The 57,472-nt window shown below is 72.8% G+C and carries 48 protein-coding genes (1 of these 48 cut by a window edge); 17 read left to right on the forward strand and 31 right to left on the reverse strand.

The annotated features are described in order from the left end of the window. The 4 genes from ACIG0D_RS13830 to ACIG0D_RS13845 form a co-directional block, all read right to left on the reverse strand. Window positions 1–332, reverse strand: partial view of a PDZ domain-containing protein gene (locus ACIG0D_RS13830; protein ID WP_399799721.1) — the 5' portion only. The gene continues 766 nt to the left of window position 1, outside the view; the window shows 332 of its 1,098 coding nt (coding positions 1–332); it begins with the start codon at window positions 330–332; its stop codon lies beyond the left edge, outside the window. A gap of 55 nt (window positions 333–387) precedes the next feature. Further along, window positions 388–552, reverse strand: a complete 165-nt coding sequence (locus ACIG0D_RS13835; RefSeq protein WP_365757866.1) for a hypothetical protein — start codon at window positions 550–552, stop codon at window positions 388–390. Window positions 553–691: 139 nt separating this feature from the next. Further along, on the reverse strand, window positions 692–1,153 hold the full coding sequence (locus tag ACIG0D_RS13840; protein WP_365757864.1) for a molybdenum cofactor biosynthesis protein MoaE: 462 nt from the start codon (window positions 1,151–1,153) through the stop codon (window positions 692–694). Between the two features lie 724 nt (window positions 1,154–1,877). Further along, window positions 1,878–2,990, reverse strand: a complete 1,113-nt coding sequence (locus tag ACIG0D_RS13845; RefSeq protein WP_399799725.1) for an SDR family oxidoreductase — start codon at window positions 2,988–2,990, stop codon at window positions 1,878–1,880. 194 nt (window positions 2,991–3,184) lie between these two features. On the opposite strand from ACIG0D_RS13845, the gene ACIG0D_RS13850 reads away from it, so the two are divergent. After that, window positions 3,185–4,678, forward strand: a complete 1,494-nt coding sequence (locus tag ACIG0D_RS13850) for a zinc-dependent metalloprotease (protein ID WP_399799728.1) — start codon at window positions 3,185–3,187, stop codon at window positions 4,676–4,678. After that, window positions 4,675–5,196 carry an NUDIX hydrolase gene (locus ACIG0D_RS13855; protein WP_399799731.1) on the forward strand — a complete coding sequence of 174 codons (522 nt, stop codon included), beginning with the start codon at window positions 4,675–4,677 and terminating at the stop codon, window positions 5,194–5,196. Before ACIG0D_RS13850 ends, ACIG0D_RS13855 begins: the two co-directional genes overlap by 4 nt. Window positions 5,197–5,261: 65 nt before the next feature. Here ACIG0D_RS13855 and ACIG0D_RS13860 read toward each other — a convergent pair whose 3' ends face one another. The 4 genes from ACIG0D_RS13860 to ACIG0D_RS13875 all read right to left on the reverse strand — a co-directional run bounded on the left by ACIG0D_RS13860 (window position 5,262) and on the right by ACIG0D_RS13875 (window position 9,326). After that, window positions 5,262–6,017, reverse strand: a complete 756-nt coding sequence (locus tag ACIG0D_RS13860; protein ID WP_399799733.1) for an AIM24 family protein — start codon at window positions 6,015–6,017, stop codon at window positions 5,262–5,264. A 19-nt stretch (window positions 6,018–6,036) separates the two neighbouring features. Further along, on the reverse strand, window positions 6,037–6,717 hold the full coding sequence (locus ACIG0D_RS13865) for an AIM24 family protein (protein WP_086173603.1): 681 nt from the start codon (window positions 6,715–6,717) through the stop codon (window positions 6,037–6,039). A gap of 11 nt (window positions 6,718–6,728) precedes the next feature. Continuing rightward, window positions 6,729–8,555, reverse strand: a complete 1,827-nt coding sequence (locus ACIG0D_RS13870; RefSeq protein ID WP_399799736.1) for a TerD family protein — start codon at window positions 8,553–8,555, stop codon at window positions 6,729–6,731. Between the two features lie 174 nt (window positions 8,556–8,729). Further along, the gene (locus tag ACIG0D_RS13875; protein ID WP_365757850.1) at window positions 8,730–9,326 is read right to left on the reverse strand and encodes a M48 family metallopeptidase; all 597 of its coding nucleotides are present in this window, start codon (window positions 9,324–9,326) and stop codon (window positions 8,730–8,732) included. 307 nt (window positions 9,327–9,633) lie between these two features. Between ACIG0D_RS13875 and ACIG0D_RS13880 the strand changes: the two genes are divergently transcribed. Next, window positions 9,634–10,845: a TOMM precursor leader peptide-binding protein gene (locus tag ACIG0D_RS13880; protein ID WP_399799740.1), complete on the forward strand. Its 1,212-nt coding sequence runs from the start codon at window positions 9,634–9,636 to the stop codon at window positions 10,843–10,845. Further along, entirely contained in the window at window positions 10,838–12,205 is a 1,368-nt protein-coding gene (locus ACIG0D_RS13885) for an ABC1 kinase family protein (protein ID WP_399799743.1), read from the forward strand. The genes ACIG0D_RS13880 and ACIG0D_RS13885 overlap by 8 nt, the downstream gene beginning before the upstream one ends. A 33-nt stretch (window positions 12,206–12,238) precedes the next feature. Here ACIG0D_RS13885 and ACIG0D_RS13890 read toward each other — a convergent pair whose 3' ends face one another. The 5 genes from ACIG0D_RS13890 to ACIG0D_RS13910 form a co-directional block, all read right to left on the reverse strand. Then, on the reverse strand, window positions 12,239–12,448 hold the full coding sequence (locus tag ACIG0D_RS13890) for a hypothetical protein (RefSeq protein WP_399799746.1): 210 nt from the start codon (window positions 12,446–12,448) through the stop codon (window positions 12,239–12,241). Window positions 12,449–12,586: 138 nt separating this feature from the next. Beyond that, window positions 12,587–12,910: a hypothetical protein gene (locus ACIG0D_RS13895; protein ID WP_399799749.1), complete on the reverse strand. Its 324-nt coding sequence runs from the start codon at window positions 12,908–12,910 to the stop codon at window positions 12,587–12,589. Continuing rightward, window positions 12,907–13,275: a WhiB family transcriptional regulator gene (locus ACIG0D_RS13900; RefSeq protein WP_023546912.1), complete on the reverse strand. Its 369-nt coding sequence runs from the start codon at window positions 13,273–13,275 to the stop codon at window positions 12,907–12,909. Before ACIG0D_RS13900 ends, ACIG0D_RS13895 begins: the two co-directional genes overlap by 4 nt. Window positions 13,276–13,450: 175 nt before the next feature. Then, window positions 13,451–13,777, reverse strand: coding sequence for a hypothetical protein (locus ACIG0D_RS13905; RefSeq protein ID WP_399799751.1), 327 nt, complete (start codon window positions 13,775–13,777; stop codon window positions 13,451–13,453). A gap of 165 nt (window positions 13,778–13,942) precedes the next feature. Then, a complete protein-coding gene (locus ACIG0D_RS13910) occupies window positions 13,943–16,141 on the reverse strand; it encodes an ATP-dependent DNA helicase UvrD2 (protein WP_399799753.1) in 2,199 nt (732 codons plus the stop codon). Window positions 16,142–16,313: 172 nt separating this feature from the next. Here ACIG0D_RS13910 and ACIG0D_RS13915 point away from each other — a divergent pair, with 172 nt between their 5' ends. Next, window positions 16,314–16,556 carry a mycoredoxin gene (locus ACIG0D_RS13915; RefSeq protein WP_166002200.1) on the forward strand — a complete coding sequence of 81 codons (243 nt, stop codon included), beginning with the start codon at window positions 16,314–16,316 and terminating at the stop codon, window positions 16,554–16,556. Between the two features lie 90 nt (window positions 16,557–16,646). On the opposite strand, the gene nudC is transcribed toward ACIG0D_RS13915, so the two are convergent. The 5 genes from nudC to ACIG0D_RS13940 all read right to left on the reverse strand — a co-directional run bounded on the left by nudC (window position 16,647) and on the right by ACIG0D_RS13940 (window position 26,901). Beyond that, complete coding sequence (gene nudC, locus ACIG0D_RS13920) at window positions 16,647–17,591, reverse strand: NAD(+) diphosphatase (protein ID WP_399799757.1); 945 nt, start codon at window positions 17,589–17,591, stop codon at window positions 16,647–16,649. Window positions 17,592–17,747: 156 nt separating this feature from the next. Beyond that, window positions 17,748–19,151, reverse strand: a complete 1,404-nt coding sequence (locus ACIG0D_RS13925; protein ID WP_399799759.1) for a dipeptidase — start codon at window positions 19,149–19,151, stop codon at window positions 17,748–17,750. 10 nt (window positions 19,152–19,161) lie between these two features. Further along, window positions 19,162–22,815 carry a UvrD-helicase domain-containing protein gene (locus tag ACIG0D_RS13930; protein ID WP_399799762.1) on the reverse strand — a complete coding sequence of 1,218 codons (3,654 nt, stop codon included), beginning with the start codon at window positions 22,813–22,815 and terminating at the stop codon, window positions 19,162–19,164. A gap of 103 nt (window positions 22,816–22,918) precedes the next feature. Further along, window positions 22,919–26,257: an ATP-dependent helicase gene (locus ACIG0D_RS13935; RefSeq protein ID WP_399799764.1), complete on the reverse strand. Its 3,339-nt coding sequence runs from the start codon at window positions 26,255–26,257 to the stop codon at window positions 22,919–22,921. Window positions 26,258–26,514: 257 nt separating this feature from the next. Further along, complete coding sequence (locus ACIG0D_RS13940) at window positions 26,515–26,901, reverse strand: MGMT family protein (RefSeq protein ID WP_399799766.1); 387 nt, start codon at window positions 26,899–26,901, stop codon at window positions 26,515–26,517. A gap of 186 nt (window positions 26,902–27,087) precedes the next feature. Between ACIG0D_RS13940 and ACIG0D_RS13945 the strand changes: the two genes are divergently transcribed. From ACIG0D_RS13945 to ACIG0D_RS13965, 5 genes are all read left to right on the forward strand, one after another. Beyond that, window positions 27,088–30,030 (forward strand): lysylphosphatidylglycerol synthase domain-containing protein, encoded by a 2,943-nt coding sequence (locus ACIG0D_RS13945; RefSeq protein ID WP_399799770.1) that lies wholly within the window; start codon window positions 27,088–27,090, stop codon window positions 30,028–30,030. 157 nt (window positions 30,031–30,187) lie between these two features. Then, window positions 30,188–31,732 carry an alpha/beta hydrolase gene (locus ACIG0D_RS13950; protein WP_399799774.1) on the forward strand — a complete coding sequence of 515 codons (1,545 nt, stop codon included), beginning with the start codon at window positions 30,188–30,190 and terminating at the stop codon, window positions 31,730–31,732. A 135-nt stretch (window positions 31,733–31,867) separates the two neighbouring features. Further along, window positions 31,868–33,379: an alpha/beta hydrolase gene (locus ACIG0D_RS13955; RefSeq protein ID WP_399799777.1), complete on the forward strand. Its 1,512-nt coding sequence runs from the start codon at window positions 31,868–31,870 to the stop codon at window positions 33,377–33,379. A 485-nt stretch (window positions 33,380–33,864) separates the two neighbouring features. Further along, a complete protein-coding gene (locus ACIG0D_RS13960) occupies window positions 33,865–34,221 on the forward strand; it encodes an HD domain-containing protein (protein WP_399799779.1) in 357 nt (118 codons plus the stop codon). Between the two features lie 151 nt (window positions 34,222–34,372). Continuing rightward, window positions 34,373–35,248, forward strand: coding sequence for a hypothetical protein (locus tag ACIG0D_RS13965; protein WP_399799781.1), 876 nt, complete (start codon window positions 34,373–34,375; stop codon window positions 35,246–35,248). 268 nt (window positions 35,249–35,516) lie between these two features. Here the strand turns inward: ACIG0D_RS13965 and moeZ are convergent, their stop codons facing one another. From moeZ to ACIG0D_RS14000, 7 genes are all read right to left on the reverse strand, one after another. After that, window positions 35,517–36,695, reverse strand: coding sequence for an adenylyltransferase/sulfurtransferase MoeZ (gene moeZ, locus ACIG0D_RS13970; RefSeq protein ID WP_365757820.1), 1,179 nt, complete (start codon window positions 36,693–36,695; stop codon window positions 35,517–35,519). Between the two features lie 62 nt (window positions 36,696–36,757). Continuing rightward, window positions 36,758–37,507, reverse strand: coding sequence for a spherulation-specific family 4 protein (locus ACIG0D_RS13975; RefSeq protein ID WP_399799785.1), 750 nt, complete (start codon window positions 37,505–37,507; stop codon window positions 36,758–36,760). Next, window positions 37,495–38,538, reverse strand: coding sequence for an NAD-dependent epimerase/dehydratase family protein (locus tag ACIG0D_RS13980; RefSeq protein WP_399799788.1), 1,044 nt, complete (start codon window positions 38,536–38,538; stop codon window positions 37,495–37,497). Before ACIG0D_RS13980 ends, ACIG0D_RS13975 begins: the two co-directional genes overlap by 13 nt. A gap of 556 nt (window positions 38,539–39,094) precedes the next feature. After that, the gene (locus ACIG0D_RS13985; protein ID WP_399799790.1) at window positions 39,095–40,417 is read right to left on the reverse strand and encodes a hypothetical protein; all 1,323 of its coding nucleotides are present in this window, start codon (window positions 40,415–40,417) and stop codon (window positions 39,095–39,097) included. Continuing rightward, window positions 40,414–42,321 carry a DUF3492 domain-containing protein gene (locus tag ACIG0D_RS13990; protein WP_399799793.1) on the reverse strand — a complete coding sequence of 636 codons (1,908 nt, stop codon included), beginning with the start codon at window positions 42,319–42,321 and terminating at the stop codon, window positions 40,414–40,416. Before ACIG0D_RS13990 ends, ACIG0D_RS13985 begins: the two co-directional genes overlap by 4 nt. A 200-nt stretch (window positions 42,322–42,521) precedes the next feature. Next, window positions 42,522–43,622, reverse strand: coding sequence for a DUF3152 domain-containing protein (locus tag ACIG0D_RS13995; protein ID WP_399799796.1), 1,101 nt, complete (start codon window positions 43,620–43,622; stop codon window positions 42,522–42,524). A 761-nt stretch (window positions 43,623–44,383) separates the two neighbouring features. Then, window positions 44,384–45,373 carry an alpha/beta fold hydrolase gene (locus ACIG0D_RS14000; protein WP_399799799.1) on the reverse strand — a complete coding sequence of 330 codons (990 nt, stop codon included), beginning with the start codon at window positions 45,371–45,373 and terminating at the stop codon, window positions 44,384–44,386. Window positions 45,374–45,616: 243 nt separating this feature from the next. Between ACIG0D_RS14000 and ACIG0D_RS14005 the strand changes: the two genes are divergently transcribed. The 4 genes from ACIG0D_RS14005 (at window position 45,617) to ACIG0D_RS14020 (ending at window position 47,528) form a co-directional block, all read left to right on the forward strand. Next, window positions 45,617–45,841 carry a hypothetical protein gene (locus tag ACIG0D_RS14005; protein ID WP_399799801.1) on the forward strand — a complete coding sequence of 75 codons (225 nt, stop codon included), beginning with the start codon at window positions 45,617–45,619 and terminating at the stop codon, window positions 45,839–45,841. A gap of 197 nt (window positions 45,842–46,038) precedes the next feature. Beyond that, window positions 46,039–46,701 (forward strand): TetR/AcrR family transcriptional regulator, encoded by a 663-nt coding sequence (locus ACIG0D_RS14010; protein WP_365757802.1) that lies wholly within the window; start codon window positions 46,039–46,041, stop codon window positions 46,699–46,701. Between the two features lie 145 nt (window positions 46,702–46,846). Next, a complete protein-coding gene (locus ACIG0D_RS14015; RefSeq protein WP_073940165.1) occupies window positions 46,847–47,074 on the forward strand; it encodes a DUF3107 domain-containing protein in 228 nt (75 codons plus the stop codon). 184 nt (window positions 47,075–47,258) lie between these two features. Next, window positions 47,259–47,528, forward strand: coding sequence for a hypothetical protein (locus tag ACIG0D_RS14020; protein WP_399799804.1), 270 nt, complete (start codon window positions 47,259–47,261; stop codon window positions 47,526–47,528). A 216-nt stretch (window positions 47,529–47,744) separates the two neighbouring features. On the opposite strand, the gene ACIG0D_RS14025 is transcribed toward ACIG0D_RS14020, so the two are convergent. Further along, a complete protein-coding gene (locus ACIG0D_RS14025) occupies window positions 47,745–48,506 on the reverse strand; it encodes a ferritin-like fold-containing protein (protein ID WP_399799807.1) in 762 nt (253 codons plus the stop codon). 528 nt (window positions 48,507–49,034) lie between these two features. Here ACIG0D_RS14025 and ACIG0D_RS14030 point away from each other — a divergent pair. Both ACIG0D_RS14030 and ACIG0D_RS14035 read left to right on the forward strand, forming a co-directional pair. Then, window positions 49,035–51,605 carry a DEAD/DEAH box helicase gene (locus ACIG0D_RS14030; RefSeq protein ID WP_399799809.1) on the forward strand — a complete coding sequence of 857 codons (2,571 nt, stop codon included), beginning with the start codon at window positions 49,035–49,037 and terminating at the stop codon, window positions 51,603–51,605. A gap of 85 nt (window positions 51,606–51,690) precedes the next feature. After that, window positions 51,691–52,569, forward strand: coding sequence for an alpha/beta fold hydrolase (locus ACIG0D_RS14035; RefSeq protein WP_399799811.1), 879 nt, complete (start codon window positions 51,691–51,693; stop codon window positions 52,567–52,569). A gap of 83 nt (window positions 52,570–52,652) precedes the next feature. On the opposite strand, the gene ACIG0D_RS14040 is transcribed toward ACIG0D_RS14035, so the two are convergent. Further along, complete coding sequence (locus tag ACIG0D_RS14040) at window positions 52,653–53,558, reverse strand: NYN domain-containing protein (protein ID WP_399799814.1); 906 nt, start codon at window positions 53,556–53,558, stop codon at window positions 52,653–52,655. Between the two features lie 228 nt (window positions 53,559–53,786). Here ACIG0D_RS14040 and ACIG0D_RS14045 point away from each other — a divergent pair, with 228 nt between their 5' ends. Further along, the gene (locus tag ACIG0D_RS14045) at window positions 53,787–53,939 is read left to right on the forward strand and encodes a hypothetical protein (protein WP_166002179.1); all 153 of its coding nucleotides are present in this window, start codon (window positions 53,787–53,789) and stop codon (window positions 53,937–53,939) included. A gap of 112 nt (window positions 53,940–54,051) precedes the next feature. Here ACIG0D_RS14045 and ACIG0D_RS14050 read toward each other — a convergent pair whose 3' ends face one another. The 4 genes from ACIG0D_RS14050 to ACIG0D_RS14065 form a co-directional block, all read right to left on the reverse strand. Continuing rightward, the gene (locus tag ACIG0D_RS14050; RefSeq protein WP_399799817.1) at window positions 54,052–54,657 is read right to left on the reverse strand and encodes a MarC family protein; all 606 of its coding nucleotides are present in this window, start codon (window positions 54,655–54,657) and stop codon (window positions 54,052–54,054) included. A 99-nt stretch (window positions 54,658–54,756) separates the two neighbouring features. Beyond that, on the reverse strand, window positions 54,757–55,617 hold the full coding sequence (locus ACIG0D_RS14055; RefSeq protein WP_399799820.1) for a PHP domain-containing protein: 861 nt from the start codon (window positions 55,615–55,617) through the stop codon (window positions 54,757–54,759). 128 nt (window positions 55,618–55,745) lie between these two features. Next, window positions 55,746–56,399, reverse strand: coding sequence for a DUF6758 family protein (locus ACIG0D_RS14060; RefSeq protein ID WP_399799823.1), 654 nt, complete (start codon window positions 56,397–56,399; stop codon window positions 55,746–55,748). Window positions 56,400–56,581: 182 nt separating this feature from the next. After that, entirely contained in the window at window positions 56,582–57,166 is a 585-nt protein-coding gene (locus ACIG0D_RS14065; protein WP_399799825.1) for a suppressor of fused domain protein, read from the reverse strand. Window positions 57,167–57,472 lie beyond the last annotated feature (306 nt).

Here is a 57,472-nt window from a genome sequence, read left to right on the forward strand (position 1 = left end):
GTGGACTCCTCCTCGGTCTTGCCGTCCGGGTAGAGGGTGTCGTGCGGGACCACCTTGTTGTCGTGCGCGAGCCAGCCGTAGACCGCCTCAACCAGGTTCATCCGGTAGTCGGCGCTGGTCACGCGGACGGTGGTCATGTTCAGGTGACCGTCCGTCGGATACGTCTTCCGCCCGGAGATCTGCAGCACCGGCTCGCCGTCGTGCTCGCCCAGCGTGTTCACCGTCGGCCCCGGGGACATCTCCGAATACGGCACGGGGATGAGGACTCCCGCGCACAGGAGCGCGATCAGCATCAGGGTGGAGGCGAGCATCGTCGCAGTGCGGCGTGGCATGCCTCGACAGTACGGGACGCTTCTGTCAGCACACCGTCAGGGCGGCCCCCGCTGCTCAGCCGCCGGTCGTGGACTTCTCCATGGCCGCGCGGAAGCGCGCGTACCCGTCGAGTTCGGGTCCGTCGCTGCGCACCTTGCGGGTCCTGTTGGCCCACACGCCCCACAGACCCGCGCCGATCGCAGCCATCAGCGGAATCAGCAACCAGGCGAGCGCCGCCATGCCGACCTCCCAACCCCATGTGAGCGTCCGCAACTGACTGATCAGCAGATTAACCATCCGCAGTGACAACGCTCACGCCAGGGGTGCGGTTACGCAAGCGGAGGGACGCCTGAACGGGGGACATGCTCCCCCGTCGTGCTCAGCAGGCGCCGACCCACTCCTCGGTGCCGTCGGAGAACCTCTGGTGCTTCCAGATGGGCACCTCGTGCTTGAGGTCGTCGATCAGCTTGCGGCAGGCCTCGAAGGCCTCGCCGCGGTGCGGGCAGGAGACGGCGACGACGACGGCGAGGTCCCCGACCCGCAGGTCGCCCACGCGGTGCACGGCCGCCAGCGCGCGCACCGGGAACTCGGCGACGACCTTCTCCGCGATCCGCCGCATCTCGGCCTCGGCGCTCGGATGGCACGAATACCCGAGCTCGTCCACATCCGCCCCGCCGTCATGGTTCCGCACGGTCCCCACGAACAGCGCCGTCCCCCCGGCGGCGTCGTCCCCGACCGCCCGGAACACCTCGTCCACGGAGAGCGGCGTCTCCCGAATACCGATCAGCTTGATGGGCTCCTGAGCGCCCTGCTCACCGGGATGATCGTTCGTGGCTGCCATGCCACCATCGTGCCTCACCCCACCGACAACCCGAAATGCATCTTTCCCCTCGCCCGCCCCACCCAGGCTTTGGCTCCTCCTACAGCCCATTCCATCCCAGACCCACTCGACTCGGATGATTCGGTGCTGCGCAGTGCGCGTGTAGGGGGCGGGTCCAGGGTGGGCGGAGTCAGGGCGAGGCCAAAAGCCACTCCCGCGCGGGGGCACAGGGAGGAGCAGACCCCTCTCCGCCCGGGGGGTAGGGGCGGAGCCCTCGCCGGGGCTCAGGGGGCGTCGCCCCTGCGAAGGTCCAGGGGCGTAACCGGGGGGAGCCCCTCCGGGGCCGCAGGGACCCAGCCCCCTGCGGGGGGGGCGCACCGCCGCGGGGCAGGAAACCCAGCCGCACCAGGCGCCCACGGCGCACACCCCGCCGCGGCCCATGGTTCGCCGCCCAGGCCCAGCCCTTCCGAGGGGGCGGGGTGGACGCAGCCCCCCGCCGGGGCCCAGAGGGCATCGCCCGGGGCCCCAGCCCCTCCGGGGGTGCAGGGGGCGGAGCCCCCGCTGCGGGGCGGGGACCCAGCCGCACCAGGCACCCAGCCGCACCGGGCACCCACGGCGCGGTCCCCCGCCCGGGTCCAGGGGCGGAGCCCCTGGTGGGGTCGAAGGGGCGGAGCCCCTGGGGAGGGGAATGGGTAGGGGCGGCGGGGGCGGGACTCGTCGTGGCCGCAGCACCAGCCGCGCCCCCTCAGATCCGCCGCCGAGCCTTCCGTGCCCGCCGCACCACCGCCGCCGCACCCAGCAGAGCGACCGTCGCCCCGGCCGCCCCCGCCGCCGTCGCGTCCTTGCGGCCCAGTCGGCGCCCGGCCACGGTATGCCGCCCGGAGACCTCCTCCAGCAGCTCCGCCAGGACCTCCTCGTTGGTCCACCGAGGCCGCCACCCGGCATCGTGCAGCCGGCTGCCGCTCACCACCCAGGGGTACATCGTGTACGCCAGATCGCCCGCAGGCGACGGCGTGAGCCCGATCCGGTGCAGCCGGGCCGCCGCACCGAGCGCGACCGCCGACGGCAGCTCCATCCGCCGGATCCCGCTCAGCTCCTCGACCTCCTCCTGCTCCAGCCACCCGTCGCACCCGACGGCCAGCTCGCCGTCGACCTTCTCCAGGACGGCGTACTCGAGCGCACTGCACAGGTCCTCGACGTGGCAGAACTGCCAGGCCGGCCGCGACCCGGCCACCACCAGTAGTCGAGGCGACTCGAAGTACCTGGTCAGGGCGGTGTCGGTGCCGCCGACGAGCACCGCGGGGCGCACCACGGTGACATTGAGCCCGGGGTGCGCGCGGGGCGCCCGCCGTGCCAGCCGTTCGATCTCCAGCAGGTCGCCGACACCGGTCGCCTCGGCCGTGGCCCGCAGCTCGGCGTCCTCCGACAGGGGCAGCTCGTTGTCCGGCAGCGCCCCGTAGACCATCGCGGAGGTGCACAGCACCGCGCGGTGCACCCCGGCTGCCGCGGCGGCGGTGAGCACGGTCTGTGTGCCCCGCACGTTGTACGCCGTGCGGGCGGCGGGATCGGTCTCCAGGTCGAGGTCGAGCGCGAGGTGGACGACGACGTCCGCCCCGCGCAGTTTCTCCGCGATGGCCGGATCGCGCACATCGAGGATGTGCCACTGCGCCTGAGCGCACTCACCGCGTCGCTCGTCGATGGCGATGACCTGCTTGATCTCCTCCGACGCGGCCAGCCGCGCGGTGAGCAGCGCGCCGACCCCGGACGCGGCTCCGGTCACCGCGACGACGGGCCCGCGCGCGGCGGGAGAGGTTGAGTGGTTTCGCGCTGCGCGAACCTGCGGGTCTGGGGAACTCACCGGGCGTCTCCAGCGGTTGTCTTCAGTACGGGCGCGAGTGACGCGTACGTACCAGGTGGCATCCATCCTGCCGCAGGCCTCCTGTCGGCGAAGCACCGAGGCCCGAACCGCCCCGGGTGTCTACGCTGGGTGGTGTTGTCGGGCAGTCGTGCCGTCGGGAAAAGAACCGGCGGCCTTACCAGCCGAGGAATCCCGTGAGTGACACCCCATTCGGATTCGGCCTTCCGCCGGAGGAGCCGGAGAACGGCGACGAGGGCAAGAAGAAGGACCAGCAGAGCGGTGGTGGGCAGGGACCGGCCAACCCGTTCGGTTTCGGGTCGCTGCCCGGCGCCGGAGGCTTTGGAGGCCCCGGGGCGGACAATCCGCTCGCTGCCATGTTCGGTTCCCTGAACCCCACCGACCTGGGCGCCGCGTTCCAGCAGCTGGGCCAGATGCTCTCCTACGAGGGCGGCCCGGTGAACTGGGACATGGCGAAGCAGATCGCCCGCCAGACGGTCGCCCAGGGCACCTCTGACGGCACCAAGGACGCGAGCGTCGGCCCCGCCGAGCGCACCGCCGTCCAGGAAGCCGTCCGCCTGGCCGACCTCTGGCTGGACGACGCCACCTCCCTGCCGTCCGGCGCCGCCTCCGCCGTGGCCTGGAGCCGCGCGGAGTGGGTGGAGGCCACCCTGCCCGCCTGGCGGGAGCTGGTCGACCCGGTCGCCGAGCGCGTCGGCACCGCCATGGGCGACGTCCTGCCCGAGGAGATGCAGGCCATGGCCGGCCCGCTGATCGGCATGATGCGCTCCATGGGCGGCGCCATGTTCGGCACGCAGATCGGCCAGGCCGTGGGCGTGCTCGCGGGCGAGGTCGTCGGCTCCACGGACATCGGCCTGCCGCTCGGCCCGGCCGGCAAGGCCGCCCTGCTGCCGGTGAACATCGAGGTCTTCGGCAAGGACCTGGGTGTGCCGAAGGAGGAGGTGCGGCTGTATCTCGCCCTGCGCGAGGCCGCTCACCAGCGCCTCTTCGCGCACGTCCCGTGGCTGCGCTCGCACCTGTTCGGCGCGGTCGACGGGTACGCGCGCGGCATCAAGGTCGACACCGCCAAGCTGGAGGACGTGGTCGGCCAGTTCGACCCGCAGAACCCGGAGCAGCTGCAGGACGCCCTCCAGCAGGGCATGTTCCAGCCGGAGGACACGCCGGAGCAGAAGGCCGCCCTGGCCCGTCTGGAGACCGCGCTGGCGCTCGTCGAGGGCTGGGTGGACGCGGTGGTGCACGCCGCCGCGAAGCCCCGTCTGGGCTCCGCCGACGCGCTGCGCGAGACCCTGCGCCGCCGCCGCGCCTCGGGCGGCCCGGCCGAGCAGACGTTCGCCACGCTGATCGGCCTGGAGCTGCGCCCGCGCCGGCTGCGCGACGCCTCCCGCCTGTGGGCCTCGCTCACGGACGCGCGCGGCGTGGACGGCCGGGACGCCCTGTGGGCCCACCCGGACATGCTGCCGACGGCCACCGACCTGGACGACCCGGACGGCTTCGTGCACCGCGAGCACATGGACTTCTCCGAGTGGGACAAGATGCTCGGCGAGGCGGCGCACAAGCCCGACCTGAAGAAGTCCGGACAAGGCGAGCCGGAGCAGGGCCGGGCGGAACAGGCCAAGCCCGAGCCGGGCACGAAGGACAAGGGCGACGGCAAGGGCGACGGCACCGAGTGAGCCTGCACGACGACGCGGTCCTCGTACTGAAGGCGTACGAGGACCAGGACGAGCTGCGCCAGGCCTACCTCGACCACCTCGCCGCGCATCCGGACGGCATGTGGAAGGCCTGCCACGCGGGCCACATCACGGCGAGCGCCCTGGTGATCGACCCGGAGCACGGCCGCGTACTGCTCACCCTCCACCGCAAGCTGCGGATGTGGCTCCAGATGGGCGGCCACTGCGAGCCGGCGGACACCTCCCTCGCGGCGGCGGCGCTGCGCGAGGCGACGGAGGAGTCCGGCATCGCGGGGCTGACGCTGCTGCCGGGCGGCCCGGTGCGGCTGGACCGGCATCCGATCCCGCCCCCCTGCCACGTCCACTTCGACGTGCAGTACGCGGTGCTCGCCCCGGCGGACGCCGTCCAGCAGATCAGCGACGAGTCGCTGGACCTGCGCTGGTTCGCCTACGACGAGGTGGCGGACGTGGCCGACGAGTCGGTCGTACGGCTGCTGGAGGCCACCCGGGCGAGGCTCTGAACGGGTAAGGGGTGACCGCCATGGCGGTCACCCCTTACCGATGTTCTCGTGGGCTCGGTCCGGCCTCAGTTCCAGACGTTGCCCTGGTTCTGCCCGCGGGCCCCCTGCTGTCCCATCCCGTACTGCGCGGCGAGCCCGGAGCCGGTCTGGGCGTTCTGCGGCGGCAGCATCTCGCTCGGCTGGACCAGCGCGAACCCGGTGCCCATGAAGCTCAGCTCCCAGCCCTCACCGGTGTTGCCGCGGCGCCGCCACACCCCGGACGAGTGCGTCTGGGCCTGCATCTGCACCCGCAGCGCGGTGGACCAGGCGACGATCGCGTCGGCGTCGCAGTTGACGTACTTGTCCGGTGTCACCTGCAGCATCAGCGGCATGCCGGAGGTCATCAGCGCGACCTTGCCGCGGCCGGTGATGTTGAGCTGGTACTTCCCGGAGCCGGAGATGCCGTAGAGGCTGTCCACGGCGATGACCTCGTGGTGCAGCGAGGAGTCCATGGCGAGGACGTAGCTGCTGTCGACGGTGAGCCCGTCCTGGTCGACGTCCACCAGGTGGATGTGCTGCCTGAGGTTGGCGAGGTAGACCGTGCCCTGCCCGTGGCAGCGCATCAGGTCCAGGCCCTCACCGGTGCGGGCGCGGTCGCGCGACTGGCTGCTGTTCTGGAACTCGGCGTCGAACTCCACCAGGCCCTGGTAGGCGACCATGGTGCCCTTGCGGGCCAGGATGTCGTCGTGGCCCTCCAGGACGACGCGCAGCATCTGCTTGTTCTGCAGGCTCCAGCGCTCCTGGGTCTGCTGCTCGGCGTGGGCGAAAAGCGAACTCTGCATGGTGTTTCCGGCTCCCCCTTCAGCCCCGGACCCGAAGGCGGTCGGTGCTGTCCTCGCTCGGCTGGACGACGACGATGCCCTGGCCGGAGAAGGCCATCTGGTAGGCCTCCCCGCTGCCCCGGCCGATCAGCGACTGCGCCTTGAAGCTGCGCTTGCCCTTCACCTTGAGGTTCGGGGACCAGGCGACGAGGGCGTCCGGGTCGACGTACGTCTCGTCCTCGCCGCCGCCGCAGTCGACGACGATCGGCTTGCCCCGGGAGGTCAGCGCGACCCAGCCCTGCCCGGAGATCCTGGTGTTCCACAGGCCCTGCCCGGCGAACTTCGCCAGCCCCTTGACCCGCTCGACGCCCCAGGTGAGGTGCGCGTCGAAGGCGAGCAGGTTGGTGGCGTTGACCGAGATGCCGTCGCCGTTGAGGTTGATCACGACGACGTTGGCACCGTAGTCGGCGAGGTAGAGCAGGCCGTCGCCGGAGCACTTCATCAGGGGCGCGCCCTCGCCGGTCATCCAGTCCTTGGCGATCTGGCGCACGGCCGGCGGGTTGGGCTCGTACTGGATGAACCCTTCGTAGGCGACCATCGACCCCACGCGCGCGAGGAGGTCGTTCCCGGTCTGCATGGCGACCTTCAGCATGTGGTTGCCGTGGTTCTCCATGCGGGCGGTGACGGGTGCGGGGGCGTAGCCCGCGAGCGGCTGGTTCATGACGGGCTCCCTCAGACCTCGTACGGCTGGACGACGATGAAGTTGCCGGGCGCGCCCCGGAACTGGAGGTTCACGCTCTCTCCGGTGTCGCCCGGGTAGGCGTTGCGGCGCATGCGGACCTGGCTGGAGACGACCACCTGGGCGGCGGACGACCAGGCGACCACGGCGTTGCAGTCGGCGAACGTGGTCGGCGTGACCGGCAGCACGACGGGCGTGCCGTGGGTCTTGACGACGATCGTTCCGGTGCCCGTGAACTGCATCGTGAACAGCGCGCCGCCGGGGATGCCGTGCCCCTCGATCCGTCGGACCTCGTACTGGAGGCTCTCGTCGAAGGCGAGCACGTTCTCGGCGGAGACACAGATGCCGTCGCCCTGGAGCTCGATCGGGTGCAGCATCGTGGAGTCCTCGGCGAGGAAGACCTGGCCCTGGCCGGTGCAGCGCATCAGCTGCATCTCCTGGCCGGTGGCGTTGCCGACGATCCGGCCGGCGAAACCGGCGCCCTTGTAGCTGAAGTCGACCTTGCCCTGGTAGAGGACCATGCTGCCCTGGCGGGCGAGCACGGGCTGGCCGCCGATGCCGAGGTCGACGCGGACCATCTTCTTGTTCTGCTGCGTCCAGCGCTGCCCGGTGGGCGACTCCCGAAACTGCTGGAGCGCGGCGGCGACTCCGGGCGCCTGCGGGGCGCCGTGCGGCATGCCCTGGGGCATCCCCTGCGGGGCGCCGTAGGGCGCGGGCCGGCCCGGGGCCTGGCCGACCGGGGGCTGCTGGCCGAAGGGAGGCTGCTGGCCGTAGCCGGGGGACGGAGTCTGGGCCTGGGGCATGTGAGGCGCGGGGGCCGCCGGGGGCTGGGCGTAGCCGGGCGGCAGCGGGGCGGTCGGCGCCGGGGCGGCGGCCTGGCCGTACGGCTGCTGCTGGGGCGGCTGGCCGTAGGGGGCCTGCTGGGGCGGCTGGCCGTACGGCTGCTGCGGCGCGGGCTGGCCGTAGGGCGGCGTCGGGGCCGGGGCGGGCGGCGGGACGGTGCCGCCGGGCGGCGTGATGGGCGCGGCGATGGTCGGCGCGGCGTGCACCTGCGGCTGGGGCGCCGGGGGCGGCGTTGCTCCCTGCGGGGGCGCGAAGCCCTGCGCGGGGGCGGGGGCAGGGGCCGGAGCGGGCTCGGGAGCCGGAGCCGGTGCGGGCGCGGGCGCGGGCGCCGGGGTGGGCGCGGCGGCCGGGGCGCCGAACGCGGGCGGCGCGGCGGCGGCCTGGGCGGGCGGGGCGAAGCCGGGAGCGGCGGACGCGGCCGGGTTCTGCTGCGGCGCGGGGGTCTCCTCCTCCGCGACCTCGCCGCCGAAGTTCCTCAGCAGCGCCTCCAGACCACCGTCGAAGCCCTGGCCGACGGCCGCGAACCGCCAGACGTCCTTGAGGTAGAAGTCGCCCAGCATCACGGCGCGCTCGGTGGAGAACTCCGAGCCGTTGAAGGAGTACCGGGCCACCTCCTCGCCGCCCGCGACGATCCTGATGTATCCGGGGTTGATCTGCGACATCTGCCCGGCGCCGTCGATCGTCGCCGTGAACGACAGCTTCTGGATCCGGGGCGGGATGCGGTCGAGCGTGACCCGGAAGGACTCCGTGTCGCCCGCCTGGGCGCCCAGCAGCTGAATGGCCTCCTCGGGGGACTTCGGCTGGTTGAAGAAGACGAAGTACCGGTCGTCCGAGAGCCGTTCGTCGGCGTCGAGCCCGAAGCAGCTGATGTCGAAGGTCAGTCCGGGGCCGGAGATCTGCACGCCTACGTACAGATCCGTGCCCGCGGTGAGGTCACTGATCCTGGCCTTGTGGCCGCGTTGGAATTCCCTGACCATGCGTTACGACCGTCCCCCATCCCGAATGTGAGTGCGTCGCGCCAGGCTAACGGCAAAGTCCGACAACGGACGCGGCCGGTACAGACCCGGTACAGAACCTCCGCCGACCGGTGGCGAACCGGTACGGTGCAGCTCACGGACCGCGCGCGGCGGATCACCGACCGCGCGGGGAGATCACTCTCCGCGCGCGCCGGGCACGTGGGGCAGCCGTTCCGCCGCGACCACCCCTTCGAGGTAGCCCCGGGCCCGCTCGGTCCGCGGATACGCCTCCAACAGCCGCCAGAAACGGGGGCCGTGGCCGGGCACCAGCAGATGGGCGAGCTCGTGGACGAGCACGTAGTCGACGACGTACTCGGGCATGCCCTGCAGCCGGTGCGAGAGCCGGATGCTGCCCTCGGCCGGCGTGCACGAACCCCAGCGGGTGTTCTGGTTGGTGACCCAGCGGACCGAGGTGGGCCGGGCCCGGCCTCCGAGGTACTGCGCCGACAGCCGCTCGGCGCGCTCGGCCAGCTCGGCGTCGCCGAGGGTCCGCTTGCTCTCCTGGGCGGCCAGCTTGTCGAGCATGACGCTCACCCAGCGCTGCTCCTCGGCCTCGGACATCCGGGCGGGGATGAGCACGACGGTGCGATCGCCCTCGCGGTACGCGGACACCGTCCGTCGCCGGCGGGCGCTCCTGCGTACCTCGATCGCGCTCGCCTGCGAGCCGCGGGGCGGCTGGCTCGTCGTGCTGCGCTGTGGCGTTCCGGCGCGGTGCAGTGGGTCGGCGGGCACGCCCCGACGTTACCCGCTGCGCACGCGGGAAGTCCCGAGTCCGGGGCCGTTCCGCCGCGATGCCCCACCGCGCGTTTGATTTATACGACAATCACCCGCCGCCTGTGGACAACTCCCCGCACCCGGCGCCCGGTCCGGGCATGCTGGCCTGCGTCGACAACGGAGCGCGGGCCGACAGGACCGGAGAGACCGGCACGAACGGGCGCAGGTCTGAACAATTTGTCTCAAAGGGCCGGAATCGGGCAGGTCACCTCCCCGTTGACGAACAGGGCTTTGATACGAACTTCTCGGGCAACGGGGGCCTGTCATGCATCCGATGGTGAAGCCCGCGCTCCGGCGCGGCTGGCGCGATCTCAACACCGTGCAGTTCGGGATGACTCCCGCGCACGCGATGACGCTGGGTCCGATGGACACCGCGACCGGCAGCTTCCTCGATCTGCTCGACGGCACCCGCGGACTGGACCTGCTGCGCGAGGAAGGACGGCGGATGGACCTGCCCGACGGCCATGTCGACGCGCTGGTGCGCCGGCTGACCGGTGCCGGGCTCCTCGACGACGCCCGGGGCGGCGGACCGGCCGCGCAGGCGCTGCGCGGGAAGCCGGAGGTCCTGGACCGGCTGCGCCCCGACCTTGCCACGCTGTCGCTGACCACGTCGGAACCGGGCGAGGCCGTCGAGCGGCTGGCCGCGCGCCGCTCCCAGCGCGTGCAGGTGCGCGGCGCCGGCCGGGTGGGATCGGCCCTGGCCGCGCTGCTGTCGGGGGCGGGCGTCGGCGAGGTCGACGTGCGCGACGGCGGCCAGGTGGAGCCGTGGGACGTGAGCCCGGCCGGGCTGCCGGCCGACACCGTGGGCGCCAGACGCGACGAGGCGGCCCGGCGGGTGGCGCGCGCCGCCGCCCCGGACCGCCCGCCCCGCCGCTCCCAGGCCCCCGCCGGTACGGCCGAGCCCGGCTTCTCCCTGGTGATCCTCGCCCCGCGGGACGATGTGGCCGTCCACACCCCCGGCCCGGACACCGCCGCTCCCCTCATGGCCTCGGGCACCCCGCATCTGTACGCCGGGGTGGCGGAGGGAACCGGCATGGTCGGTCCGCTCGTCCTGCCCGGTGAGACGGGCTGCGCGGGCTGTCTGCACGAGGCGCGCACCGACCGGGACCCGACCTGGCCCCGGCTGGTCGCCCAGTGGCGGTCCGGCAGACAGCGGCAGGTACGGCCGTGTGATCTGGCGCTCGCCACCACGGTGGCCGGGCTGGCGGCGGCCCACGCGCTTGCCTTTCTCGACGGCCGGACGCCCTCCAGCGCGGGCGCCCGCTGGGAGGTCTCCCTCCCCGGCCTCCAGTGGCACGCGAGGCCGGTTTGGGCACACTCCGCATGCCCGTGCGGGGCGGCGGAGAAAGCCGGAGGGGAACAGGCCTCAAAGGACGCCGCCGCACACGAGACAATGACTGAGCAAGGGTCGTCAACGCGGGTACGCCGTCCGACAGGCGCGGCGCGGCCGGCTGGGACTTGGAGGGCGCATGTCTGATCTTCCCCGGAAGGCGGTCACCCGGACCGCCAAGCTCGCCGCGCTCCCGCTCGGCTTCGCCGGCCGGGCGACCTGGGGGCTGGGCAAGCGGATCGTCGGCGAGTCCGCGGAGATCGTCGGCCGTGAGCTCCAACAGCGCACGGCGGAGCAGCTGTTCAAGGTGCTCGGCGAGCTCAAGGGCGGCGCGATGAAGTTCGGGCAGGCACTGTCCGTCTTCGAGTCGGCGCTGCCCGAGGAGGTCGCCGGCCCCTACCGCGCGGCCCTGACCAAGCTCCAGGAGGCGGCGCCGCCGATGCCGACCCGCACCGTGCACACGGTGCTCGCGGAGCGGCTCGGGCCAAACTGGCGGGAGCTGTTCCTGGAGTTCGAGGACAAGCCGTCGGCGGCCGCCTCGATCGGCCAGGTGCACCGGGGCGTGTGGCACGACGGCCGCGAAGTCGCGGTGAAGGTGCAGTACCCGGGCGCCGGCGAGGCCCTGCTCTCCGATCTGAACCAGCTGAGCCGCTTCGCCCGGCTGCTGGGCCCGCTGGTGCCCGGCATGGACATCAAGCCCTTGATCACGGAGCTGAAGGACCGGGTCTCCGAGGAGCTGGACTACGGCCTGGAGGCGCAGGCCCAGCGGGCGCACGCCGAGGAGTTCGCCGACGACCCGGACGTGCTGGTGCCCGCCGTCGTCCACCAGAGCGAGCAGGTCCTGGTCACCGAGTGGATCGACGGCATCCCCCTGTCGGAGGTCATCTCCGACGGCACCCCGGAACAGCGCGACCGGGCCGGTCAGCTGCTCGCCCGCTTCCTCTTTTCCGGCCCCGCCCGCACCGGGCTGCTGCACGCCGACCCGCACCCCGGGAACTTCCGGCTGCTGCCCGGCGGCCCGGAAGGCGAGGACGACTGGCGGCTGGGCGTGCTCGACTTCGGCACGGTCGACCGTCTGCCGGGCGGTCTGCCGACCCCGATCGGCGAGTCCCTGCGCATGACCCTCGACGGCGAGGCCCAGGCCGTCTACGACCTGCTGTGCGCGGAGGGCTTCGTCAAGGAGTCCATCGAGCTGGACCCCGACGCGGTGCTCGACTATCTCCTGCCGATCATCGAACCGGCCCAGGTCGACGAGTTCACCTTCACACGCGGCTGGATGCGCAGCCAGGCGGCCCGGATCGCCGACCCCCGCTCCCCCGCCTACCAGCTCGGCAAGCGGCTGAACCTGCCGCCGGCGTATCTCCTGATACACCGCGTCACCCTCAGCACCATCGGTGTCCTGTGCCAGCTCGGCGCGACCGTCCGGCTGCGCGAGGAGCTGGAGGAGTGGCTGCCGGGCTTCGTGCCGGAGGAGGAGCTGCCCGAGGAGTCGGCGGCGGAGGCCTGAGGTCCGCCACCCGGCTGAGAGGAGGCGCCCGGCCTACCACCAGGCCGAGTCCAGGCGCCCCTCGATGGCTCTGAGGTTCTCGCGGGAGCAGCTGTCGCAGAAGTACTGGCGGACGCCGTTCTCCACGGAGCAGGTCCAGGTGGGCTGGAGACCATCCGCAAAGGTGCCGCAGCGGGCGCAGACGACCCGCCCGCGCTTCGTGGGGGAACCGCCCTTGTCACTGCCTCCGGGAAGAGTCGTCACCCGGCGACGATAACGCCGTCACCGGCGGATCGCCCGGCACAACGCACCGCGGGGGCCGGTCCCTTCGGTAGGACCGGCCCCCGCGGGGAAGCTCACGCCTCCCGGTACCGGCAGGCCGCCGCTTCGGGCGTGGCTGGGTTACTGCATGACGGCGAGGGCGAGCGCCCGCCGGGCGCGCATCGAGGCGCGCTCGGCCCGGCGCTGCATCCGGCGGGCGGCCGCCAGGCTCATGGCCCGGCGCTCCCGCTGCGCCTCATGCAGGCGGTCGTGCATATGCGCACGAGCCAGGGCTTCTGGGATGAGTTGCATCTCTCGGGTCCTGTTCTGACGCGAGTCGGTCGCGCCGGTGGTGGTGACGTCTGGTGTCGCGGAGCCGGTGGGCTCGTGGGTGGACGGCTTCATCGGGGCCTGCTTCTGGGGGTCGTGCGTGAGGGGACGGTCGATGGTTCCTGTGGTGTTCATGCCGTGACCGGGTTCTTGCGCGGGCGGCCACGCGGCCGCTTCCGGGCGACGACGACACCCTGGACGAACAGCTCGCCACCCCAGACGCCCCAGGGCTCACGCCGCTCCTTGGCGCCGGCGAGGCAGGCCTCGATCAGCGGGCAGGTGCGGCAGAGGGACTTGGCGTACTCCACGTCGGCCGGCGACTCGGCGAAGAAGACCTCCGGGTCGTAGGAGCGGCACGGGACGGGTACGCCCAGGTTCTCGATGGCGTCGTCGAGCGCGGTGAGCGCAGTGAGCGGGGTCAAGGTGGAGTCCTCCGTGAGGCCGGGCGGGGGGATCGTTTGGGAAGGCGGTACGGACGGGGCGTGCGCTTCGAGTTGCACGGTTTGACTTCCTCGTCTGGTCGTTCCGGTCGGTTGGACCGGGTGGCGGCTGGTACCGGGCGCTTTCTGTCCCGAGGCCCCTTCGCTCTGTCACATCCACGTTCGTGGACAAACAGAAGGGCCGCGGATCCCGGATGGGGTTCCGCGGCCCTGAAGGCGCCGGCCTGATCGCCGATCAGGCTGGATCACTCCAGGGTTCTGGCCCACGGAAGGCCCACATCAGGTGGTGCTGCGTCGTCTGCTTCCGGAATCCGGCACCGGTCGCCGTAAAGGCATAGGCCTGCGCCTGTGCCTCTACTGCCGCTTCCAGTGCCTTGGTCGGTCGCTCATCGCGCTCGCGGACGGGAAGACCCGCGAGAGCGACGGAGGACGCCGGACGGACGGCACGAATGCCGGACAGACCGGTGCCCTGGTCCGAGGAGCCGAGCATGCACAGGGAAGCGACGACCGAGCGATCGGTCATTTTGACGGTGCTGATGGAGCTGGCGTTGATGCTGATCACTGGACTCGCCTCCTCTCGGCGTCTCGGGGGGCTGGGGTGAACCAGCCCTGCGGATATGCAAGTACAACACGGAATCGGCGCCTCCGAGAAGGCCGCCGTTCCCACGCGTAAGAACCTATGGGGATTGCTGGGGCATGCGCAAACTATTTTTTCGACGAGTTCGTATCAGTCGTCGTCTTCTCTTCCGGCGAGGTCCCGGCCCGCGCAGAGCGCCAGTACGTCGGTTCCGTACCGCTTGAGCTTGCGGGCTCCGACGCCGGGAATCCTGGCCAGTTCGCCCGCGTCGTCGGGGACGGTCTCGGCGATCGCCATCAGTGTCTTGTCGGTGAAGACGCAGAACGCGGGCTGGCCGCTGAGCCGCGCCTGATCCGCGCGCCATTCGCGCAGCCGCTCGTACAGGCCCTCGTCCATGTCGGAGGGACAGTCCTCGCAGCGCAGCAGCTTCAGCTCGCCGCCGTCGGTGAGGGTGCGACCGCACACCCGGCAGCGGGCGGGGGTCCGCTGGGTGCGCCGGGGGGCGGTCTCCGGGCGGCCCGCGACGCCCCGCTCGACACCGCCCGCGCCGCCGCCCGTGGCGGCACGCCCCGCCGCGGTGCCCGAGCCGGGGCGCAGTCCGTCGAGGAACCGGCTGGGGCGGCGGCTGGGACGGCCACCGGGAGAGCGGGCGAGCGCCCAGGAGACGTACAGATGGGAGCGGGCACGGGTGACACCGACATAGAGGAGGCGGCGCTCCTCCTCGATCTGTTCGTCGGTTCTGGCGTAGGTGATCGGCATCATGCCCTCGGCGACGCCGACCAGGAAGACGACCTCCCACTCCAGGCCCTTGGCCGAGTGCAGGGAGGCGAGGGTGACGCCCTGGACGGTCGGGGCGTGCTGGGCGTTCGCCCGCTCGTCGAGTTCGGCGACGAAGTCGGCGAGGGTGGCGCCGGGCTGGGCGGCGGCGAAGTCCTGCGCGAGGTTCACCAGCGCGGCCAGGGACTCCCAGCGCTCGCGGACGGCGCCGGAGCCGGCCGGGGGCTGTGGGGTCCAGCCGTCGGAGGAGAGCACGGCGCGGACCTGGGAGGGCAGGTCGACGGCTTCCTCCAGGGCCGCGTCGTTGCCGCCGAAGCGGGCGGCGCCGCGCAGGGCGATGCCCGCCTTGCGGACCTCGGGCCGGTCGAAGAACCGCTCGGCGCCGCGCAGCTGGTAGGGGATGCCGGCGTCGGCGAGGGCCTGCTCGTAGGTCTCGGACTGGGCGTTGGTGCGGAACAGGACGGCGATCTCACTCGCCGGGATGCCGGCGTCGAGCAGCTCGCGGATCCGGCGGGCGGCGCCCTCCGCCTCGGCGGGTTCGTCGGTGTACTCCGTATAGACGGGTTCCGGGCCGGCGGGGCGCTGGGAGACGAGTTCCAGCCGGTGGTCGGCGGCGCGGCCGCGGGCCTGGGCGAGCAGGCCGTTGGCGAGGCGGACGACCTGGGGGGTGGAGCGGTAGTCGCGGACCAGTTTGACGACGGTGGCGCCGGGGTGCCGGGTACGGAAGTCGAGGAGGTGGTCGGGGGTCGCTCCGGTGAACGAGTAGATCGTCTGGCTGGCGTCGCCGACGACGCACAGGTCGTCCCGGTCGCCGAGCCACAGCTCCAGCAGGCGCTGCTGGAGGGGGCTGACGTCCTGGTACTCGTCGACCACGAAGTGCTGGTACTGGGCGCGGACCTGTTCGGCGATGTCCTGGCGGTCCTGGAGGATGGCGACGGTCAGCAGCAGGACGTCCTCGAAGTCGATGACCGCGCGCTCGCGCTTGAGGTCTTCGTAGGCCGAGTACAGCTGGGCGATCTCGGCCGGGTCGCGTGGGGTCTCGCGGCCGGCCTTCGCGGCTGTGAGCGCGTAGTCGGCGGGGACGGTCTGGGTGACCTTGGACCATTCGATCTCGGCGGTGACGTCCCGCAGCTCGTTCCGGTCGAGGCGGATGCGGCAGGCGGCTGCCGCGTCGGCGACGAGCTGGACCTTGCGGTCGACGAGCCGGGGCATGGAGCCGCCGATCGCTTTCGGCCAGAAGTACTGCAGCTGCCGCAACGCGGCGGAGTGGAAGGTGCGGGCCTGGACGCCGGTGGCGCCGAGCTGGCGTAGCCGGCCGCGCATCTCCCCGGCCGCGCGGTTGGTGAAGGTGACGGCGAGCACGCTGGAGGGCTGGAGGATGCCGGCGCGCACGCCGTAGGCGATGCGGTGGGTGATCGCCCGCGTCTTGCCCGTACCGGCTCCGGCGAGCACGCACACCGGGCCGTGCAGCGCGGTGGCGACCTCGCGCTGTTCGGGGTCGAGCCCTTCGAGCACCGCGTCGGCCGAGTCCGGTACCTGCGGGAAGAGGGTGGAGTGCGTTGCTGCTGTCACACAGCCATGCTGCCAGGTCGCCGGAGACCGCTGAGCCGGTTGTCCACAGGCGGGACCTGTTAGTCGTACTAATCACCCCGATGAGGGCCGAGGGCGGGAATGGTGGCGGTTTCAAGTACGTTCCCACTCTGCGAGCACTCGTCCCCGACCCGCCGAAGGAGCGCGAAAAGACATGCTGGGCACTGTGACGATGTACAGCACCACGTGGTGCGGTTACTGCCGCCGGCTGAAGAGCCAGCTGGACCGTGAGGGCATCGCGTACACCGAGATCAACATCGAGCAGGACCCGGAGTCCGCCGCGTTCGTGGAGAAGGCGAACGGCGGGAACCAGACCGTTCCGACCGTGCTGTTCCCGGACGGGACCACGCTGACGAACCCGTCGCTGGCCCAGGTCAAGCAGAAGATCGGCGTCTGAGGACACGACGGCCGACGGCCGGCCGCGGCCCTGTGCGGCGCGCGAAGGCGGCCCCCGGGATCTCCCGGGGGCCGCCTTTTCGCATGCCGGTCAGATGACGCTGCGGGTCGGCAGCGGCTTGCCGTACCACAGCTCGATCAGACGGGCCGCGATGGAGATGCCGTACGGCGGCAGCACATCGCCGGAGTCGAAGGCGGCGCCCAGCTCGTCGCGGGAGAACCAGCGGGCCTCGTGGATCTCGTCGCCGTCGACGTCGATGTCGGTGGAGGTGGCGCGCGCCATGAAGCCGAGCATGAGGCTGGACGGGAAGGGCCAGGGCTGGCTGGCGATGTACTCGACCTGGCCGACGGCGACGCCGGCCTCCTCGTAGACCTCGCGCCGCACGGCCTGCTCGATGGACTCGCCGGGCTCGACGAAGCCGGCGAGCGTGGAGAAGCGGCCCTCGGGCCAGTGGACCTGGCGGCCGAGGAGGATGCGGTCGTCCTCGTCGGTGACGGCCATGATCACCGCGGGGTCGGTGCGCGGGTAGTGCTCGGCGCCGCAGGCGGGGCAGCGGCGGATGTGGCCGGCCGCGGCGATCACGGTGCGCTCGCCGCAGCGGGAGCAGAAGCGGTGGGTGCGCTGCCAGTTCTCCAGGCCGACGGCGTGCACCATGAGGCCGGCGTCGCGCGGGGAGAGCAGCAGGCCGGCCTCGCGCAGGCCCGCCGGGCGGGCGGACTGGTCGATCCGGCCCGGGAGGGAGTCCTTCTGGAGGGCGAAGTAGCTGACGCCGCCCTCGTCGATGCCCAGGAAGTAGCGGTGGGCCTCGGTGAGCGGGGCCTCGAAGGACGGGGTCATGACGAGTTCGGTGCGGCCGTCCGGCGTCTCGTCGATGAGGACCTGACCGCCGGAGACCACGAAGCAGCGCGTCGTCGGGTGGCTCCACGCCGCGGCGAGCCAGGCCTCGTCGAGCCGGTGGTGGGCGGCCCGGTCGATGCCGCTCGGGGCGGTGAGCGAGATGGGGCGGTCGGCGGTGTGGTCGGTCCAGGTGGTCACGGGTGCTTCCATCTCCCCCGGTACAAGCGGTTCGGTTCGGCGGGCGGTTCGGCGGGTCGTCCGGGCGGAAGGCGACCGGGTCCGGCGGGGCTCGGTGGTGCGGGCGGCCCTTCCAGTGTGCCCCGCGCGGTGCGGGGCTCCGGACGGCCGGCGGGGTCAGGGGGCATGGCGCCAGGTCGCCGCGAGATCGCCCCACAGGTAGGCGCCGGTCTCCGCGCCTTTGAGGAGCAGATCGAGCTCCACCTTCTCGTTGGGGGCGTGCCAGCCGTCGGACGGGACGGAGATGCCCAGGAAGAGGACGGGTGCGCCGAGGACGTCCTGGAGGTCGGCGGCCGGTCCCGAGCCGCCCTCGCGGGTGAAGCGGACCTCGGTGCCGAACGCGCGGCCCATGGCGCGGGCCACGGACCGCAGGGCCGGGTGGTCCAGCGGGGTCAGGCACGGGCGCGTGCCCGCGGAGAAGGCGATCTCGTGCCGGATGCCGGCGGGGACGCGGTCGGCGGCCCACGCGCGGACCACCCGCTCGACATGGTCCAGGTCCTGGCCGGCGACCAGGCGGAAGGACAGCTTCACCATGGCCGTGGACGGGATGATCGTCTTGCTGCCGGGGCCCTGGTAGCCGCCGCCGATGCCGTTGACCTCGGCGGTGGGACGGGCCCAGACGCGCTCCAGCGTGGTGTACCCGGCCTCGCCCTGGGCGGCGTGCGACTTGGCGGTGCGCAGCCAGCGCTCCTCGTCGAAGGGCAGCTCGGCGAAGAGTTCGCGCTCGCGGTCGGTGAGTTCTACGACACCGTCGTAGAAGCCGGGGACGGCCACGCGTCCCTGCTCGTCGTGGAGGGCGGCGACCAGGCGGGCTACGGCGGTGGCGGGGTTCGGCACGGCGCCGCCGAAGGAGCCGGAGTGGATGTCCTGGTCGGGGCCGTACAGCCGGATCTCGCACTCGGCGAGGCCGCGCATGCCGGTGCAGACCGTGGGGGTGTCCTCGGACCACATGCCGGTGTCGGAGACGATCACGGCGTCCGCGGCGAGCCGGGCGGCGTGCTCCTCGACGAGGGCGCGGAAGTGCGGGGAGCCGGACTCCTCCTCGCCCTCGATCAGCAGCTTCAGATGGACGGCCGGGACGGTGCGGCCGGTGGCGGCGAGGTGGGCGCGCACGCCGAGGGTGTGGAAGAAGACCTGGCCCTTGTCGTCGGCCGCCCCGCGCGCGTAGAGCCGGTTCTCGCGGATGACGGGCTCGAAGGGATCGCTGTCCCAGCCGTCCTCCCGCGCGGCGGGCTGCACGTCGTGGTGGCCGTAGACCAGGACGGTCGGCGCCGCGGGGTCGTCGGAGGGCCACTCGGCGTAGACGGCGGGGGCGCCCGGAGTCTCCCAGACCTCGGCGGTCGGGAAACCGGTCTCCTTGAGCTTTCCGGCGAGCCATTCGGCACTGCGCCGCACGTCGGCCGCGTGGTGCGGCTGGGCGGACACCGACGGTATGCGCAGCCACTCGGCGAGGTCGTCGAGGAAGGCGGTGCGGTGCTGGTCGATGTACGTGCGGACGGCGCTGTCCGGGGTCGGGCTCATGGTCACGAGCCTATCGGCCCGCACCGACAGCCCGGTCGTGCGGTTCGTCACCGCTCGGCTCCTCCCGCAGCAGCCGCTCCAGCTCCTCCCGGCCGGGGAGGTCGTCGGGTCGTACGACATCGCCGCTGCGTATGTACACGAACGCGGCCGTGACCCGCTCCGGCCCGATCCCCTGCTGCTCGGCCCAGGCGAGCCGGTACAGAGCGAGCTGGAGGGGGTCGGCACTCTGCTCGCGGCCGGTCTTCCAGTCGACGATCTCGTACGTCGCGTCCTCGCCGTCGCCGTCCCGGTAGACGGCGTCGATACGGCCCCGTACGACCCGGCCGGCGATGGTGATCTGGAAGGGGGCCTCCACGCGGTACGGCGTGCGGTGGGCGTACTCGGTGCGTTCGAAGGCGTCCTTCAGTGCTTCGAGGTCGCGTTCGTCGGCGATCTCGGCCTCGCTCCCGGGCAGCTCCTCCGGCTCCAGCATGGGCAGGGTCAGCGCCTCGAAGCGGGCCTCGACCCACGCGTGGAAGCGGGTGCCGCGGCGGGCGGCGGGCTGCGGCGGGCGGGGCATGGGGCGGGCCAGCTCCCGCGCGAAGCCGTCCGGGTCGTCGGCCAGCCACAGCAGCTGGGTCGCCGTGAGGGAGGCGGGCAGGGGGACCTCCGTGACGCTCTCCCGCGCGCGCAGCAGTTCCCCGGTGAGGGCGTCGAGATCGCGGTCCCATGATGCGACGATCCGGGCTTCCTCCGGGGTGAGGCGGCGCTGCTCGGGGGTGTCCGCGCGGGGGGCCGTGTCCGCGTGGAGGGCGGTGTCCGCGCGGGGGGCGGTTTCGGCGCGGGGGGCGGTTTCGGCGCGGGGGGCGGTTTCGGCGCGGGGGGCGGTTTCGGCGCGGTGGACTGCGTCCGTGTCGGGGGCCGTCGCCTGGTGGGGGACGGTCGGGTGGCCGGGGGGCCAGGAGTCCCAGTCGGGCGGCCCGTCGGCCGGGGCGGCTTCGTCGGCGGGGGCGTGGTCCTCATGGAGGGCGTCTGCGTCGGCGTACGGCTCGTCCTCGTACGGGACTTCGTCGTACGGGGGCTCGTCGTACGGGAAGTCGTCGTCCTCCGGGGGCGGGGGCCACTCCGGGTCCTCGTAGGTGTCGGGGTCGTGCGTGGCCGCCGGGTGGTCGTCGTCGGCGGCGGCGAGGGCGTCGAGGTGGGCGAGGACCGTCTCGGCGGCCGCGCGGCGGCGGGCCAGGGCCGCGTCGTCCAGGGGCAGCGGCCAGGCCCGGTCGGCGGTGGCCTGGTGCAGGGCCGGGTTCTCCTCGTCCTCGGCGGGGGGCTCGGCCCAGACCTCGATCTCGCCGTGGCCGGCGGCGCAGTGGTCGTGGAGGGCCAGGAGGAAGTCCGACGGGCCGCGCGGCTTCTTCTGGGTGGGGCCCCACCAGTGACCGGAGCCGAGGAGCAGGGAGCGGGGGCGGGTGAAGGTGACGTAGCCGAGGCGCAGTTCCTCGGTGTGCTGGTGGTCCTTCATGGCCTCGTGGAAGGCCTTCATGCCGCGCGAGTCCCAGGACTCGATGTCCGGCAGGGTGTCGGCGTCGCCGCGCAGCTCGTGCGGCAGCACCTTGGCCTGCGCGGTCCACTTCTCGCGGCCCTGGGCGCTGGGGAAGGTGCCGGTGACCAGGCCGGGGACGGCGACGACGTCCCACTCCAGGCCCTTGGACTTGTGCGCGGTGAGCACCTTGACGGTGTTCTCGCCGCCGGGCAGCGCGTTGTCGAGGCCCTTCTCGTACTGGGCGGCGGTGCGCAGGAAGCCGAGGAAGGCCAGCAGGGTGGCCTCGCTCTCGTGGGCGGCGAAGGACGCGGCGATGTCCAGGAAGTTCGACAGGGTCTCGCGGCGGCGGGCGGCCAGCGCGTGCGGGGACGCCGACAGCTCCACCTCCAGGCCGGTGACCGCGAGGACGCGGTGGAGTACGTCCATCAGCGGGTCGGCGAGCGAGCGCCGCAGGTCGCGCAGTTCGGCGGCGAGGCGGGCGAAGCGGACCCGCGCGTCCGGCGAGAAGGGCAGCCCGTCGTCGTCCCCGCCGCCCTCCAGAGGCGTCTCCAGGAAGGTGTCGAGGGCGTCGGCGAGCGAGATCACCTCGGCCGGGTCGACGCCCTCCACGGCCTCGGCGAGCCGCCGGTCGGGGTCGTCGTCGATGTCCACGCGCGCGTGGGCGACGAGCATCCGCGCGCGCCGCCCTAGCAGGGCGAGGTCGCGCGGGCCGATGCGCCAGCGCGGGCCGGTCAGCAGCCGGACGAGGGCGGCGTTGGCGCCCGGGTCCTGGAGGACCTCGCAGACGGCGACCAGGTCGGCGATCTCGGGCAGGTGCAGCAGCCCGGAGAGGCCGACCACCTCGACGGGCACGTCCCGGGCGACGAGCGCGCCCTGGATCTCGGCGAAGTCGCTCGCCGTACGGCACAGGACGGCGATCTCGCCCGGTGCCGTGCCGGTGTTCACCAGGTGGGCGATGGAGTCGGCGATCCAGTCGATCTCCTCCGCGTGGGTGCGCAGCAGCGCGCAGCGGACCACGCCGTCGCGCTCGGCGCCGGGGGCGGGGCGCAGGGCCTCCACGCCCGCGTGCATGGCGCGCAGCGGCTCGGCGAGGCCGTTGGCGAGGTCGAGGAGCCGGCCGCCGCTGCGGCGGTTCTCGCTGAGCGCCTGGCGGGTGGCGGGGTGGCCGTCGGCGTGCGCGAAGTGCTCGGGGAAGTCGTCGAGGTTGGCGACGGAGGCGCCGCGCCAGCCGTAGATCGCCTGGCAGGGGTCGCCGACGGCGGTCACCGGGTGGCCGGTGCCGCCGCCGAAGAGGCCGGCGAGGAGGACGCGCTGGGCGACCGAGGTGTCCTGGTACTCGTCGAGGAGCACCACGCGGAACTCGTCCCGCAGGATGCGGCCCACCTCGGGCAGTTGGGCGAGGCGGGCGGCGAGGGCGATCTGGTCGCCGAAGTCGAGCAGGTCGCGCTCGCGTTTGGCCGCCCGGTAGCGCACCACCAGGTCGGCGAGTTCGCGGCGCGCGGCGGCGGTCTCGGGGACCTTGCGCAGGTCGGCGTTGGTGAGCTTGGCGCCCTCCAGGGTGCGCAGCAGTTCCGCGTCCCAGGCTTGCAGGTCCTCGGGGCTCACGAGGTGTTCGGCCAGCTCCGAGTCGAGGGTGAGGAGGTCGCTGACCAGGTCCGCGAAGGAGCGGGTCAGCGCGGGATACGGCCCGGGGGCTTCGCGCAGCACCCGCGCGGCCAGCTGGTAGCGGGTGGCGTCGGCGAGCAGACGGGAGGACGGTTCCAGGCCGATGCGCAGGCCGTGGTCGGTCAGCAGGCGGCCGGCGAAAGAGTGGTAGGTGGAGATCACCGGCTCGCCCGGCGGGTTGTCCGGGTCGATGGTGTCCGGGTCGGTGACGCCCGCCTTGATCAGCGCCTTGCGGACGCGCTCGGCGAGTTCGCCGGCGGCCTTGTTGGTGAACGTGAGGCCGAGCACCTGTTCGGGTGCGACCTGGCCGGTGCCGACCAGCCACACCACGCGGGCCGCCATCACCGTGGTCTTGCCGGAACCCGCTCCGGCCACGATCACCTGCGGGGCGGGCGGCGCGGTGATGCAGGCCGTCTGCTCCGGGGTGAACGGGATGCCGAGGAGCTCCTTGAGCTGCTCGGGGTCGGTGATTCGTGCGGGCACCCCAGAGAGGCTAGCGGCGGCCACTGACAGGGGATGCCGGCTCGCCGCCCGTGGCGACAGAAGCGCAGGTCAGGGGCTGTGGTGCCGCTCGTCACACCGCGGGTCACTCGATGACGTGCCGACCCTCGGGGCGGGCGCTGCACGACGCCCGGAACGCGCAGTGCGTGCAGTGCTGGCCGGTGGTCGGGGTGAAGCGCTCGTCGAGTACCTTGCCCGCGGCCGTGGCCAGCAGCTCGCCGATCCACTCCCCCGCCGCCCCCTCCAGGGCTTCCTGCGCCTGGACCTTGGGCAGGGTCTCCCCGCCGTCCCGCTTGGCGGCGCCCTGGCGCAGGTGGACGAGTTCGGCGCCGCCCGGCTCGGGGCGTATGCCGTCGAAGACGTCGTCCACGGCGCCCTCGCGGACGGCGAGCTGGTAGACGGCGAGCTGCGGGTGGCGGGCCACCTCGGCGGCGCTGGGCGCGTGCTTGCCGGTCTTGAAGTCGACGACGTAGGCGCGGCCCTCGCCGTCCGCCTCCACGCGGTCCATCTGGCCGCGGATGCGGACCTCGTAGTCGCCCGCCTCCAGGGTGACGTCGAAGTCGTGCTCGCTGGCCACCGGGGTGCGGCCGGTGCGGTCCATGACGTGCCACTTCAGGAACCGTTCGAGCGCCACGCGCGCGTGCTCCTTCTCCTGCGCCGACTTCCACGGCGCGTCGAAGGCCAGCGCGTCCCACACCGAGTCGAGGCGTTCCATGAGGACGGCGAGGTCTGCCGGGGTACGCCCGGAGGCGACCTCGTCGGCGAGGACGTGCACCACGTTGCCGAAGCCCTGGGCGGCGCTGGCGGGCTCGTCGGCCTTCACCTCGCGGCTGAGGAACCACTGGAGGGAGCAGGTGTTGGCGAGCTGGTCCAGGGCACTGCCGGACAGCACGAGGGGCTGGTCGCGGTGGCGCAGCGGCACCTTGCTCTCGGTCGGCTCGAACATGCCCCACCAGCGGTAGGGGTGGGCCGCGGGCACCAGGGGCCGGCCGTCCTCGTCGGCGAGCGCGGCGAGCCGGGCCAGCCGGCGTGCGGCGGCCTCGCGCAGCGCATCGGACACGCGCGGGTCGACGGTTGTCGCGCGCAGCTCGGCGACCAGCGCGGCGACCGACAGGGGGCGGCGCGGGCGGCCGGTGACGTCCTTGGGTTCGACGCCGAGTTCGGTGAGGAAGCGAGAGGGCTGGTCGCCGTCGTCCGCCGGGGCCTTGACCGCGGTGACGACGAGCCGTTCCCGCGCGCGCGTGGCGGCGACGTAGAACAGGCGGCGCTCCTCGGCGAGCAGGGCGCCGGGGGTGAGCGGTTCGGCGAGTCCGTCGCGGCCGATGCGGTCGGCCTCCAGGAGGGAGCCGCGGCGGCGCAGGTCCGGCCACAGGCCCTCCTGGACTCCGGCCACGACCACGAGCCGCCATTCCAGGCCCTTCGCGCGGTGCGCGGTCATCAGGCGCACCGCGTCGGGGCGCAGGGCGCGCCGGGTGAGGGTGTCGGCCGCGATGTCCTCGGCCTCGATCTGCTCCAGGAAGTTCAGGGCGCCCCGGCCGCCGGTGCGCTCCTCCGCGCGGGCGGCCGTCGCGAACAGCGCGCAGACGGCGTCCAGGTCGCGGTCGGCGTTGCGGCCGGCCGCGCCTCCGCGCCGGGCGGCTCGCTCCAGCCGGGCGGGCCAGGGCGTGCCCGACCAGAGGTCCCACAGCGCCTCCTCGGCCGTACCCCCACGCGCCAGGCGCTCGCGCGCCGTGCGCAACAACGCGCCGAGGCGCTGGGCCCCGCGCGCGTACGCCGGGTCGTGCGCGACCAGGCGCTCCGGTTCGGCGAGCGCCCGCGCGAGCAGCACGTCCGACGGCGGCGGGACGGGATTGCCCGCGGCGCGCTCCTCCTCGCGCAGGGCACGTCCGAGGCGGCGCAGGTCGGCGGCGTCCATGCCGGCGAGAGGGGAGGCGAGGAGGGTGAGGGCGGTCTCGGTGTCGAGCCAGCAGGGGCCGGGGTGGGCCGGGTCGGTGTTCTCCGGGGTGGTGTCGGAGGCAGCCGCGGCGTCCGCCTCCGCCGTCGCCACCGCGCGCAGCGCTGTCAGCAGCGGCGCGACCGCCGGTTCGTGCCGCAGCGGAAGGTCGTCGCCGTCGATGTCGAGCGGGACGCCCGCGGCGGTGAGGGCGCGGCGGACCCCCGGGATGGTGCGGGAGCCCGCGCGCACCAGGACGGCCATGTCCCGCCAGGGGACGCCGTCCTCCAGATGGGCCCGGCGCAGGATGTCGGCGATGTTGTCCAGCTCGGTGCCGGGCGTCGGGTAGGTGTACACCTCCACGCGCCCGCCGTCGCGCACCGGGGTCAGCTCCCGGTGGGCGCGCACCTTCTCGGCCGGGAGCCGGGTGAGCGGCATCCGCTGGGTGAGCAGCCGGGTGGCGGTCAGCAGGGCGGCGCCGGAGCGGCGGGAGGTGCGCAGGACCTGGACGGGCGCGGGGCGGCCGTCCGCGCGCGGGAAGGCGTGCGGGAAGTCGAGGATGCCGTTCACGTCGGCGCCGCGGAAGGCGTAGATCGACTGGTCGGGGTCGCCGAAGGCGACGAGGGTGCGCCCGCCGCCGGCGAGGGCGCGCAGCAGCCGTACCTGTGCGGGGTCGGTGTCCTGGTACTCGTCCACGTACACCGCGTCGTACTGCGCGGCGAGCCACGTGGCGACCTCCGGGCGGCCGGCGAGCAGCACCGCGCGGTGGACGAGTTCGGCGTAGTCGATGACCCCGTGCAGGTCGAGGACGTCGAGGTATTCGGCGAGGAAGGCCGCCGCGGCGCGCCAGTCGGGGCGGCCGATGCGGCGGGCGAAGGCGTCCAGGGCGTCCGGGCCGAGGCCCAGCTCGCGGGTGCGGGCGAGGACCGCGCGGACCTCGTCGGCGAAGCCGCGGGTGGTCAGGCAGGCGCGCAGCTCGTCCGGCCAACGCACATGGGCGAGGCCGCTCCCCTCCAGCGCGCGCTGGCCGGCGAGCAGCTCGCGGACGGCGACGTCCTGCTCGGGGCCGGACAGCAGGCGCAGCGGCTCGACGAACAGGTCGCTGTCCTGGTGGGCGCGGACGAGGGCGTAGCCGAACGAGTGGAAGGTGGTCGCCCGGGGCGCGCGGGCGGCACCGATGCGCAGGGCCATGCGGTCGCGCAGGTCGACGGCCGCCTTGCGGCTGAAGGTCAGTACGAGGATGCGTTCGGGGTCGGCGCCGCGGGCGATCCGCGCGGCCACCGACTCGACCAGCGTGGTGGTCTTGCCGGTGCCCGGACCGGCGAGGACGAGCAGCGGACCGGACCGGTGGTCAACCACGGAGCGCTGCGCGGCGTCCAGGAGAGGGGGATCCGGTCGGGCCGGAAGGGTGCGGACGAGCCGGTAAGCGCCACGGTTCCCCTGTCGCACCGCGGGGTGCGACAGGCGCCTGGTGGAGGAAGAGGAGCTCACGTGGTTCGCCGGTCCTGGTGGGTGTGCTGGTGGGTCGATCGCCGTACGGGGACGGCGGTGACCACGGGATGAGAGGGACGCGCGGAGCAGACGCTACGCCCACGCCGGGATCGGAAGCAGGGCTTCCGGTTGTTCCCTCGGGGCTCACCGGACCCGTGCGTCCCTTGCCCCTCGAACGTACGTCATGTCACGGAAGTGCCCGTCTTCCCCCGTACGGATCAGGCGTCACCCACGGCCGCCGCCGATGGCGGAAGCTGTCAGGTGTGACCCTTCGCGCGCTCACCGCCGTCCCACCGCGCCCGTCGCATGTCGATCCGCGGCAGGTGGCCCTCGGCGGCCCGGCTCGCCTCCTTCAGGGGCGTGCCCTCGGCGCGGTACTGGGCCATGGCCACCTGTTCGTGGCCGGGGAGCAGGACGCCGTCCGCGCGGACGACCCGCCACCAGGGGACGGCACCGCCGTAGAGCGCCATCACCCGGCCGACCTGACGCGGACCGCCCTCCTCCAGCCACTCGGCGACGTCGCCGTAGGTCATGACACGCCCCGGCGGGATCATCTCCGCGACGTCGAGGACCCGCTCGGCGTACTCCGGCAGGGCGTCGGTGTACTCCGCGCGGGCGTCCTCAGGAAGACTCTCCTCACTCATTCGTCCCATCCTGCCGCATGCCACCGACAATGTGACGCGGTCGCCACCGTGCGTGACCCTCGCCCCGGAGCGGTGCTTCGGGCAGACTGTGCGCCCCCGCATGTGCACCCTGATGCCCGCGTGTGTCGGTGGAGCATGCCACCATCGTGCGGGCGGTGACTGGTGATACGAGATCAAGAAGAGACGATGAAGCAGCAGGGTGTGCACCCGGAGGACGCGGACAGCACCTCTGATGCGTCGTCGCGCCCGGACACCGCCGACACGGCAGGCAAGGGTGCGGAAGAGCCAGGTCCCGGCGAGGCTGTGGCTGCGACTGCGGGCGAGCAGGATCCGCGCGGGACGACGGCAGCCGATGAACACCGTCCACGCGGGACCACGCCCCCGGACCCCGACGGCAGCGACCCCCGCGGCGCCGCCCCCGACCCCCGCGGCGCCTCCCCCGGCCCCCGCGGCGCCTCCCCCGGCCCCGGCGACTCCACTCCCGGCGACACCTCCCGAGACGGCGACTCCGGCGGCACCGATCCCGACGCCCCCTCCGACGCCGTCGAGGGCGACGAACCGCTCCTCCCCGCGCGCGTGCATCGTCCTTCGGACCTGATGCGGCTCCTGGTGGGCGTGCTCGCCGTCGTCGTGCTGCTGGCGATCGCCGCGTTCGCGCACGGCACCACCTCGGGCCTCGAACAGGACATCACCAAGGGCACCGGCCAGGCCCCCGACCTGCTCATCAAGATTGCCGGACTGGCCTCCAGCATCGCGATCCTCCTCGTACCGGTCGCCTTCGCGATCGAACGGCTGATCAAACGGGACGGGCTGCGGATCGCCGACGGCGTTCTCGCGGCCGTCCTCGCCCACGGTGTAACCCTCGCCACCGACCTCTGGGTCGCCAGGGCCGCGCCGGACTCCATCCAGGAGGCCCTGACCCAGCCCTCCCCCGGCGACCTCAGCGCCCTCACCGATCCGGTGCACGGTTATCTCGCCCCGGTCATCGCGTACATGACGGCGGTCGGCATGTCCCGACGGCCGCGCTGGCGCGCGGTCCTGTGGATCGTGCTGCTCCTGGACGCGTTCTCGATGCTGGTCACCGGCTACACCACACCGTTCTCGATCATCCTCACGGTGCTGATCGGCTGGACCGTGGCCTACGGCACGCTGTACGCGGTCGGCTCGCCCAACGTCCGGCCCACGGGACGGACGCTGATGGCGGGCCTGCGGACCGTCGGGTTCCGCCCGGTGAGCGCGGCCCGTGAGGACACCGGGGACACCACCGACGGCGGCGACCGCGGCCGGCGCTACTTCGTCACCCTCGAGGACGGCCCCCCGCTCGACGTCACGGTCGTCGACCGCGAGCAGCAGGCCCAGGGCTTCTTCTACCGGGTGTGGCGCAATCTGACCCTGCGCGGCTTCGCCACCCGTCGCAGCCTCCAGTCGCTGCGCCAGGCCCTGGAGCAGGAGGCGCTGCTCGCCTACGCGGCCATCGCGGCCGGCGCCAACGCGCCCAAGCTGATCGCCACCTCCGAGCTCGGTCCCGACGCCGTGATGCTCGTCTACGAGCACACCGGCGGGCGCACCCTCGACTCGCTGGCCGACGAGGAGATCACCGACGAGCTGCTGCACAACACCTGGCACCAGGTGCGCGCCCTGCAGTCGCGGCGGATCGCGCACCGCAGGCTCGCCGGTGACGCGATTCTGGTGGATCGTTCCGGCACGGTGATCCTCACGGATCTGCGCGGCGGCGAGATCGCGGCCGGTGATCTGCTGCTGCGCATGGACGTCGCCCAGCTGATGACCACGCTCGCGCTGCGGGTGGGCGCCGAGCGCGCGGTGGCCTCCGCGGTCGCCGTGCTCGGTCCCGACGCGGTGGCGGACTGTCTGCCGATGCTCCAGCCCATCGCGCTGACCCGCTCCACGCGCGCGACCCTGCGCCGGCTGGCCCGGGAGCGGGCCGAGCGGGAGCGCGAGGCGGTCGTGGAGGCGTCCCGGCAGGCCAAGCTGGCCCGCGCGGAGGCGGCCGGCGGCGAGGAGGCCGTGGCGGCCCTGGAGAAGCCCGGCAAGAAGGCCGTACGCGCGCAGGCGCGGGCCGAGAAGCGGGCCATCGACGAGGCGCTGGAGGAGGCGCGCGAGGAGGATCTGCTCACCCAGATCCGCCACGAGGTGCTGCGGATCCGGCCGCAGGCGCCCGTCGAACCCGCGCGCTTGGAGCGGATCCGGCCGCGCACGCTGATCAGTTTCATCGCCGGCGCCATCGCCGCGTACTTCCTGCTGACGCAGCTCACGCACATCGAGTTCGGCCCGCTCGTCGCCAACGCCGAGTGGGGCTGGGTGGCGGCCGCGGTGGCGTTCTCGGCGCTGAGCTATGTGGCCGCGGCGATGAGCCTGCTGGGGTTCGTGCCGGAGAGGGTGCCGTTCCCGCGGACAGTGGTGGCGCAGGTCGCGGGGTCGTTCGTGAAGATCATGGCGCCGGCCGCGGTGGGCGGTGTCGCGCTGAACACCCGCTTCCTCCAGCGCGCGGGGGTGCGGCCGGGGCTCGCGGTGGCGAGTGTCGGCGCGTCGCAGCTGTTCGGGCTCGGCTGTCACATCCTGATGCTGCTGTCCTTCGGCTATCTGACCGGCATCGAGAAGACGCCGTCGCTGTCGCCGTCCCGGACGGTCATCGCGGGTCTGCTGACGGTGGCGGTGCTGGTGCTCGTGGTGACCTCGGTGCCGTTCCTGCGGAAATTCGTCGTCACGCGCGTGAGGTCGCTGTTCGCGGGCGTCGTGCCGCGCATGCTGGACGTGCTCCAGCGGCCGCAGAAGCTGCTCACCGGCATCGGCGGCATGCTGCTGCTGACCGCCTGCTTCGTGATGTGCCTGGACGCGTCGATCCGCGCGTTCGGCGACGAGTCGACCTCGATCAGCATCGCCAGCGTCGCGGTCGTGTTCCTCGCGGGCAACGCGCTCGGCTCCGCGGCGCCCACGCCGGGCGGTGTGGGCGCGGTCGACGCCACCCTGACCGTCGGTCTGATCGCCGTCGGCCTGCCCAGCGAGGTCGCTTTCCCCTCGGTGCTGCTGTTTCGGCTGCTGACGCTGTGGCTGCCGGTGCTGCCGGGCTGGCTCGCCTTCAACCACCTCACCCGCAAGGGCGCCCTCTAGCAGCCGTACGCAACGCTGCGTGGCGCCCTGCCCGCACGCGCGCGTACCGGCGGCCATGCCCCGCACGCGCGTACCGCCGACGATGCCCCGCACGCGCGCGTACCTCGTACGGCCCGTGCCCCGCGCGGGCCGTCGGGTGCCGCCGCAGGATGGGGGCATGCCGAACCCCTCCCTGGTGCGCGCCGCCGCCGTGACCGCCTCCGCCCTGCTGCTGACATCCCTGCTGGCGGGGTGCGGCGACGGCGAAGCCGAGGACGAGGACCTGACGCGGCAGAAGCTCAGCTGGGAGGACTGCCCGACGCCGTCCCAGGCGCAGGGCGGCGGCAACGCCCCCTCACCGCTGCCGAACGGCGGGGAGTGGCAGTGCGCCACCATGAAGGCGCCCCGCGACTGGGACGACCCCGAGGGCGACACGATCGAGCTGGCGCTGATCCGCGCGAAGGCCACCGGCCCCGGCCGGCGCATCGGCTCCCTGCTCTTCAACTTCGGCGGCCCGGGCGGCTCGGGCGTCACCGCGCTGCCCGCCTTCGGCAACGACTACGCGAAACTGCGCACCCGCTACGACCTGGTGAGCTTCGACCCGCGCGGAGTGGGCCGCAGCGCTCCCGTGCGGTGCCAGAACGACCGGCAGCTCGACGCGTACTTCCAGCAGGACGCGACCCCGGACGACACGGCCGAGCGCAGCGAACTGGTGGAGAACGTCGAGGACTTCAACGAGGCCTGCGAGAAGAACTCCGGGAAGATGCTGCCGCATGTCCTCACCACCGACGCGGCCCGCGACCTGGACCTGATGCGCCAGGTCCTCGGCGACCGGAAACTGCACTACTTCGGCATCTCCTACGGCACCGAACTCGGCGGCGTCTACGCCCACCTGTTCCCGAGGAACGTCGGCCGCGCGGTCTTCGACGCCGTCGTCGACCCGACGCAGACCCCCGACCAGGGCTCGCTCGCGCAGGCGGGAGGCTTCCAGCGCGCGCTCGACAACTTCGCCGAGGACTGTGTGTCGAAGGCGGAGGAGTGCCCGATCGGGAACAGCGCGCAGGACGTCAAGGACCGCATCGCCAGGCTGCTGAAGGACCTCGACGGCAGACCCGTCCCCGGCATCTTCCCGCGCCGGCTCACCCAGACCGTCGCGACCAGCGGCATCGCGCAGGCGCTGTACTCACAGGAGTTCTGGGACTACCTGACGGAGGGCCTGGACCAGGCCTACGACGGAAACGGGCAGATCCTGATGCTGCTGTCCGACACGATGAACGGGCGCAGCCCCAACGGTGAGTACAGCAACCTCGCCGCGGCCAACGCCGCCATCAACTGCGCCGACGACAAGCCGCGGTACGACGTCGCGTACGTGGAGCGCAGACTGCCCGAGTTCCGGGCCGCCTCACCGCTGTTCGGGGAGTACCTCGCCTGGGGCATGCTCGGTTGCACCGACTGGCCGGTGCCGGGCGCCGCCCACCATCCCGAGGTGAGCGCGCCGGGAGCGCCACCGATCCTGGTCATCGGCAACACCGGTGACCCGGCCACGCCGTACGAGGGCGCCCGCCGGATGGCGCGGGCGCTGGGCCGGGGCGTCGGTGTGGAGCTGACGTACAGGGGTCAGGGGCACGGCGCGTACGACAGCAAGAACAAGTGCGTGCAGGACGCCGTGCACGGTTATCTGCTGGACGGAAAGGTGCCGAAGGCCGGCACCGTCTGCTCCTGATTTCACCGAGGCTCCCGAGAACCCGCAGGTCAGAAGGTTATCCACAGGCTCCGGCAGGCTTCGGCGGTTACGCCTACCATGGCGTGACAGCCATCCGCGGAACGGATGCGGAGGCCTGCGAGGGGGGATTGGTCCATGGCCCGTTTCGTACGGTGGGCGGCGCTGGGAGCCGCGACCGCGCTGCTGGTGTCGGGCTGCGACTCGGCCGGCGACGACCGGTCCGGGAGCGGCACGGGGAACTCGTCGGGCCCCGCGTCGGCGGCGCAGGAGCTCGACTGGGGCCGCTGTGAGGCCACCGCGGACACCCCCGCGCCCGGCAGCGAGTGGCAGTGCGCGACGCTCCAGGCGCCGCTGGACTGGTCGAAGCCCGACGGCGAGACGATCGGGATAGCGCTGATCCGCGCCAAGGCCACCGGCGACGACCGCATCGGATCGCTCCTGTTCAACTTCGGCGGCCCCGGCGGCTCCGGTGTGTCGATGATGCCGTCGTACGCCTCCGCCGTCTCGTCGCTGCGCGAGCGGTACGACCTGGTGAGCTTCGACCCGCGCGGGGTCGCCGCCAGCGAGGGCGTGCGCTGCCGTGACGACAAGGAGATCCGGGCCGCCGAGGCGAAGCTGGACGCCACCCCGGACACCCCGGCCGAGGAGAAGGCGTACTTCCAGGACGCCGCGGACTTCGGCCGGGGCTGCCAGGAGGCCGCCGGCAAGCTGCTGGCACACGTAGCCACCACCGACACGGCCCGCGACATGGATCTGATGCGGCAAGCCCTCGGCGACGAGAAGCTGCACTACTTCGGCATCTCCTACGGCACCGAACTCGGCGGCGTCTACGCCCACCTGTTCCCGAAGAACGTCGGCCGGATGGTGCTGGACGCGGTCGTCGACCCGAGCGCCGACACGGTGGGGCACGCCAAGAACCAGACCCTGGGCTTCCAGCGCGCGCTCGACGGCTACCTGAAGTCGACGGGCCAGGACCCCGAGCAGGGCACCCGCGAGATCGCGGACCTGCTGGCCCGCATCGACGCCCGGCCGCTGCCCACCTCCACCCCCGGCCGCAAGCTCACCCAGACCCTCGCCCTCACCGGCATCGTGCTCCCGCTGTACAGCAAGGACAGCTGGCCCACACTGACCAGCGCTCTCGAAGCCGCCGAGAAGGGCGACGGCTCCGAACTGCTGGCACTCGCCGACGCCTACAACGAGCGCGACCCGGCCGGGCACTACGGCACCACGACCCACTCCCAGCGGGTCATATCGTGCCTCGACGACCGGCAGCGGCCTACCGCCGCGCAGACGAAGGCGCTCCTGCCCGAGTTCGAGAAGATCTCCCCCGTCTTCGGCGCCCTCCTGGGCTGGGACACCGCCGGCTGGTGCCACGACTGGCCGGTCCCCGGCCGGCACGACACCCCGGACGTGAGCGCCCCCGGAGCCGCCCCGATCCTCACGATCGGCAACACCGGCGACCCGGCGACCCCCGTCGAGGGAGCCCGCCGGATGGCCGACGAACTGGGCAAGGACGTCGGCGTCGTCCTCACCTGGAACGGCGAGGGCCACGGCGCCTACGGCAGCGGCAGCGAATGCGTCGACTCGACTGTGGACGCCTACCTGCTGAACGGCACGGTCCCGAAGGACGGCAAGGTCTGCGACTGACCCGCCGCCGATGCCGAGCGCCGAGCACGGCCGTCGGTGATCAGTTGTGGTTGTCGCGCCGACCACGACGAGGACAACGCAGAAGCCCACGGCCTCTGCACTGGGCAGAGGGAGCGGCTTTGAGCCGGAGCTGCTTTGGGGCGAGTGATCATGGCCCCGTAAGCTTCCGGCGCGTCGGGCAGTCTGTGGACCTGCCCGCTAAAGCACGACGTTGGGGCCATGATCTTCGAGGCTCGCCCCAAAGTGGCTGCCTAAAGCCGTGGAGCCGACCGCCTCAGCCATAGAGGGTTTCTCCCGCGACGTGCCCGCAGCCGCCGAGCGCGGCCAGCCGGGGCGCAGACAGGAGGCAGGCCGCGCCGCAGAGGCGGCGCGCGCCCGCGCCGTGCGCGGGCCTTGATGAAGTAGAGAAAGTCTTACCCCGCCTTGATCGGTGCCCTCGATCGTGCCCTGCCGGCTCACCGCTCGACTCGGCTACCGTTCCATCCATGTCTTCTGCACTGGACACGCCCCAGGGAGCGGCTGAACTCGCTGAGTCCCTGCTGCCCCCGCTCGGGAACCGCTGGCTGCACACTCAGGCCGTGGCTGCTCGGGCGCGCGAGGCTTCCGCGGCTGTGTCCGAGGCGGACCGGGATCTCCTCGTCGCTGCCGCGTGGCTGCATGACATCGGCTACGCACCCGAGCTGCGTGACACCGGCTTCCACCCTCTCGACGGTGCTCGGCACCTGGAATCGCTGGGTGCGCCAGGCACGACTGGAATCCCGAGGCGAACCCGGGGACCCCTCAATTCCCGCCGCCCTTGGCCGCCGTGCCCGTCAGTTGAGCAATGTGCGGGCCTTCCGTAGGGACGGCAGCTCCCGCAAAGAAGCCTGGGTCTCGGCGAGGCAGACGGCGTCCGCCGGCCGGTTCACAGTGACGGCCGCTTCCTGGGGGCGGATGCGTGGAATGCTTTGAGTGTTCGTGCCACCCCCTCCGGATTCAACGAGAGAGGTCCTGATGTCCCGTCGGCCCGAGCCGTCACCGCCTTTGTCGCCGCTGCCGTCGGTCACGCTGCGTGGGTATGGCGACGCCATGTGGCTGGAGGGCCGGGCCGTCGTGCTGGAGCAGAAGGGGCTGCGGCGGCGGATACCTATCGAGGCCGTGGAGGAGGCGCGGGTCGTGGGCCGGGGGCGGCGCTCGGTCGAGATCGCGCTGTGGGGTGTGGACGGCGCTCCGGGGCCTGTGTTCACCCTGGATGGCCGCGACGCCGCCCAAGCGGGCCGGCTCGTCGAGGTGGCCAACGGGGCACGGTCCAGGAGCGGTCCGCCGCACGGCGGGGCGGCCCTGGTCGAGGAGCGGCCGGCGAGCGCCTCCGGCCGGAAGAAAGGGCTGGGGCTGACACGCCGTGAACGCGCCGTGGGGATCGTTCTCCTTCTCGTATACGTCGGCGGGTTCGCCCTGCTGGCGTGGGCTGGCGAACCGCAGCAGGCGGCGTGGTGGCTGCTCGGGGTGGCGCCCGCCCTCTTCGGTCTGTTGATCGTGGTGCCCTCGCTCCGGTGGGCGTGGAAGCGGTGGACCGTGCGCAGGCGGGGTGTCACGGTCGTCGCGGTGTTCGCCCGGCGAGAGCGCAAGCGGACGTTCTTCCGGTACACCGACCTGGAGGGCGGGACGCACGAGATCGAGTCCGACTACGCGGCCAGGGGCATCGGCGGCGACCCGACACGCATCGAAGTCGTCTACGACCGTCAGCAGCCCGGCAGGGCCGTCTGCTCACTGGCGGCCTCGACCCTGCTGTGGCGCACAGCGGGCGTGACGCTGGCCGGCGGACTGCTGCTGTCGCTCGCGTTCCTCATGATGCCCCTGCAACTGATCCTCCTGGCGCTCTCCGGATGATCTGAATGACATCCAACGCTGACATCAACGGCTACGAACCGCCGCGGATGTCGGCGGTTGTATGCGGCCCCAGTGCACGCAGGACGGTCCCACCGTGCCGGGGATGGATCGAACTCCTAAAGCGGTGCTTACTCACGAGCGCCCTCCCGGGCCGTCCTCGGGCCGTGGAAGGGCGCTCAACGTTGACCAACGTCGACAGCTACCGACAGCTCAGCAGCAGGTGAGAGCGTTGATCGATTCGGCGGCCGCAGGTCACGGCCGCCCGTGATCAGTAGACCGGCTTGTGGGGTTCGATCTGGTTGACCCAGCCGATGACGCCGCCGCCGACGTGGACGGCGTCGGAGAAGCCGGCGGACTTGAGGACCGCGAGGACTTCCGCACTGCGGACACCCGTCTTGCAGTGCAAGACGATCTTCTTGTCCTGCGGGAGGGTCTCCAGGGCGGTGCCCATGAGGAACTCGTTCTTCGGGATCAGACGGGCGCCGGGGATCGAGACGATCTCGTACTCGTTGATCTCGCGGACGTCGATGATCTCGATGTTCTCGCCGTCGTCGATCCACTCCTTGAGCTGCTTGGGAGTGATCGTCGAGTCGGCCGCCGCCGCCTGGGCCTCCTCGGAGACGACGCCGCAGAAGGCCTCGTAGTCGATGAGCTCGGTGACCGTGGGGTTCTCGCCGCAGACCGCGCAGTTCGGGTCCTTGCGGACCTTGACCTGGCGGTACTGCATCTCCAGGGCGTCGTAGATCATCAGCCGGCCGACCAGCGGCTCGCCGGTGCCGGTGAGGACCTTGATCGCCTCGGTGACCTGGATGGAGCCGATGGACGCGCACAGCACGCCCAGCACGCCGCCCTCGGCGCAGGAGGGGACCATGCCGGGGGGCGGGGGCTCCGGGTAGAGGCAGCGGTAGCAGGGGCCGTGCTCGGACCAGAACACGGAGGCCTGGCCGTCGAAGCGGTAGATCGAGCCCCAGACGTACGGCTTGTTCAGCAGCACGCAGGCGTCGTTGACCAGGTAGCGGGTCGCGAAGTTGTCCGTGCCGTCGACGATCAGGTCGTACTGGCTGAAGATGTCCATCACGTTGTCGGCCTCGAGCCGCTCCTCGTGAAGGACGACGTTCACGTACGGGTTGATCCCGAGGACGCTGTCGCGCGCGGACTCGGCCTTGGAGCGGCCGATGTCGGCCTGGCTGTGGATGATCTGGCGCTGCAGGTTCGACTCGTCGACCTCGTCGAACTCCACGATGCCGAGCGTGCCCACGCCGGCCGCGGCCAGGTACATCAGGGCCGGCGAGCCCAGGCCGCCGGCGCCCACACAGAGCACCTTCGCGTTCTTCAGCCGCTTCTGCCCGTCCATCCCCACGTCGGGGATGATCAGGTGGCGGGAGTACCTGCGGACCTCGTCTACGGTGAGCTCAGAGGCTGGCTCGACCAGGGGTGGCAGCGACACGGGGACTCCGTTGGTCGGTCAATCAGTACGGTTGTTCACCCGTAACACTGCCACGGCCTTTTTCATTCCGAGACACCTGTTCCGATACGCGAGACGAATTCGTCCCAGTAGCCGGGCATGGTCTCCCACGGGTCGGTGTGGCCGCCCCCGCCCTGGCGGTCGGTGAACCAGATCGTCGCCGCTCCCTGCCAGCGGGCCACGCGCAGGGCTTCGTCCAGGTGGCCTCGGGGAACGCCGTGCACGAAGTGGCAGAACCGCTCGGGTGGATGGTCGGCGGTCCACTCCGCCGCCTGCGACCAGCGGTAGTCGCTCCAGGGACCGGAGAAGGTGACCAACTGGTCGGCGGTCTCGGCGTAGCCCGGGTAGGGGTGGGTGCCGTGGCCGAGGACGATGTGGGCATCGTCACGCAGCGCGCGGAGCGTGGTGACGATACGGCGGGTCTCGGGGAGCGAGACGCGGTCGGACGGGCAGCGGTCCAGGAGGAAGCCGTCGGTCCGGTACCAGTCCAGATACCGGTGCGCGTCGGAGATGACCTCGCCGAACCAGCGGGCGCCGTAGGTGAGATCCAGGAGGCCGAGGACGCGGACGCCCGCCGCGCGCAGGCGGACGGCCGTCTGCAGGCAGTGCGGGTCCGGGCGGGCGCCCGGCCCCTGGGCGACGTTGAGCACCGCCCAGTGCACGGGCGCACCCGGGCGGGTCAGCTCGCCCCACTCGGTCGGGGCGAGCAGCGGGTGGGCGAATCCGGGGGCGCCGAGCCCGGTGCGGACGTCCGTACTCGCCGCAGGGGCCGGCCGGCTGGTCAGATGCGGCATGCCGCCTCCATCCAGATGTCGGCCAGGGACTCCTCGAGGTTGATCCGGGGCCGCCAGCCGAGCCGGTCGCGGGCGGTGCGGACGTCCGCCTGCTGCCAGCTGCCGCAGCCGTCCGGGTACGGGTAGGCGACCGGGGCGGCGGTGTGCGGCGGGTGGTCGGCGTCGCCGCGGTGGTGGCCCATGACCTCCCCGCGGTGGTGGGCGAGGGCTTCGCCGCGGTGGTGGCCCAGGACCTCCGGGCGCGGGTGTCCGATGACCGGGCGGTGCGGGACGGGCGGGCCGTCCAGTTCGTGCAGGGCGCCGCCGTAGCCGGCCACGCGGGCGAGCATCGCGGCGGCGTCGCGCAGCCGTACGGCACGGCCGGAGCCGATGTTGATGATGCCCTGCGCGGCGGAGAGCGAGGCGGCGTGCACCGCGCGGGCGACGTCGCGTACGTCGACGAAGTCGCGCTGGACGCCGAGGCCGCCGAGTTTGAGTTCGCCGTCGCCGGTCTGCATCGCGCGGCGCATGGCCTCGGCGAGGCGCCCGAGCGGCGATCCGGCGGGGGTGCCGGGCCCGGCCGGGGAGAAGACGCGGAGGACGACCGCGTCGAGGCCGGAGCCGAGGACGAGTTCGGTGGCGGCGAGCTTGCTGACGCCGTACGGGCCGCCGGGGCGCGGAACGGCGTCCTCCGCGGTGGAGGAGCCCGGCTGGCTGGGGCCGTACTCGGCGGAGCAGCCGATCTGCACCAGCCGGGCCCCACAGCCGCTGCGCCGCAGGGCCTCGCAGACGGTGGCGACGGCGACGGTGTTGTGCCGGGTGAGTTCCCGCGCACCGCCCCGGGTGGCGCCGGCGCAGTTGATCACGACGCCGGGGTGGACCGCGTCGAGGAAGCGGGTGAGCGCTCCGGGGCTGCCGGACGCGAGGTCGAAGCGGACGTCGGCGTCGTCACCGCGGCCGAGGGCGGTGAGCTGGACGGCCGGGTCGGCGAGCAGGCGGTCGGCGACGAAGCGGCCGATGTACCCGTTGGCTCCGATCAGCAGGACCCTCATCGGGCACCTCCCCGGATGAGCGCGGCGGATGTGAGCGTTCCGGCTGCCGCCCGGGGCTGCGGGGCGGCGGCGCCGGGCCCTCCGTCGGGTACGGCGGATCCGGTCGCGTCGGCGGCTCCGCTCTGCACGGCACGTCGGTTCACGACGGCACGTCCGTTCGCCACGGCATGTCGGTTCACGACGGCACGCCCGTTCGCCACGGCACGTCCGCGCGCGCCGGCATGTCCGCCCGCGCCGACCTGTCCGCTCACTGCGGCAGATCCGCCGACTGCGGCACGTCCGTTCACTACGGCAGGTCCGTTCACTACGGCAGGTCCGCTCGCTCCTGAGGGAACGCCGAACGCGCCGGTGGCTCCGGGCGCTCCGGGGTGTCCGGGTCGGGAGGTGGTCATCTGGTGTTCTCCTTCGAGGGGGTGGTGCGGCTGCCTGCGGCGGCCTGGCCGGGCGCCGACGGCGGCGGATGGATGGTTCGGGGCGGCGGCACGGCCGAGTGGCCGGTGCGGCGCCGCGGCACGGCCACGTGGCCGGTGCGGCGCCGGGCGCGGGACGGCGGCGGTCAGCATCGGGCGTCCCTTCCGGCGTGAGCCGGAACCTGGGCCGAGGCGTGCGCCGACGCGCGCGTGAGCCTGCGGCCCGCGTGGATCAGCAGAGTCAGGGCACCGGCGCCGCAGACGAGGACCGGGACACTGCCCGCGCCCCAGGCGTCCAGGAGGCTCTGAACGGGCACCGCGAGGAGTCCGCAGCCCGGCAGGCGGGCGGCGAACAGACCGGCCACGGCCAGTGCCTCGGCCGTGGCCGCGACCCCGAGGACCAGCGCCGGGGCGTGGCGAAAACCGTGTGCGGCGAGCAGCCGGGCGAGCAGCAGGAGGGCGCCCAGGGTGAGGGTCCGGGCGTGGTCGGCGGGCTCGTCCAGGGCGGCGGCCGTGAGGGCGTGGAGTCCGGCCAGGGCCGCCAGGTACAGGGCGAACGCGCCGAGCAGCAGCGGCCGTACGGCGGTGGCGAACTCCTCCAGGCCACGGCTGGCCGTCAGTCTGCGCCGCGCGCCGGCCGTCAGCAGGTAGGCGCTCCAGGCGGCTGGGGCGCAGGAGAGGGCGAGGGCCGGCAGGATGGCCGGGTCGACCGGCCAGGAGGAGTCCGGGCTGCCGGTCGGCAAGGTGTCGGGACCACCGGTTGCGGCGGCGGTCAGCAGCCCGTCGCCGAGGACGGCGTAACCGAGGAGCCAGCAGGTCCAGACGCGTAGGCCGGTGGCCGGGGGTGTGGGCGTCGGGCGGGTGCGGTACGCGCTCAGCGGGCCGCGGGTCAGGGCGGCGCGTACGGCGAGGGCGAGGGCCGCCATGCCCACGGCGGCCACGGCGAGGCGCATCTGCCCCTCGGTGAGGCGCAGGCCGGCCAGGGTGGCGACGGCCACGGCGCCGGGCAACAGGGTGCGGACGACCCACTCCGCGCGCACCCGCGGGGCCGTGGCCGGTTCGGGGCGCTGAGGCGCGTCGGCGTCGCGCGGGACGCGGGCGAACATCTCCTCGGCGAGGGAGAAGACGTCCCGGTGGCGGAAGCGGGCGGCGGTCCGGTCGGTGATGCCGTGCGCTTCCAGTCCGGCGGCGATCTCCAGCGAGTCCACGGCGCGCTCGCACAGCTCCCGGTGACGGTGCATCAGGGCCTTGACGGGGTCAGCGTTGCCACGGCGGGGGGCTAAGGCGGGCCTACGGCCGCCCGCGGCGGCCCCAGCGTCTCTCGCGGGCGCCCCCGCCGGCGCATCACTCGCTCCATCCGCCGTCTCTCCCCCCTCCGCGCCCCCCACCGTCAGCCACTCCTCCGACCGCGCATCCCACGCTCCGGGACTGCCGGGCGTCCCGGGCCGGTCCAGCTCGACGTCCCTCATCGGACCCCCTCCGTCCCAGGCACGGCGGACACGGCAGCCCCACCGGAAACCCCTGACACACCGGAGACGCCCGACACGGCGGACACAGCCGACACACCCGAGACCGCCGACCCCGCGCCCACGGCCGCCGCCGCGCCGCGCACCGGCGCCCACTCCCCCGCCCACCCGGGCCCCCGCACCCCACGCCCCACCCCGCGCACACCAGCTCCCTGGACCGCGCCTGCTTCCGCGACCGCCCCGGCTACACCTCCCGCGCCCGCGACCGCGACCACCCCCGCTCCCCGCTCCACCGGCCCGGTCCACCGCCCCGCCACCCGCGCCTCCGCGGGCACGGCGAACGGCAGCGGTTCCCCGCTGTCGTCGAGGACGATCCGGCGGACCGGACACTGCGCGACGATCTCGAGATAGATCCCATGGAACGCCGCGATGTTCTGCTCGACGGTGAAGAGTTCGAGCGCCCGGGCGCGCGCCGCGGCCCCCAGGCGCGCACGGCGCTCGGGGTCGCGCAGCAGCGCCACGCACGCCTCCGCGAGCGCCCTCGGATTGCGTGGCGGCACCACGAGCCCTGTGCCGCCGATGATCTCGACCACCGCGCCGACGTCGGTCGACACGGTCGCGCGGGCGCAGAACATGGCCTCCACGAGACTGATCGGGAAACCCTCGACGACGCTGGACAGCACGGTCACCGCACCGGAGGCGTACGCCTCGGCGAGCGTCGGGACCTCCGGGTCACCGATCTCCTCGAAGGAGACCGGGTTGTCGCCGACGGCGTGCGGGCCGTCGGCCTCGTCGGGGAAAAGCTGTGCGGCGAGCGCCCGGCAGTGGGCGAGATAGGCGGCGCCCTCGGCTCCGGCGGGCGCGCCGATGATCCTCAGGCGGGTCTTCGGCTCCTCCTTGCGGACCTCGGCGAAGGCGTGCAGCAGCGAGATCAGGTCCTTGGCCGGTTCTATCCGGCCGACCCAGACCAGCGTGTCGGGGTCGGCGTTCTCCGGCGCCTCGCCCACCTCCGCGAAGGGGGCGGCGTCCATGCCGGGGTAGACGGTGCGCAGCTTGGCGCGGTCGGCGCCGCAGCGTTCCTGCCAGCGGCGGGCGTGCGCGTTGCCGGGTGTGATGCGTTCGGCCCGCCGGTAGATCTCGGCGGCGAGCCGGCCGTGGAAGGCGGCGGCCAGGGCGCGGACGGCCGGGGCCTGGTCTCCGGCGGCGAGGTAGTGCGTCCGCAGCCGCACGCCGTACTCGGTGACCAGCAGCGGCACACCGTGGAAGTGGCGGGCGAGGAGTCCGGGCAGGGCGGCGGCGCCGCCGGAGGCCGCGTGGCAGAGGTCGACCGAGCCGAGCCCGTCGTCCTCGTACCAGTCGAGCGAGAGGGGGCGCAGGGCGCGTTCGAGGTGTGCGGCCACGGCGAGCAGATCCGGTACGCGCGCCGCGCGCGCCGTCCGGGGTGCGCCGGGTGCGCGACAGGCGCGCTCCAGTGCGCGGACGGCGGTCTCGGAGCGGAGCGCACGGACCAGCCCGCCCTCCTCCCGAGCGAGGTCGGCGAGCCCGTACAGCGCGTTGGCGAAACGGTCCGCCTCAGTGGCGGAGACCTCCTCCGAGAGCCCTACGGCATCCGCGGAACCGGCGCACAGCGCGACGGCCAGCTCCCCGTACGCCTCCTGGAAGCGGCGGCGCGCGCGCCGCCCGTGGACGATCCCGTCGTCCTCCGCCGTCCACAGCGGTGCCGTCCGCACTCGGTCGACCTGGGGCGGGAGGGGGATCCAGCCCTCGCCCTCCTGACGCTCGCTGAGGCTGAGCGCGTAGACGTCGAACTCGTGCTGCCCGAGCCCGCGCACCAGCCGGTCGCACCAGATCCTGGCATCACCGCTCACATACGGATAGCCACCCTCCGTCAGCAGTCCGATGCGCACGCGTGCACCCCCGATCTCCCGTTTGGGGAGCCGCCGTCGGCCGGCGGCTCGCAGCGGGACGAACGTATGCGGACAAGCCGGTGGCGCGACGGACGGTTGTCCATCGCGCCACCAAAAGGGGTGAACGGTCGTAACTTTCCCGTGCGGTCCGCGTTTTGTCGCGCTAAGAGATCACGCGCGTACGGATGGTCACGGGCGCGTCAACTTCGCGGGTATGGCCAGGGGTTGGGCTTGCAGCGGATGCCGTCGTACTCCAGGAACTTGGTCTGCTGCTGCATGACCGGGGCGAGGTCGCCGTCCTTGTCGCAGGTCACGTGCGAGTAGCCGAGCCGGTGGCCGACCTCGTGGTTGATCAGCATCTGGCGGTAGGCGTGGATCTCGTCGCCGTACGTCGGCGAACCCTGCGCCCAGCGGTAGGCGTTGATCATCACGCGCTCGGTGGCCGCGGAGTCGCAGGAGACGTTGTCGATCGTCGTGTCGAGGCCCGACTTGGCGCACCAGTCGGCGGTCGTGCCCGGGCTGGCGAGGGTGATCACGAAGTCGACCTCGCCGGAGTAGACGCGCTCGAAGGTACGGCCGCCGTTGTGCGCCCAGCTGCGCTCGTCGTTGAGGGTCCGCTGCACGGCCTGCGCGAACAGCTCGCCGTCCAGCCCGAGCCCCTGCTCGACGTCCACCCGGTAGGTGTACTTGTCGCCCGTGCCCGGCGCCTTGTCGATGCCGGGGATCGCCTCGAACTCCCCGTAGCCGTCGAGCGACGGGCTCAGCGGGTATTTCAGGGCCATCTTCTGCTCGTACGTCAGCGGCGCCACCGGGCTCGGGGACCCGGACGGCGTCGGCCGGCCGTCGCCCCGCGAGGGGGCGCCGTGGTGCCCGCGCGCCTTGTCGGCGCCGGCCTGCGACCGTACGGCGTCGGCGTCCCGGCCGTCGGCGACCTGCCCGGCGACCACGACGGCCAGCACGGTGGTCACCGCGGCGGCGGCGACTCCGGCGAACGCCCGTCCCTTGCCGCCCCTCCCGCGCGCGGGCTCGCCGGCGGGCGGGGTGTCGTCGCCGCCGCCGTCCCGGCCGGGGACGGAGGCGTGCGGATCCCCCGTGGGCGTACGGCGGGTGAAGACGTCGTCGGCCGCCTCGTCCGCGGCGAAGGCGTCGAGGTAGTCCTGCCGCGGGCTCGCCGGGCCGGTGGAGTCCGTCGGGCCCGTCGTGGGCCGCTGCTGCGGTATCCCGGCACCGGGCGCCCCCGGACTCCGCAACTCCCCCCAGCCGCCCCCGGGTTCCCGCTGCTCGGGGTGCCCGCCGCGCACGTGGGTGCCGTCAGGGAACCTGTGGACACCCTGCGCGGGCGTCCCGTCGGCAAACCGAGGCAAGCCTTGAGCCGGCGTGCCATCAGGGATCCGAGGCACACCGTGCGCCGGCGTCCCGTCGGAGAACCGCCCCACGCCCTGCGCCGACGACGTCCTGCCGGGGAAGCGCGGCACACCACCGGCCGGCGTCCCATCCGGAAACCGGGGCACACCACGAGCGGGCGTCCCATCCGGAAACCGCGGCACACCACCAGCCGGCGTCCCATCCGGAAACCGGGGAACGCCGTGCGCCGGCGTCCCGTCGGGCATCCTCGGTACGCCATGAGCCGGCGTGCCATCGGCAAAGCGAGGCACGCCCCGCCCGGGCGTGCCCTCGGGAAATCGCGGGACTCCATGGGCCGGCGTCCCGTCGGGCGATCTCCGGCCGCCGCGCGCCGGCCCCCCGCCAGGATGCCCGGGCACGCCGGAAACCCTCGGCACACCCTGACCAGAAGCCCCACGAGAAGCCGCGGGCCCTACAGGCCCCACAGTCCCGGCAGGCGCCGCAGACCCGGCAGACCCCAAAGGCCCCGGCCCCGCAGCCCTTCGTCGACCCGTCCCCAAAGCACTGGCGCCGGCGGTCCCGTCCTGGGACTCCTCGGACTCCCTGGATCCCTTGGCCTCCTCGGACCCGTTGGGATCCTTGGACCCCTTGGAATTTTTGGACCCCTTGGGATCCTTGGGTGCCGGCCCGCGGCGGCTGTGGCGTCCCACGTGGCGTCTCAGCTCCCCGCGTCGGTGGACTGGGCGGTGTCACGGGCGGCCTGTGCGGCCAGCAGGTCGCGGAACGCGGCGGCGACCGTCTCCGGGTACTCCATCATCGCCACGTGCCCGGCGTCCGGCAGGGTGACCAGGCGGGAGTCGCGGAAGGAGCGGGCCGCCTTCTGGGCCATGCGGAAGCCGACGAGCTGGTCGCGCCCGCCGTAGACGAGGAGCGTCGGGGCGAGCACCCGTTCGGCCTGGCGCCACAGTCCGTGCTGCCCGCCGAGGGTGTAGGCGTTGACGATGCCCCGCGCGGAGCGCGCCATCGCGTCCCAGAAGTACGGCAGTCGCAGCCGCCGTTCCATCTCCTCGACCGCGTTGCGGAAGCCCTCCGGCGACACCCGGGAGGGATCGCCGTAGCAGAGCGCCGTGACCCCGCGGACCCGCTGCTCCGCCGTCCAGCCCTGGGTGTACCGGGTGAACAGCGCGGCCACTCCGGGCAGTGCCAGCAGCGCCGTCGGGACCGCGCCGCGCTGCACCCGCAGCTCCGGCAGCGCGGGCGAGACGAGCGTCAGCGTCCGGACGAGATCGGGCCGCACCGCGGCGACCCGGGTGGCGATCGCGCCGCCGAGGGAGTTGCCGAAGAGGTGGACGGGCCCGCGGCCGGAGGCGTCGAGATAACGGATCACCGCGCGCGCGTGCCCGGTGACCGAGTAGTCGCCGTCGTCCGGCGGCGGCGAGTCGCCGAAGCCCGGCAGGTCGAGGGCCTCGCTGTCGACGACGTCCTCGAGCAGCGGCATCAGTGCCGACCAGTTCAGCGAGGAACCGCCGAGGCCGTGGACGTAGAGCGCGGGCGGCAGCCCTTCGCGCGCGGTCGGCCGGGAGCGGACCGAGAGGGTGATCCCCGGCAGCCGGACCGACCTGAGCCGTTCGCCCTCCGCGACCCGGACGGGCGCGACCTTCGGGAGCACGTTGGCGGTCGGCGCGAAGGCGGGCTCGGTCGAAGACATGCGGCAATGTTACGAGGTGATCACGTCGTGGTTCATGTGTTCGCCATCACAGGGTGCAGAGTCGTTTCAGCACCACTGGAACGGACGGATTCACGGACCACTGCACACAACGGGTTACGCGCGGTGTGACGATACGGACGCGGATCGCATAGCGTCCTGATCGAGTGTCTCCTAGGCTCGTACAGAGGGCACCCGCGTGTGGCCCCTGCTTTCCCAGGGACGTTCGTAGGAAGGGAGCCCATCATGGCCGTAGACCCCACCGACCCCGAGACCTTCGAGAACGGCGACGGGGAGGAAACCCCGGTGTTCGACGTCGAGGCCCCCGAGGTCGACGCGGCGGAACAGCACGCGGAGGTGAAGCCGGACCGCGACGACCCGCTGACCGGGGTGAGCCCCGACCGGGCCAACGAGGCGGATCTCGTCGAGCAGGCCCGCGTGGTCTCTCTCGACGAGGACGACTACCGGTGATCCGCGCGGACGCGCGGCACCGCTGAGCAGGAACGGGGCCGATTTTTGCCCGCTCTGCATCTGTTTGAAACCTCTTGTGCCGTTTTCGCCACCGTCCGGTACGTGAAATTCTGCGTGCGCAGCGCGCACGACACGGTTACCGAAAAGTACGATGGCGGCGCGGCGCACACCGCATGTGGACGACTTTGGGAGGCGGCGTGACAGCCATCGAGCAGACAGAGGCGGCACGCCCGCGGGGTACGCGCCTGCCGCGCCGTGCCCGACGGAACCAGCTGCTGGGCGCCGCTCAGGAAGTCTTCGTGGCGCAGGGCTACCACGCGGCCGCGATGGACGACATCGCCGAGCGCGCCGGCGTCAGCAAGCCGGTGCTCTACCAGCACTTCCCGGGCAAGCTCGACCTCTATCTCGCACTGCTGGACCAGCACTGCGAGTCCCTGATCCAGTCCGTGCGCAACGCGCTGGCGTCGACCACCGACAACAAGCAGCGCGTACGGGCGACGATGGACGCGTACTTCGCGTACGTCGAGGACGACGGTGGCGCCTTCCGCCTGGTCTTCGAGTCGGACCTGACCAACGAGCCCGCCGTGCGCGAGCGCGTCGACAAGGTCACCAACGAGTGCGCCGAGGCGATCTGCGACGTCATCGCCGAGGACACCGGGCTGTCCCGCGCGGAGTCGATGCTGCTCGCCTCGGGCCTGGGCGGCCTCGCCCAGGTGGTGGCCCGGTCCTGGCTGCACAGCGACCGCAGTGTGCCGCGCGACCAGGCGGTGCAGCTGCTGGCGTCACTCGCCTGGCGGGGCATCGCGGGCTTCCCGCTGCACCACGGCGAACAGAACCACAACGAGCAGCCGCACCACTGACGCCACGGGCGGGGCGCGTTTGTTCCCGTCCGCTGTTCGCTCCTGGCGTTCTCGCGCGGAGCGTGCGCGTCCCCTCACCGGGCTAATGTGTGCTGGGTACGGCGCGGACGCCCGCGCAACACTGACCGTTCGGAGGGACATAGCCGTGGAGGTCAAGATCGGCGTGCAGCACGCGCCCCGCGAGATCGTTCTGGAGAGCGGTCAGAGTGCCGAGGAGGTCGAGCGCGTGGTGGCCGAGGCACTGGCCGGCAAGTCGCAGCTGCTGAGCCTCGTGGACGAGCACGGCCGCAAGGTCCTGGTCCCGGCCGACCGCCTCGCCTACGTGGAGCTGGGCGAGCCGGCGCCGCGCAAGGTCGGCTTCGGCGCGCTGTAGGCGGGCGCGGACGCGACAGTCATACGACGAGGGCCCGCCGGGTGTCACACCCGGCGGGCCCTCGTCGTGCGCGGCGCACACGAAAGGCACACGCACCCTCCACAGAGGGGATTGGATTCCGCAGGTCAGGGGTAAGACGGGCTGTGACCGTTAGGGCAGGACGGCCACGTGGGAGGACCCCTACATGCTCTTGGAAGCCTTCAGCTCCGCGATCCTCGGCCTGGTCCTGGCGTGGGCGTACGTCCACCGGCTGCCGCACCGTCTGCCGGCCCGTCCCCTGGTGCTGTCGACGGGTGTCGCCGGCGCGCTCTTCGGCGCGTTCCTCGCCCACGGCGCCCTGGACGCCGGGGGTTTCCTGCTCACCCTGATCGGCGCGGCGGTGGTCGCCGTCGCCTCGCTGTCGCTGCTGCTGCGCCCGGCGGGAAGACTCCGCCGCCACTCGGCGACGGCCTGAGCCGCCGCCGCACCGCCCCACGCCTCCGCAGAGGACGACGACGGCACGACGGGAACCCCGGCTAGCCGCCGCCAGTGGCACCTTCGAAACGAGGGAGCCGCAACGAAGGGGCACGGGGAACTGCGCGAGAACCGACGACGGCCCGCACCCCGAAAACCGACAGACCGCCCTACGGCGGGACGCGCCTCAAACCCCGGCCCGCACCCGGGATTCGGCTCAGGCCGCCAGCCCCAGCGCGGCCATCCGCTTGGTGTGCGCCTCGGTGATCCGCGAGAACATCCGCCCGACCTCGGCCAGGTCGAACCCGTCCGCGACACCCCCCACGAGCATCGTCGACAGCGCGTCGCGCTCCGCGACCACCCGCTGCGACTGCGACAGCGCCTCGCCCATCAGCCGCCGCGCCCACAGCGCGAGCCGCCCGCCCACGCGCGGGTCCGCGTCGATCGCGGCGCGCACCTTCTCCACGGCGAACCCGGCGTGCCCGGTGTCGTCGAGCACGGCCAGCACCAGCTCGCGGGTGTCGGAGTCCAGCCGGGCCGCGACCTCGCGGTAGAAGTCGCTGGCGATCGAGTCGCCGACGTAGGCCTTGACGAGGCCCTCCAGCCAGTCCGAGGGCGCGGTCTGCTTGTGGAAGCCGTCCAGCGCGGCGACGAACGGCTCCATGGCCGCGGTCGGCTCCTCGCCGATCTCCGTGAGCCGGCCGCGCAACCGCTCGAAGTGATGGAACTCGGCCGACGCCATCTTCGCCAGCTCCGCCTTGTCCTCCAGGGTCGGCGCCAGCTTGGCGTCCTCCGCGAGCCGTTCGAACGCGGCGAGCTCCCCGTACGCGAGCGCGCCCAGCAGGTCCACCACCGCGGCCCGGTACTGCGGGTCGGCGGAGGCCGTCGCCCAGTCCTGGGCGGCGACACCGGTGTGGGCGGCGGCGTCGGGGGTGTCGGCGGCGTGCGCAGGCTTGTCAGAGCTCGTCATGAAGCGCACAATAGCCCGCCCGCCGCGTCGCGGAAGTCCCTGGTCATTCAGTGTGACAACGACGACCCGCGGGACCACCTGACTGACCGCGTGATTCGGTGTGACGACGACTACGTGACCGAATCGGCCATCGCATGTGCGCGAATCCGGGGTATGGTGGTAATGCGCCTGCTGGTACGTCGGCTGATTCCGCCGTGCCTCGACAGGCCGCACGTATGAGGATGCCCGGTCGGTGGCCCGATCGGCTCCGACCCGACAGCTCTCCCTGACCGTACGGCACAACGCGTACGACGATCGGAGGGAACCCTCAGCGGTACGAGCGCTAGAGCGTCGGCGCGGTCCCGTGCCCCACGGCCCGCCCGTAAGGCAGCCGACGTCCCCCGGCACGGTCTGACACGACCCCCCGCGCTCGCCTCGCACCGCCCACACAGAAGAGGCAGCACCCTGACTACGACGTTCCGAGAGCTCAGGATCCTTCCCGAGACCGCCGAGGCCCTGGAAGCCGTCGGCATCGTCACCCCGTTCCCCATCCAGGAGATGACCCTCCCCGTCGCCCTCGCCGGCACGGATGTCATCGGCCAGGCCAAGACCGGCACCGGCAAGACGCTGGGCTTCGGCCTTCCGCTCCTCGAGCGCGTCACCGTCCCCGCCGACGTGGAGGCCGGGCGCGCCGCGCCCGAGGCCCTGACCGACGCCCCGCAGGCCCTCGTCGTGGTTCCCACGCGCGAGCTGTGCACCCAGGTCACCAACGACCTGCTGACCGCGGGCAAGGTCCGCAACGTGCGCGTCGTCGCGATCTACGGCGGCCGGGCCTACGAGCCCCAGGTGGAGGCCCTGAAGAAGGGCGTCGACGTGGTCGTCGGCACCCCGGGCCGGCTGCTCGACCTCGCGGGCCAGAAGAAGCTCGACCTGAGCCACGTCAAGGCCCTCGTGCTCGACGAGGCCGACGAGATGCTCGACCTGGGCTTCCTGCCCGACGTCGAGAAGATCATCAACATGCTTCCGGCCAAGCGTCAGACCATGCTGTTCTCGGCGACCATGCCGGGCGCGGTCATCGGCCTGGCCCGCCGGTACATGAACCGGCCCACGCACATCCGCGCCACCGCGCCGGACGACGAGGGCGCCACGGTCGCGAACATCAAGCAGTTCGTCTACCGCGGCCACTCCCTCGACAAGCCGGAGATGATCGCCCGCATCCTCCAGGCCGAGGGCCGCGGACTGGCGATGATCTTCTGCCGGACCAAGCGCACCGCCGCCGACATCGCCGAGCAGCTCCAGCGCCGCGGCTTCGCGGCCGGCGCGGTCCACGGCGACCTCGGCCAGGGCGCCCGCGAGCAGGCGCTGCGCGCCTTCCGCAACGGCAAGGTCGACGTCCTGGTCTGCACCGACGTCGCCGCGCGCGGCATCGACGTCGAGGGTGTCACCCACGTCATCAACTACCAGTCGCCCGAGGACGAGAAGACGTACCTGCACCGCGTCGGCCGCACCGGCCGGGCGGGCGCCAAGGGTACGGCGATCACGTTCGTCGACTGGGACGACATCCCGCGCTGGCAGCTGATCAACAAGGCGCTGGACCTGAACTTCCACGACCCGGTCGAGACGTACTCCACGTCCCCGCACCTGTTCGAGGACCTCGGCATCCCGCCCGGCACCAAGGGCGTCCTGCCGCGCGCCGAGCGCACCCGCGCCGGGCTCGACGCGGAGGAGCTGGAGGACCTGGGCGAGCCGGGCGGCCGTGGCCGCGGGCGCGGTGCCCGGGGCGGTCGCCGCGACGGCCGCGACGAGTCCCGCCCGGCCGAGCGGGAGCGCTCGGAGCATTCGGAGCGTACGGAGCGCGCCGAGCGTATGCCGCGCCGCCGCCGTCGTACGCGCGGCGGAGCCCTCGTCGACGCGACGGCCCAGACGCCGTCCGCCACCACCGCACCGGAGGCCCCGGAGGCGGCCGGCTCCCCCGAGTCGGTCACCGAGTCGGTCACCGCGCCGCGCACTCCGCGCCGCCGTCGCCGCACCCGCGGCGGCGCCCCGGCCGGACAGGCGGCCCCGGCCGCCACGGCCGAGGCGACGGCTTCCGCCGCCGAGGCCGCGGTGGCCACGGCGGAAGGCCCGAGCATCCTGGGCACCCCCGAGGCGTCCGCGGAGACCTCCGAGGCGCCGGCGAAGCCGCGCCGTCGCCGTACCCGCCGGTCCACCGAGACGGCGACGCCGGCCGAGGCCACGACGACCGTCGAGACCGCGGCGCCCGTCGAGCCGACGGCCCCGGTGACCGCGCCCGAGCCGCAGGAGGCGCCCGCCCAGGCGGCGGTCGACACCGCCGAGGGCACGGAGACCAAGCCGAGGACCCGCCGCACCCGTAAGGCCACCGCGTCCGCCGGGGCCACCGAGGCCGTCGAGGCACCGGTCGCGGCGGAGGCCCCGGAGGCCGAGGCCAAGCCGAAGCGCACCCGCAAGACCGCGGCTGCGGCCGAGGCTGCGGTCGACACCGCCGAGGGCACCGAGGCGAAGCCGAAGACCCGCCGTACGCGGAAGGCCGCCGAGGCCGCCGTCACGACGGACGCTCCGGAAGCCGAGGCCAAGCCCAAGCGCACCCGCAAGACCGCGGCTTCGGCTGCGGCCGAGGCGGCGGTCGACACCGCCGAAGGTGCCGAGGCCAAGCCGAGGACCCGCCGTACGCGGAAGGCCGCCGAGGCCGCTTCCGCGGAGATCCCGGCTCAGGCCGCGGCGGAACCGGAGGCCGAGGCCAAGCCGAAGCGCACGCGCAGGACGGCCGCCACGGCCGAGGCGGCCGTCGACACCGCCGAGGGCACCGAGGGCACCGAGGGCAAGCCGAAGACCCGCCGTACGCGGAAGGCCGCCGAGGCCGCCGTCACGACGGACGCTCCGGAGGCCGAGGCCAAGCCCAAGCGCACCCGCAAGACGGCCGCCGCGGCCGAGGGCGCCGAGGCCAAGCCGAGGACCCGCCGCACCCGCAAGGCCACCGAGGCCGCCGAGCCCGTGCCCGCCTCCGCGGAGATCCCGGCGCAGGCCGCGTCGGAGCCGGAGACCGAGGCCAAGCCGAAGGTCCGCCGTACCCGTAAGGCCACGGCCGCCGCGGAGCCCGTGGAGAGCTGACCGGCGCCGACAGGCACCGCAGACGACGGCCCGGCCCACCTCGCGTGGGACCGGGCCGTCGGCGTACCCGCGCTAATCTCCCCCCGTGACCACCCCCGCCCCCCTCGCCCCGCCTCCCGGTGCCCGCGCCTACCCCCTCCGGACCGCCCGCGGCGACTTCGCGGTCGTGGACATGCCCCCGCTTCCGGATACCGAGCCGCGCGGTGTCGCCCTGCTGCTGCCCGGGTTCACCGGCAGCAAGGAGGACTTTCACCTGATGCACGAGCCGCTGGCCGCGCGCGGGTACCGGACGGTCGCCGTGGACGGGCGCGGCCAGTTCGAGTCGAAGGGGCCGGAGGACGACGAAACGGCCTACGCTCAGGGCGAGTTGGCGCAGGATGTGCTGGCGCAGGCCGAGGCCCTGGGCGGGGGTGCGCCGGTGCATCTGCTCGGGCACTCGCTCGGCGGGCAGATCGCGCGCGCGGCCGTACTCCTCGACCACTCCCCCTTCGCCTCGCTCACCCTCGTCTCCTCGGGTCCGGCGGAGATCTCCACCGCGCAGCAGTCCCGGGTGAAGCTGCTGCGGGACGCGCTGGCCGTGCTGTCGATGGCGGAGGTGTGGGAGGCGATCCTGGCGATGGGGGCGCCCGAGGACGTCGGTGGGCCGGCGCGCGGGCTGGGCGGCCCGGAGCAGCTGCGCCGCCGCTGGCTGGGTCACTCGCCCGCGCAGCTCAGGGCGACGGGACAGCAGCTGTGCACGGAGCCGGACCGGGTCGGCGAGCTGGCCGCCGTACCGCTGCCGTGCCATGTGCTGTCCGGCACCCGGGACGAGACCTGGCCGTTGCCGTTGCTGGACGAGATGGCAGGCCGGCTGGGCGCGCACCGCACGGTCGTACCGGGCGCGGAGCATTCGCCCAACCTGGACCAGCCGCTGCCGACGGCCCGCGCGGTGGCCGATTTCTGGGACGAGCACCCGTCCGGCTGATCCCGCGGGTGTCCCGGGCGCGGGGCGCTAGGGGGTGTCTCGTCGATCAGGCCGGGCTCCCGGCGTGATCGACGAGACACCCCCTAGTACAGCGTCTGCAGGTGCTCCCAGAACCCGTCCCGCAGCGCCCGCCGCAGATCCGCCTGGCCGCGCAGGGAGTACTGGAGCATGCCCTCCGCCTCCACCAGCAGGTCCTGGTCGACGGAGCCGGGCAGGTAGGGGTGGCCGGGCAGCAGCTCGACCAGTGCCTCGCGGCCCCGCGAGGACAGCCACTTCGCCGCGATCTGCGCGCCGACGAAGCGGACGTCCTCCCGGGCGGGCCGGGCGGCGGTGTTCGCGTCGTAGGCGGCGGCGGTGCGCCGGGAGACGTACGGCTTGAAGAAGTCCAGGTCGAGGGTGCGCTGGCTGTCGACCTCCCAGAGCAGCGGTTCGGCCTGGTTGCGTCCCTCGGGTGCCTCGATGCCCCACAGGTGCACCCGCGCGCCGTAGCCCTGGGCCGCCTCGACGGCCGAGACCAGGTCCTCGTCGCCGCCGAGGAGGGCGGCGTCGCTGATCGCCCGGTGCCGGGCCAGGGACTCCAGATCGGTCCTGATCAGGGAGTCGACGCCCTTCTGCTGGTTGTTCGCGTTGAGGTTGCCCAGGCGCACCTTGACGTCGGGCAGCTCGGCGATGGTCTGCTGCTCGGCGGTGTGGATACGGCGGCGGGCGCCGTCGTACCAGTAGACGCGCAGCAGCCTGCTGTCGGCGAAGACGGTGCGGGCACGGTCGATCAGGGCGTCGATCAGGCCCTCGGCGTCGAGGTCGAACGCGCGGCGGTCCTCGGTCCCGGCGACGAGGCGTCCCGCGGCCGCGTAGAGGTACCCGGCGTCCACGAAGATCGCATGGGTCGAGGGCGTCTTCGCCACCTCGGCGAGCATGCGCTTCAGCAGCTCGTTGGTCCGGTCGAGGCGGTCGGCCAGCGCCGAGAGGTCGTCGTTCATCGCTTCCATTGTCCGCGCCGTCACAGTGTGAACACAACCGGTCCCGGTCGGTCTCGGAGCGTAAGCGATCGAAACGCTTACCCGTCAGTAATTAGTTGTTCGAAAAATTTCTTTAGCGTAGGGAATGTTTGTAACAAGCATCGCGTTGCATCCGTATGGAACCCGGGGCACCGTCGCTCCGTGGGCCATCCACCAGTAGTTCTCCTCAGGGAGGATGACCAGACGAAGGGAGAAGCCATGCGCTTCGAGATTCTGCGACTCGACGACGTCGACGGCACGCCCGTGGACACCACCGTCGTGGACGCCGCCTCCGTCAACCGGATCGTTCAGCAGGCCGCCGCGATCGGCCAGCGCCTGTGGATCCGTCCGGCCGACACCCCGGCCTCGTAACCCACCCACATGCTTGAGAGCCCCGTACGGCATGACGGCCGTACGGGGCTCTGTTGCGTCCGATCGGGGGACGGCCGGGACCGGGATCACATCACCGGCCGCCGCGCCCCGGTCAGGCGCCCTGGATCACCTGGGTGACGCCGTTGATGATCTGCTGCACGGCGATCGCGGACAGCATCATGCCCGCGAGCCTGGTCACCAGCACCACGCCGCCGTCCTTGATGACCCGGATGATCAGCAGCGAGTACCGCATCACCAGCCACAGCACCACGTGGATGGCGAGGATCGCCGACCACACCGACAGCTGCATGCCGACGCCGTCGGCCTTCTGCACGGCGAGGATGACGGAGACGATCGCACCCGGACCGGCCAGCAGCGGCATGCCCAGCGGCACGAGGGCGACGTTGACGTCCTTGGTCTGCTTCGGCTCGTCGGTCTTGCCGGTGAGCAGGTCGAGCGCGATCAGCAGGAGCAGCAGACCGCCGGCGATCATCAGCGCCGGGACGGACACGTGCAGATAGTTCAGGATCTGGTGCCCCAGCACGCCGAAGACGGTGATCACACCGCCGGCCACGCAGACGGCCTGGAAGGCCATCCGCTTCTGCACCTTGGCGGGCCGTCCGGCGGTCAGGGCGAGGAAGATCGGGGTGATCCCAGGGGGATCCATGATGACAAAAAGGGTCAGGAACAGAGAACCGAAGACGGCGATGTCGAACATGGGTGAGCTACAGGCCTTGCACTGAAAGAGAGAAAGAGGGCGTGAGGGGATGAGGGGGAGCGGACGGCACGTGCCGCGCCCCGCGATCGCTCGGATCGCTCAGATCGCTCCGCCGGTCCCCGGCACCGGGAACGCCCCGGTCGCCCGCCGGGTGATCTCCCCGTACACCTCGGGGTCGGTCGTGTACTCGCCGAGCACACAGGTCTTGCGGCTGCCGTGGTAGTCGCTGGAGCCGGTCACGAGCAGCCCCAGCTCCTTGGCCAGGCCGTGCAGCCGCGCCCGGGTGTCCGGGTCGTGGTCCATGTGGTCGACCTCGATGCCGTCGAGGCCCGCGGCGGCCATCTCGGCGATCGCGGACTCCGGCACCGTACGGCCGCGCTTGGCGGCCCCGGGGTGTGCGAACACCGCGACCCCGCCCGCGCCCTTGATCAGCCGGATCGCCTCGAAGGGATCGGTCTCGTGCTTCTCGACGAAGGCCCGGCCGCCGTCGGCGAGCCAGTCCTGGGTGAACGCGTCGCTCACGGTGTCGACGACACCCAGCTCGACCAGCGCGGACGCGACATGCGGCCGCCCCACGGACCCGTCCCCGGCGATCCGCGACACCTGCTCCCAGGTGACCGGCACGCCCAGCTCGTTCAGCTTGGCGATCATGCCCTTGGCCCGCGGCACGCGGTCGTCGCGCACCAGCTCCCGCTCGGCGAGCAGGGCGGGCTCCTCGGGGTCGAACAGGTAGGCCAGCATGTGCATGCTGATGCCGTCGACACGGCAGGACAGCTCGGCCCCGGTGACGAGGGTCAGCCCCCGCGGCAGCGCGGCGATCGCCTCGGCGTGGCCGCGGGTCGTGTCGTGGTCGGTCAGCGCGACCACGTCCAGACCGGCCGCGGCGGCCTTGCGCACCAGCTCGGCGGGGGTGTCCGTACCGTCGGACGCGGTGGAGTGGGTGTGCAGGTCTATGCGCACGACGCGTACTCCAAGCGGGTGACGACACGGAAGGGACACCCAAGGATAGCCGCAACCGACCCCCCGATGTCACACCCGCTCCGGGCCTGCGCCCTTTACACACCCGTCATGTCACCGTCCCCCGACGGTCACCCTTCGGGCTCGGGCGACAGCAGGCGCGGGGACAGCGCCCCGCAGGGCACCAGCTCCATCTCCGCCCCGGCGTCCCGCAGATCCGTCAGCACCAGCTCGTCGTACATCAGCAGGCCCGACTGCTCGGGCCAGACGACGGCCCACAGCCACATCCCCATCGCCTCGCCGGCGAACACCGCCCGGTCGTCCGGGGTGCCGGAGACAAGCCAGAGCGGGGTGGGCCGGCCGGCGGCGAGCACCTTGGCCTGCGGCGGCTTCTCGACGTCCACATACGGCCCCGGGTCCGGTCCGTCGATGCCCGCGTACCGCGCGCCGAGCCCGACGCCCAGCTCCTCCGCGATCAGGATCAGCTCGCCGACACCGCCGAGCGGGCTGGGTCCCGAGCAGGCCAGCGCCGTGGCACGGCCACCGCTGCGGTCGTCGCCCGCGCAGAGCACACCCGTGTAGAGCCAGCCGATCGGCAGCGGCCACGGCATCCACACCGGCACCTGGGCGCGACGTACCACGACGGTGAGGGCCTCGACGCTGGGCGGCACCACGGGTTGCAGCGGATAGACCGCGCCATGCACATCGCACTGCCACGAGTCGGCAAAGAGTCCGGGCGCCCTGACCCGGCCACCGCACTTCGGGCAACTGGGTTCGCCCCTCATAGGGCTCCACGGTCCTACCCGCGCCGCGTCACGTCAAGGACGATCACCCGTCCGGACGGAAATGGGGGCCGGGGCAGGGTGAAGCGGCGGCAGGAGGGCAGGCGGATCAGTCGACGTTCGCACGTTCAGATGTTCGGCCGTTCGCCAACTGACCGGTGCCGGCCGGGGGTTGGTGAGATGGGTCACCCGAGCGGGACGGAGGCGCGCAGCGGATCGCGCAGGTCCGTTCCCTGGTTCAGCCAGCGTTCCTGGAGGGCCTGGGCGCCGTGCACCCGCTTCCAGGCGGCCTCGTTCGGGGTCATCGGCAGCAGCGGCAGGAACCGTACGGGGTCCATCGGAGCGTCCAGTTCCAGATCCTCGACCAGGCCGCCCGGTTCGGCGACCAGCACCGAGGAGAACGGGGCGCCCGGCCACAGCGGCTCCCCCACGTCCAGCGACGCGCCCGGGGCCACGACCACACCCTCGACCTGCGGGGACGCGGCGAGCACGGCCAGCGGGCGGAGCACCTTGTCGGTGTCGGCGAGCCCGGCGCGCACCGAGAGGACCAGCTCGGCGCGGGGGCCCTTGACCGGGTCGGCGAGCACCGCGGTGGGGTCGGTCATGGGCTGGGCGGACATGCCGAGGGTGGCGTAACGGACGATGTCCCCCTCGTGGAAGCGCAGCACCTCGATCCGGTCCGTGCCGAGGAAGGTGACCGCGGCGCGGGCGTCGGGCTCGCCGAGCGCGGTGCGCAACCGGGCTTCGACCAAAGGAAGAACATCAGCCATGCGGCGAGCATAGAACTCGTCAGGACCGGGCAAAGCAACGCCTTGACACTTCAGTCGGCTGATACTCTTGGCCGGTGGTCGGGCAGCACGCGGCAAGCGTGCGGGTGAAGTCCCGACGCCACGGGAACCCTCTAGGGGGTTGGGATCGTCCCTCAGCAGGGACCGGCCGGAGGAGGTGGGGCTGTCATGGATCGAAGTCGACCGTGCAGTAGCACCCGCTCTTCCGGTCTCTGATGTAGCTGCTCTCGCTCTGGCTGGTTGCCGCCTTTCGCATGCGCGCCTTCATCCGGGTCACCCGGAAGAGCA

This window comes from Streptomyces sp. NPDC052773 (assembly GCF_044547145.1).
In the GTDB taxonomy this organism is placed as follows: Bacteria; Actinomycetota; Actinomycetes; order Streptomycetales; family Streptomycetaceae; genus Streptomyces.

Bases quoted from the DNA above. Each gene is read 5' to 3' on its own strand.
- ACIG0D_RS13925 (WP_399799759.1), bottom strand. From the start codon at position 19,151: ATGAGCCCGACCCCGGACAGCGCCGTCCGCACGTACATCGACCAGCAC.
- ACIG0D_RS13915 (WP_166002200.1), top strand. From the start codon at position 16,314: ATGCTGGGCACTGTGACGATGTACAGCACCACGTGGTGCGGTTACTGC.
- ACIG0D_RS13965 (WP_399799781.1), top strand. From the start codon at position 34,373: ATGTCCCGTCGGCCCGAGCCGTCACCGCCTTTGTCGCCGCTGCCGTCG.
- ACIG0D_RS14030 (WP_399799809.1), top strand. From the start codon at position 49,035: ATGACCCTCCCCGTCGCCCTCGCCGGCACGGATGTCATCGGCCAGGCC.
- ACIG0D_RS13895 (WP_399799749.1), bottom strand. From the start codon at position 12,910: ATGAACACCACAGGAACCATCGACCGTCCCCTCACGCACGACCCCCAG.
- ACIG0D_RS13870 (WP_399799736.1), bottom strand. From the start codon at position 8,555: ATGGTCAGGGAATTCCAACGCGGCCACAAGGCCAGGATCAGTGACCTC.
- ACIG0D_RS13865 (WP_086173603.1), bottom strand. From the start codon at position 6,717: ATGAACCAGCCGCTCGCGGGCTACGCCCCCGCACCCGTCACCGCCCGC.
- ACIG0D_RS13950 (WP_399799774.1), top strand. From the start codon at position 30,188: ATGCCGAACCCCTCCCTGGTGCGCGCCGCCGCCGTGACCGCCTCCGCC.
- ACIG0D_RS14000 (WP_399799799.1), bottom strand. From the start codon at position 45,373: ATGTCTTCGACCGAGCCCGCCTTCGCGCCGACCGCCAACGTGCTCCCG.
- ACIG0D_RS13940 (WP_399799766.1), bottom strand. From the start codon at position 26,901: ATGAGTGAGGAGAGTCTTCCTGAGGACGCCCGCGCGGAGTACACCGAC.
- ACIG0D_RS13840 (WP_365757864.1), bottom strand. From the start codon at position 1,153: ATGGCAGCCACGAACGATCATCCCGGTGAGCAGGGCGCTCAGGAGCCC.
- ACIG0D_RS13955 (WP_399799777.1), top strand. From the start codon at position 31,868: ATGGCCCGTTTCGTACGGTGGGCGGCGCTGGGAGCCGCGACCGCGCTG.
- ACIG0D_RS14065 (WP_399799825.1), bottom strand. From the start codon at position 57,166: ATGGCTGATGTTCTTCCTTTGGTCGAAGCCCGGTTGCGCACCGCGCTC.
- ACIG0D_RS14060 (WP_399799823.1), bottom strand. From the start codon at position 56,399: ATGAGGGGCGAACCCAGTTGCCCGAAGTGCGGTGGCCGGGTCAGGGCG.
- ACIG0D_RS13980 (WP_399799788.1), bottom strand. From the start codon at position 38,538: ATGAGGGTCCTGCTGATCGGAGCCAACGGGTACATCGGCCGCTTCGTC.
- ACIG0D_RS14050 (WP_399799817.1), bottom strand. From the start codon at position 54,657: ATGTTCGACATCGCCGTCTTCGGTTCTCTGTTCCTGACCCTTTTTGTC.
- ACIG0D_RS13985 (WP_399799790.1), bottom strand. From the start codon at position 40,417: ATGAGGGACGTCGAGCTGGACCGGCCCGGGACGCCCGGCAGTCCCGGA.
- ACIG0D_RS14040 (WP_399799814.1), bottom strand. From the start codon at position 53,558: ATGGAAGCGATGAACGACGACCTCTCGGCGCTGGCCGACCGCCTCGAC.
- ACIG0D_RS13945 (WP_399799770.1), top strand. From the start codon at position 27,088: ATGAAGCAGCAGGGTGTGCACCCGGAGGACGCGGACAGCACCTCTGAT.
- ACIG0D_RS14045 (WP_166002179.1), top strand. From the start codon at position 53,787: ATGCGCTTCGAGATTCTGCGACTCGACGACGTCGACGGCACGCCCGTG.
- ACIG0D_RS13880 (WP_399799740.1), top strand. From the start codon at position 9,634: ATGCATCCGATGGTGAAGCCCGCGCTCCGGCGCGGCTGGCGCGATCTC.
- ACIG0D_RS13975 (WP_399799785.1), bottom strand. From the start codon at position 37,507: ATGCCGCATCTGACCAGCCGGCCGGCCCCTGCGGCGAGTACGGACGTC.
- ACIG0D_RS13835 (WP_365757866.1), bottom strand. From the start codon at position 552: ATGGCGGCGCTCGCCTGGTTGCTGATTCCGCTGATGGCTGCGATCGGC.
- ACIG0D_RS13860 (WP_399799733.1), bottom strand. From the start codon at position 6,017: ATGCAGAGTTCGCTTTTCGCCCACGCCGAGCAGCAGACCCAGGAGCGC.
- ACIG0D_RS13960 (WP_399799779.1), top strand. From the start codon at position 33,865: ATGTCTTCTGCACTGGACACGCCCCAGGGAGCGGCTGAACTCGCTGAG.
- ACIG0D_RS14020 (WP_399799804.1), top strand. From the start codon at position 47,259: ATGCTCTTGGAAGCCTTCAGCTCCGCGATCCTCGGCCTGGTCCTGGCG.
- ACIG0D_RS14005 (WP_399799801.1), top strand. From the start codon at position 45,617: ATGGCCGTAGACCCCACCGACCCCGAGACCTTCGAGAACGGCGACGGG.
- ACIG0D_RS13885 (WP_399799743.1), top strand. From the start codon at position 10,838: ATGTCTGATCTTCCCCGGAAGGCGGTCACCCGGACCGCCAAGCTCGCC.